The 57,671-nt window shown below is 69.2% G+C and carries 44 protein-coding genes, 2 rRNA genes and 1 riboswitch (2 of these 47 running past the window's edge); of the genes, 30 read left to right on the forward strand and 16 right to left on the reverse strand.

The features are described 5' to 3' along the window. The 12 genes from OG226_RS40200 to OG226_RS40255 form a co-directional block, all read left to right on the forward strand. A 23S ribosomal RNA gene (locus OG226_RS40200) occupies positions 1-2,935 on the forward strand (it extends 188 nt beyond the left edge of the window). Between the two features lie 92 nt (positions 2,936-3,027). After that, positions 3,028-3,144, forward strand: a 5S ribosomal RNA gene (rrf, locus tag OG226_RS40205). A gap of 110 nt (positions 3,145-3,254) precedes the next feature. Then, entirely contained in the window at positions 3,255-3,863 is a 609-nt protein-coding gene (locus OG226_RS40210; RefSeq protein ID WP_328684629.1) for a CDP-alcohol phosphatidyltransferase family protein, read from the forward strand. A gap of 114 nt (positions 3,864-3,977) precedes the next feature. Then, positions 3,978-6,473, forward strand: a complete 2,496-nt coding sequence (locus OG226_RS40215; RefSeq protein ID WP_328684630.1) for a mannose-1-phosphate guanyltransferase — start codon at positions 3,978-3,980, stop codon at positions 6,471-6,473. A 167-nt stretch (positions 6,474-6,640) separates the two neighbouring features. Next, on the forward strand, positions 6,641-7,477 hold the full coding sequence (locus OG226_RS40220; RefSeq protein WP_328686571.1) for a DUF881 domain-containing protein: 837 nt from the start codon (positions 6,641-6,643) through the stop codon (positions 7,475-7,477). After that, the gene (locus OG226_RS40225; RefSeq protein ID WP_019059351.1) at positions 7,474-7,806 is read left to right on the forward strand and encodes a small basic family protein; all 333 of its coding nucleotides are present in this window, start codon (positions 7,474-7,476) and stop codon (positions 7,804-7,806) included. The genes OG226_RS40220 and OG226_RS40225 overlap by 4 nt, the downstream gene beginning before the upstream one ends. Before the next feature lie 5 nt (positions 7,807-7,811). Continuing rightward, positions 7,812-8,648 (forward strand): DUF881 domain-containing protein, encoded by an 837-nt coding sequence (locus OG226_RS40230; RefSeq protein WP_328684631.1) that lies wholly within the window; start codon positions 7,812-7,814, stop codon positions 8,646-8,648. Positions 8,649-8,709: 61 nt separating this feature from the next. Next, the gene (locus OG226_RS40235; protein ID WP_328684632.1) at positions 8,710-9,591 is read left to right on the forward strand and encodes an FHA domain-containing protein; all 882 of its coding nucleotides are present in this window, start codon (positions 8,710-8,712) and stop codon (positions 9,589-9,591) included. 43 nt (positions 9,592-9,634) lie between these two features. Then, positions 9,635-10,372: a transcriptional regulator FtsR gene (gene ftsR / locus OG226_RS40240; RefSeq protein ID WP_329351698.1), complete on the forward strand. Its 738-nt coding sequence runs from the start codon at positions 9,635-9,637 to the stop codon at positions 10,370-10,372. Positions 10,373-10,457: 85 nt separating this feature from the next. Further along, a complete protein-coding gene (locus OG226_RS40245) occupies positions 10,458-10,931 on the forward strand; it encodes a bifunctional nuclease family protein (RefSeq protein WP_006123076.1) in 474 nt (157 codons plus the stop codon). Between the two features lie 215 nt (positions 10,932-11,146). Further along, positions 11,147-11,791, forward strand: a complete 645-nt coding sequence (locus OG226_RS40250; protein WP_328684634.1) for a MerR family transcriptional regulator — start codon at positions 11,147-11,149, stop codon at positions 11,789-11,791. Positions 11,792-11,848: 57 nt separating this feature from the next. Beyond that, positions 11,849-13,531 (forward strand): DNA polymerase IV, encoded by a 1,683-nt coding sequence (locus OG226_RS40255; protein ID WP_443066946.1) that lies wholly within the window; start codon positions 11,849-11,851, stop codon positions 13,529-13,531. Here the strand turns inward: OG226_RS40255 and OG226_RS40260 are convergent. After that, positions 13,453-13,824 (reverse strand): PRC-barrel domain-containing protein, encoded by a 372-nt coding sequence (locus OG226_RS40260; RefSeq protein WP_328684635.1) that lies wholly within the window; start codon positions 13,822-13,824, stop codon positions 13,453-13,455. The genes OG226_RS40255 and OG226_RS40260 overlap by 79 nt on opposite strands. Before the next feature lie 114 nt (positions 13,825-13,938). Beyond that, positions 13,939-14,034, forward strand: a riboswitch (glycine riboswitch). A 175-nt stretch (positions 14,035-14,209) separates the two neighbouring features. On the opposite strand from OG226_RS40260, the gene gcvP reads away from it, so the two are divergent. Further along, the gene (gene gcvP, locus OG226_RS40265; protein ID WP_328684636.1) at positions 14,210-17,095 is read left to right on the forward strand and encodes an aminomethyl-transferring glycine dehydrogenase; all 2,886 of its coding nucleotides are present in this window, start codon (positions 14,210-14,212) and stop codon (positions 17,093-17,095) included. 132 nt (positions 17,096-17,227) lie between these two features. Here the strand turns inward: gcvP and OG226_RS40270 are convergent, their stop codons facing one another. Genes OG226_RS40270 through modA form a run of 3 tightly spaced genes read right to left on the reverse strand, consistent with a single transcriptional unit; the run spans position 17,228 to position 20,026 of the window. After that, complete coding sequence (locus OG226_RS40270) at positions 17,228-18,301, reverse strand: ABC transporter ATP-binding protein (RefSeq protein ID WP_328684637.1); 1,074 nt, start codon at positions 18,299-18,301, stop codon at positions 17,228-17,230. Positions 18,302-18,350: 49 nt separating this feature from the next. Then, positions 18,351-19,208, reverse strand: coding sequence for a molybdate ABC transporter permease subunit (gene modB, locus OG226_RS40275; protein ID WP_328684638.1), 858 nt, complete (start codon positions 19,206-19,208; stop codon positions 18,351-18,353). Continuing rightward, the gene (modA, locus tag OG226_RS40280; protein ID WP_328684639.1) at positions 19,205-20,026 is read right to left on the reverse strand and encodes a molybdate ABC transporter substrate-binding protein; all 822 of its coding nucleotides are present in this window, start codon (positions 20,024-20,026) and stop codon (positions 19,205-19,207) included. Before modA ends, modB begins: the two co-directional genes overlap by 4 nt. A gap of 219 nt (positions 20,027-20,245) precedes the next feature. Here modA and OG226_RS40285 point away from each other — a divergent pair, with 219 nt between their 5' ends. Further along, positions 20,246-20,734: a molybdopterin-dependent oxidoreductase gene (locus OG226_RS40285; RefSeq protein ID WP_328684640.1), complete on the forward strand. Its 489-nt coding sequence runs from the start codon at positions 20,246-20,248 to the stop codon at positions 20,732-20,734. Here the strand turns inward: OG226_RS40285 and OG226_RS40290 are convergent. Together OG226_RS40290 and OG226_RS40295 are read right to left on the reverse strand one after the other, a co-directional pair. Further along, entirely contained in the window at positions 20,649-23,390 is a 2,742-nt protein-coding gene (locus tag OG226_RS40290) for a molybdopterin-dependent oxidoreductase (RefSeq protein ID WP_328684641.1), read from the reverse strand. The genes OG226_RS40285 and OG226_RS40290 overlap by 86 nt on opposite strands. Continuing rightward, positions 23,387-24,208, reverse strand: coding sequence for an FAD binding domain-containing protein (locus OG226_RS40295; RefSeq protein WP_329351699.1), 822 nt, complete (start codon positions 24,206-24,208; stop codon positions 23,387-23,389). Before OG226_RS40295 ends, OG226_RS40290 begins: the two co-directional genes overlap by 4 nt. A 180-nt stretch (positions 24,209-24,388) precedes the next feature. Here OG226_RS40295 and OG226_RS40300 point away from each other — a divergent pair, with 180 nt between their 5' ends. From OG226_RS40300 to OG226_RS40310, 3 genes are all read left to right on the forward strand, one after another. After that, complete coding sequence (locus tag OG226_RS40300) at positions 24,389-25,888, forward strand: helix-turn-helix domain-containing protein (protein WP_328684643.1); 1,500 nt, start codon at positions 24,389-24,391, stop codon at positions 25,886-25,888. 41 nt (positions 25,889-25,929) lie between these two features. Next, positions 25,930-26,865 carry a LysR family transcriptional regulator gene (locus OG226_RS40305; protein ID WP_328684644.1) on the forward strand — a complete coding sequence of 312 codons (936 nt, stop codon included), beginning with the start codon at positions 25,930-25,932 and terminating at the stop codon, positions 26,863-26,865. Positions 26,866-26,979: 114 nt separating this feature from the next. After that, complete coding sequence (locus OG226_RS40310; protein ID WP_328684645.1) at positions 26,980-28,140, forward strand: NAD-dependent formate dehydrogenase; 1,161 nt, start codon at positions 26,980-26,982, stop codon at positions 28,138-28,140. Positions 28,141-28,170: 30 nt separating this feature from the next. Here the strand turns inward: OG226_RS40310 and OG226_RS40315 are convergent, their stop codons facing one another. Continuing rightward, positions 28,171-28,566, reverse strand: coding sequence for a TOBE domain-containing protein (locus OG226_RS40315; RefSeq protein ID WP_019059368.1), 396 nt, complete (start codon positions 28,564-28,566; stop codon positions 28,171-28,173). A 98-nt stretch (positions 28,567-28,664) separates the two neighbouring features. Between OG226_RS40315 and OG226_RS40320 the strand changes: the two genes are divergently transcribed. Then, complete coding sequence (locus OG226_RS40320) at positions 28,665-29,255, forward strand: DUF1707 domain-containing protein (protein ID WP_443044868.1); 591 nt, start codon at positions 28,665-28,667, stop codon at positions 29,253-29,255. On the opposite strand, the gene OG226_RS40325 is transcribed toward OG226_RS40320, so the two are convergent. The 3 genes from OG226_RS40325 to OG226_RS40335 all read right to left on the reverse strand — a co-directional run bounded on the left by OG226_RS40325 (position 29,233) and on the right by OG226_RS40335 (position 34,528). Beyond that, a complete protein-coding gene (locus OG226_RS40325; protein WP_328684647.1) occupies positions 29,233-29,754 on the reverse strand; it encodes a hypothetical protein in 522 nt (173 codons plus the stop codon). The two genes, OG226_RS40320 and OG226_RS40325, sit on opposite strands and share 23 nt — an antisense overlap. A gap of 822 nt (positions 29,755-30,576) precedes the next feature. Further along, positions 30,577-32,532, reverse strand: coding sequence for an amino acid transporter (locus tag OG226_RS40330; protein ID WP_329351701.1), 1,956 nt, complete (start codon positions 32,530-32,532; stop codon positions 30,577-30,579). A gap of 421 nt (positions 32,533-32,953) precedes the next feature. Further along, complete coding sequence (locus OG226_RS40335; RefSeq protein WP_329351703.1) at positions 32,954-34,528, reverse strand: Na+/H+ antiporter; 1,575 nt, start codon at positions 34,526-34,528, stop codon at positions 32,954-32,956. A 183-nt stretch (positions 34,529-34,711) separates the two neighbouring features. On the opposite strand from OG226_RS40335, the gene OG226_RS40340 reads away from it, so the two are divergent. Continuing rightward, positions 34,712-37,258 (forward strand): ATP-binding protein, encoded by a 2,547-nt coding sequence (locus OG226_RS40340; RefSeq protein ID WP_329351704.1) that lies wholly within the window; start codon positions 34,712-34,714, stop codon positions 37,256-37,258. On the opposite strand, the gene OG226_RS40345 is transcribed toward OG226_RS40340, so the two are convergent. Beyond that, the gene (locus OG226_RS40345; protein WP_329351706.1) at positions 37,236-37,757 is read right to left on the reverse strand and encodes a hypothetical protein; all 522 of its coding nucleotides are present in this window, start codon (positions 37,755-37,757) and stop codon (positions 37,236-37,238) included. The genes OG226_RS40340 and OG226_RS40345 overlap by 23 nt on opposite strands. A gap of 259 nt (positions 37,758-38,016) precedes the next feature. Here OG226_RS40345 and OG226_RS40350 point away from each other — a divergent pair, with 259 nt between their 5' ends. The 8 genes from OG226_RS40350 to OG226_RS40385 all read left to right on the forward strand — a co-directional run bounded on the left by OG226_RS40350 (position 38,017) and on the right by OG226_RS40385 (position 49,663). Continuing rightward, positions 38,017-39,858: an APC family permease gene (locus tag OG226_RS40350; protein WP_329351707.1), complete on the forward strand. Its 1,842-nt coding sequence runs from the start codon at positions 38,017-38,019 to the stop codon at positions 39,856-39,858. Between the two features lie 373 nt (positions 39,859-40,231). Continuing rightward, positions 40,232-40,321, forward strand: coding sequence for a K(+)-transporting ATPase subunit F (gene kdpF, locus OG226_RS40355; protein WP_016434100.1), 90 nt, complete (start codon positions 40,232-40,234; stop codon positions 40,319-40,321). A gap of 8 nt (positions 40,322-40,329) precedes the next feature. Next, positions 40,330-41,994, forward strand: a complete 1,665-nt coding sequence (gene kdpA / locus OG226_RS40360; protein ID WP_328684653.1) for a potassium-transporting ATPase subunit KdpA — start codon at positions 40,330-40,332, stop codon at positions 41,992-41,994. 56 nt (positions 41,995-42,050) lie between these two features. Further along, a complete protein-coding gene (gene kdpB, locus OG226_RS40365) occupies positions 42,051-44,147 on the forward strand; it encodes a potassium-transporting ATPase subunit KdpB (protein ID WP_328684654.1) in 2,097 nt (698 codons plus the stop codon). 6 nt (positions 44,148-44,153) lie between these two features. Then, complete coding sequence (locus OG226_RS40370; protein ID WP_328684655.1) at positions 44,154-44,822, forward strand: potassium-transporting ATPase subunit C; 669 nt, start codon at positions 44,154-44,156, stop codon at positions 44,820-44,822. 100 nt (positions 44,823-44,922) lie between these two features. After that, the gene (locus OG226_RS40375) at positions 44,923-45,606 is read left to right on the forward strand and encodes a response regulator transcription factor (RefSeq protein ID WP_329351709.1); all 684 of its coding nucleotides are present in this window, start codon (positions 44,923-44,925) and stop codon (positions 45,604-45,606) included. A gap of 1 nt (position 45,607) precedes the next feature. Then, positions 45,608-48,154, forward strand: a complete 2,547-nt coding sequence (locus OG226_RS40380; protein WP_329351710.1) for a sensor histidine kinase KdpD — start codon at positions 45,608-45,610, stop codon at positions 48,152-48,154. Between the two features lie 57 nt (positions 48,155-48,211). Further along, positions 48,212-49,663 (forward strand): glycoside hydrolase family 43 protein, encoded by a 1,452-nt coding sequence (locus OG226_RS40385; RefSeq protein ID WP_329351711.1) that lies wholly within the window; start codon positions 48,212-48,214, stop codon positions 49,661-49,663. 107 nt (positions 49,664-49,770) lie between these two features. Here the strand turns inward: OG226_RS40385 and OG226_RS40390 are convergent, their stop codons facing one another. Both OG226_RS40390 and OG226_RS40395 read right to left on the reverse strand, forming a co-directional pair. Further along, complete coding sequence (locus tag OG226_RS40390) at positions 49,771-49,962, reverse strand: DUF5999 family protein (protein ID WP_033283380.1); 192 nt, start codon at positions 49,960-49,962, stop codon at positions 49,771-49,773. Between the two features lie 283 nt (positions 49,963-50,245). Next, positions 50,246-50,830 carry a hypothetical protein gene (locus tag OG226_RS40395; RefSeq protein ID WP_329351714.1) on the reverse strand — a complete coding sequence of 195 codons (585 nt, stop codon included), beginning with the start codon at positions 50,828-50,830 and terminating at the stop codon, positions 50,246-50,248. 530 nt (positions 50,831-51,360) lie between these two features. Here OG226_RS40395 and OG226_RS40400 point away from each other — a divergent pair. Further along, positions 51,361-52,881: a glutamate-cysteine ligase family protein gene (locus tag OG226_RS40400; RefSeq protein ID WP_329351716.1), complete on the forward strand. Its 1,521-nt coding sequence runs from the start codon at positions 51,361-51,363 to the stop codon at positions 52,879-52,881. 49 nt (positions 52,882-52,930) lie between these two features. Here the strand turns inward: OG226_RS40400 and OG226_RS40405 are convergent, their stop codons facing one another. Further along, on the reverse strand, positions 52,931-54,718 hold the full coding sequence (locus tag OG226_RS40405) for a substrate-binding and VWA domain-containing protein (protein ID WP_328684661.1): 1,788 nt from the start codon (positions 54,716-54,718) through the stop codon (positions 52,931-52,933). A gap of 186 nt (positions 54,719-54,904) precedes the next feature. Between OG226_RS40405 and OG226_RS40410 the strand changes: the two genes are divergently transcribed. Further along, positions 54,905-55,705: a CPBP family intramembrane glutamic endopeptidase gene (locus OG226_RS40410; RefSeq protein WP_033283384.1), complete on the forward strand. Its 801-nt coding sequence runs from the start codon at positions 54,905-54,907 to the stop codon at positions 55,703-55,705. Between the two features lie 63 nt (positions 55,706-55,768). Here the strand turns inward: OG226_RS40410 and OG226_RS40415 are convergent, their stop codons facing one another. After that, positions 55,769-56,581, reverse strand: a complete 813-nt coding sequence (locus OG226_RS40415; protein WP_329351718.1) for a PhzF family phenazine biosynthesis protein — start codon at positions 56,579-56,581, stop codon at positions 55,769-55,771. A gap of 73 nt (positions 56,582-56,654) precedes the next feature. Continuing rightward, on the reverse strand, positions 56,655-57,329 hold the full coding sequence (locus tag OG226_RS40420) for a class I SAM-dependent methyltransferase (protein WP_329351719.1): 675 nt from the start codon (positions 57,327-57,329) through the stop codon (positions 56,655-56,657). A gap of 165 nt (positions 57,330-57,494) precedes the next feature. Between OG226_RS40420 and OG226_RS40425 the strand changes: the two genes are divergently transcribed. Then, on the forward strand, positions 57,495-57,671 hold the 5' portion of the coding sequence (locus OG226_RS40425) for a PadR family transcriptional regulator (protein WP_078652573.1). The gene runs 462 nt beyond the window's last position; the window shows 177 of its 639 coding nt (coding positions 1-177); the start codon lies at positions 57,495-57,497; the stop codon falls past the right edge of the window.

Here is a 57,671-nt window from a genome sequence, read left to right on the forward strand (position 1 = left end):
GGGGAAGTGAAACATCTCAGTACCCGCAGGAAGAGAAAACAACCGTGATTCCGGGAGTAGTGGCGAGCGAAACCGGATGAGGCCAAACCGTATACGTGTGAGACCCGGCAGGGGTTGCGTATGCGGGGTTGTGGGATCTCTCTTTCACAGTCTGCCGGCTGTGAGGCGAGTCAGAAACCGTTGATGTAGGCGAAGGACATGCGAAAGGTCCGGCGTAGAGGGTAAGACCCCCGTAGTCGAAACATCAACGGCTCGTTTGAGAGACACCCAAGTAGCACGGGGCCCGAGAAATCCCGTGTGAATCTGGCGGGACCACCCGCTAAGCCTAAATATTCCCTGGTGACCGATAGCGGATAGTACCGTGAGGGAATGGTGAAAAGTACCGCGGGAGCGGAGTGAAATAGTACCTGAAACCGTGTGCCTACAAGCCGTGGGAGCGTCGCTGTATGTGCTTGCACATGCAGTCGTGACTGCGTGCCTTTTGAAGAATGAGCCTGCGAGTTTGCGGTGTGTTGCGAGGTTAACCCGTGTGGGGAAGCCGTAGCGAAAGCGAGTCCGAATAGGGCGATTTAGTAGCGCGCTCAAGACCCGAAGCGGAGTGATCTAGCCATGGGCAGGTTGAAGCGGAGGTAAGACTTCGTGGAGGACCGAACCCACCAGGGTTGAAAACCTGGGGGATGACCTGTGGTTAGGGGTGAAAGGCCAATCAAACTCCGTGATAGCTGGTTCTCCCCGAAATGCATTTAGGTGCAGCGTCGTGTGTTTCTTGCCGGAGGTAGAGCACTGGATAGGCGATGGGCCCTACCGGGTTACTGACCTTAGCCAAACTCCGAATGCCGGTAAGTGAGAGCACGGCAGTGAGACTGTGGGGGATAAGCTCCATGGTCGAGAGGGAAACAGCCCAGAGCATCGACTAAGGCCCCTAAGCGTACGCTAAGTGGGAAAGGATGTGGAGTCGCACAGACAACCAGGAGGTTGGCTTAGAAGCAGCCACCCTTGAAAGAGTGCGTAATAGCTCACTGGTCTAGTGATTCCGCGCCGACAATGTAGCGGGGCTCAAGCGTACCGCCGAAGTCGTGTCATTCATACAATAGGGCCAACGCCTGTATGGATGGGTAGGGGAGCGTCGTGTGCCGGGTGAAGCCGCAGCGGAAGCTAGTGGTGGACGGTTCACGAGTGAGAATGCAGGCATGAGTAGCGATACACACGTGAGAAACGTGTGCGCCGATTGACTAAGGGTTCCTGGGTCAAGCTGATCTGCCCAGGGTAAGTCGGGACCTAAGGCGAGGCCGACAGGCGTAGTCGATGGATAACCGGTTGATATTCCGGTACCCGCTGTGAAGCGTCAAACATCGAGCCCATTAATGCTAAGGCCGTGAAGCCGTTCCGGACCCTTCGGGGAATGGAAAGTGGTGGAGCCGCCGGCCCAAGATGGTAGTAGGTGAGTGATGGGGTGACGCAGGAAGGTAGTCCATCCCGGGCGGTGGTTGTCCCGGGGTAAGGGTGTAGGACGTGGTCTAGGCAAATCCGGATCACACATAGTCTGAGACCTGATGCCGAGCCGATTGTGGTGAAGTGGATGATCCTATGCTGTCGAGAAAAGCCTCTAGCGAGTTTCATGGCGGCCCGTACCCTAAACCGACTCAGGTGGTCAGGTAGAGAATACCGAGGCGTTCGGGTGAACTATGGTTAAGGAACTCGGCAAAATGCCCCCGTAACTTCGGGAGAAGGGGGGCCATCACCGGTGAGAGGATTTACTCCTTGAGCTGGGGGTGGCCGCAGAGACCAGCGAGAAGCGACTGTTTACTAAAAACACAGGTCCGTGCGAAGCCGTAAGGCGATGTATACGGACTGACGCCTGCCCGGTGCTGGAACGTTAAGGGGACCGGTTAGTCACTCTTCGGGGTGGCGAAGCTGAGAACTTAAGCGCCAGTAAACGGCGGTGGTAACTATAACCATCCTAAGGTAGCGAAATTCCTTGTCGGGTAAGTTCCGACCTGCACGAATGGCGTAACGACTTCTCGACTGTCTCAACCATAGGCCCGGTGAAATTGCACTACGAGTAAAGATGCTCGTTTCGCGCAGCAGGACGGAAAGACCCCGGGACCTTTACTACAGTTTGATATTGGTGTTCGGTTCGGCTTGTGTAGGATAGCTGGGAGACTTTGAAGCTCACACGCCAGTGTGGGTGGAGTCGTCGTTGAAATACCAGTCTGGTCGTGCTGGATGTCTAACCTGGGTCCGTGATCCGGATCAGGGACAGTGTCTGATGGGTAGTTTAACTGGGGCGGTTGCCTCCTAAAGAGTAACGGAGGCGCCCAAAGGTTCCCTCAGCCTGGTTGGCAATCAGGTGTTGAGTGTAAGTGCACAAGGGAGCTTGACTGTGAGACCGACGGGTCGAGCAGGGACGAAAGTCGGGACTAGTGATCCGGCGGTGGCTTGTGGAAGCGCCGTCGCTCAACGGATAAAAGGTACCCCGGGGATAACAGGCTGATCTTCCCCAAGAGTCCATATCGACGGGATGGTTTGGCACCTCGATGTCGGCTCGTCGCATCCTGGGGCTGGAGTCGGTCCCAAGGGTTGGGCTGTTCGCCCATTAAAGCGGTACGCGAGCTGGGTTTAGAACGTCGTGAGACAGTTCGGTCCCTATCCGCTGCGCGCGCAGGAACATTGAGAAGGGCTGTCCCTAGTACGAGAGGACCGGGACGGACGAACCTCTGGTGTGCCAGTTGTTCTGCCAAGGGCATGGCTGGTTGGCTACGTTCGGGAGGGATAACCGCTGAAAGCATCTAAGCGGGAAGCCTGCTTCGAGATGAGTGTTCCCACCCCCTTGAGGGGTTAAGGCTCCCAGTAGACGACTGGGTTGATAGGCCGGATCTGGAAGCCCAGTAATGGGTGGAGGTGACCGGTACTAATAGGCCGAGGGCTTGTCCTCAGTTGCTCGCGTCCACTGTGTTGGTTCTGAAACCACGAACAACCCCATGTCCGGGGCCACCGGGTGTGGTGCGGTTGTCTGTTTCATAGTGTTTCGGTGGTCATAGCGTGAGGGAAACGCCCGGTTACATTCCGAACCCGGAAGCTAAGCCTCACAGCGCCGATGGTACTGCAGGGGGGACCCTGTGGGAGAGTAGGACGCCGCCGAACTCTTTTTAGAGCTCCGACTCTTGGGCACACAGCCCAAGAGTCGGAGCTTTTTTGCGTTGGGGTAAGGTCAGGGGGAATCGTTGGCACGTTTTCCCACAGGAGGCCCCCGGGTGGAGGTCCAGGAGACCCGCGTCCAGACAGAGCGGGTGCTCACCATCCCGAACATCCTCAGCATGGCGCGCCTGGTCGGCGTACCCATCTTCCTGTGGTTGATCCTCAGGCCCGAGTTCGGTGGTCCCAAGAGCGACGGCTGGGCGCTTCTGGTGCTGATGCTGAGTGGGATCAGCGACTACCTGGACGGCAAGCTCGCGCGGCGCTGGAACCAGATCAGCAGCCTTGGCCGGCTCCTTGATCCCGCCGCGGACCGGCTCTACATTCTCTCGACTCTCGTCGGGCTCACCTGGCGCGAGATCCTGCCAATCTGGTTGACCGCCGCACTGCTGGCGCGAGAGCTGGTCCTGCTGGTGGTGGTGGCCGTCCTCAGGCGGCACGGCTATCCGCCGCTGCAGGTGAACTTCCTGGGCAAGGCAGCTACGTTCAACCTGATGTATGCCTTCCCGTTGCTGCTGCTCAGTGACGGAAGTGGATGGCTCCCCTCACTCGCAGCCATTTTCGGATGGGCGTTCGCAGGATGGGGTACAACGCTCTATTGGTGGGCAGGAGTCCTCTACGTGGTACAAGTCCGCCGCCTACTGCGTGCGGACGCCATGGCCGACTGACCTTGCCGATTGGGCGGTAACAGTCGCTCGATGGCCCGTTGCGCAAAAGTGCGGGACAATCTGGACTGGTGAAGTCGGCTAGACCGTCGTCTCGCAGAGGAGGACGCTTCCGACATGAAGGCCGTCGTGATGGCCGGAGGCGAAGGCACACGCCTTCGCCCCATGACCTCAAGCATGCCCAAGCCACTGTTGCCCGTGGTCAATCGACCGATCATGGAGCACGTGCTCAGGCTGCTCAAAAGGCATGGGCTCAATGAGACCGTAGTCACCGTGCAGTTCCTGGCCTCGCTGGTCAAGAACTACTTCGGTGACGGCGAAGAGCTCGGCATGGAGCTCTCGTATGCCAATGAGGAGAAGCCACTCGGTACCGCCGGAAGCGTCAAGAACGCCGAAGAGGCGTTGAAGGACGATGCCTTCCTAGTCATCTCCGGTGATGCCCTGACCGACTTCGACCTCACCGAACTGATCAATTTCCACAAGGAAAAGGGTGCGCTGGTCACGGTCTGTCTGACCCGTGTGCCCAATCCGCTGGAATTCGGCATCACCATCGTCGACGAAGAGGGAAAGGTCGAGCGATTCCTTGAGAAGCCGACCTGGGGTCAGGTTTTCTCGGACACGGTGAACACGGGCATCTATGTGATGGAGCCCGAAGTCTTCGACTATGTCGAGGCCGACGTTCCCGTCGACTGGTCCGGCGATGTCTTCCCGCAGCTGATGAAGGAAGGCAAGCCGGTCTACGGCTTTATCGCCGAGGGCTACTGGGAAGATGTCGGCACCCACGAGAGCTATGTGAAGGCGCAGGCCGATGTCCTTGAGGGCAAGGTCGACGTTGAGATCGACGGCTTCGAGCTGTCGCCGGGTGTGTGGGTGGCCGAGGGTGCCGAGGTGCATCCCGACGCGGTTCTCCGCGGGCCGCTGTACATCGGTGACTACGCCAAGATCGAGGCCGGCGCCGAAATCCGTGAGCACACCGTCATCGGCTCCAACGTCGTTGTGAAGACCGGGGCCTTTCTGCACCGGGCCGTCGTGCACGACAACGTGTACGTCGGGCAGCACAGCAATCTGCGGGGCTGTGTGGTCGGAAAGAACACCGACATCATGCGCGCGGCCCGGATCGAGGACGGCGCGGTCATCGGTGACGAGTGCCTGATCGGTGAAGAATCGATCGTGCAGGGCAATGTGCGGGTCTACCCGTTCAAGACGATCGAAGCCGGTGCCTTCGTCAACACGTCGGTCATCTGGGAGAACAGAGGCCAGGCGCACCTCTTCGGCGCGCGTGGTGTGTCCGGGATCCTGAACGTGGAGATCACCCCGGAGCTCGTCGTCCGTCTCGCCGGCGCCTACGCCACGACCCTCAAGAAGGGGTCCACGGTCACCACGGCCCGCGACCACTCCCGAGGTGCCCGTGCGCTCAAGCGGGCGGTGATCTCCGCCCTGCAGACGAGCGCCATCGACGTACGGGACCTGGAGAACGTACCGCTGCCCGTGGCCCGTCAGCAGACCGCGCGGGGCAGTGCCGGCGGGATCATGATCCGGACCACACCCGGTGTGCCGGACTCCGTCGACATCATGTTCTTCGACAGCCAGGGCGCGGACCTCTCGCAGGGAAGTCAGCGCAAGCTGGACCGGGTGTTCGCGCGGCAGGAGTACCGGCGCGCGTTCCCCGGCGAGATCGGGGACCTGCACTTCCCGGCCAGCGTCTTCGACTCGTACACCGGGTCCCTGCTGCGGAATGTCGACACGACCGGGATCGCCGAATCCGGCCTGAAGGTCGTGGTGGACGCGTCGAACGGCAGCGCCGGGCTTGTTCTGCCCAGCCTGCTCGGCAAGCTCGGTGTGGACTCGCTGACGATCAATCCCGGGCTCGACGAGTCCAGGCCGACGGAGACCGCGGACACACGGCGGTCGGGGCTGGTGCGGCTCGGCGAGATCGTTGCCTCCGCGCGGGCCGCGTTCGGGGTGCGGTTCGACCCCGTCGGTGAGCGGCTCTCGCTCGTCGACGAGAAGGGGCGGATCGTCGAGGACGACCGGGCCCTGCTCGTGATGCTCGACCTGGTCGCCGCGGAGCGGCGCAGCGGGCGGGTGGCACTCCCGGTGACCACCACGAGGATCGCCGAGCAGGTGGCGGCGTACCACGGGACGCAGGTCGAGTGGACGACGACCTCGCCGGACGACCTGACCAGGGTCGGGCGTGACGAGACGACCATCTTCGGCGGGGACGGCAAGGCCGGGTTCATCATCCCGGAGTTCAGCAGCGTCTTCGACGGCGCGGCAGCCTTCGTACGACTCATCGGGCTGGTGGCGCGGACGCAGTTGACGCTGAGCCAGATCGACGCCCGGATTCCGCGGGCGCACGTCCTCAAGCGGGACCTGGCGACTCCCTGGGCCGTCAAGGGACTTGTGATGCGCCGGGTCGTCGAGGCGGCCGGCGATCGCTTTGTCGATACGACGGACGGTGTGCGGGTCGTGGAGACGGACGGGCGTTGGGTGATGGTGCTGCCCGACCCCGCCGAGGCGGTCACGCATCTGTGGGCCGAAGGGCCCGACGATGCCTCCGCGCAGGCCCTGTTGGACGAGTGGTCGGCGGTCGTGGACAGCGCCGGACGGTAAAACACCACGCACGCGCGCGTGCCGGACATGCGTCCCCAAGGGGGCCTGTCCGGCACGCCGGTGGGGCCATTCGGAGGTACAGGCCACCACGTGCGACGATGTGCGGCATGCCGCAGCAGCCCCCCGTTCGGAGCACACCCACGCGCCCTGCGCGCCCGGACGCGTCCATGTCGCTGCTCACCAATGTCATGGACCACAGCCTCGACGACGGCTATGCCGAGGCCGCCGCCCGGAAGAGGGCCGCGGGTGAGAGCGGCATGCCGAAGACCCTCCGGGCGAAGCTCGGTCTCGCCGCGGGCCTGGTGCTGGCGGCCCTTGTCGTGACCGTGGGCGCGGCACAGGCGCGTGTGGCTGCCCCTGTGGTGGCCAAGGAGCGCCAGGAGCTGATCGACCGTATCGACAAGGAGACGACGTCGGCGGACAAGCTGGAAGGTACCGTCGACGACCTTCGTGACGATGTGAGCGCGCGGCAGCGGGCCGCGCTCAAGTCGAGCGGCGGCAGCGGCCAGGCGGACCTCGTGAGCATGCTGTCCGGTGCCACCGCGGTGCACGGCCCCGGTGTGAAGCTCGTCGTCGACGACGCGAAGGAAGCCAGCACCGGCGGGGGCGACAACCCGCGTGAGACCGCCGACTTCTCCGACACCGGGCGGGTGCGCGACCGCGACATGCAGCGCGTCGTCAACGGACTGTGGGCGGCGGGCGCCGAGGCCGTCTCCATCAACGGGCAGCGGCTGACGGCGCTGTCCGCGATCAGGGCCGCGGGTGACGCGATACTGGTCGACAACAGGCCACTGGTACCGCCTTATACGGTGCTCGCGGTGGGGGACGGCAAACGGCTGAGCACCAGGTTCCAGAACGCTGCCGACGGGCTCTATCTGCACGCCCTGGAAGACAACTACGGCATCAGGGCGACCATCGCCGTGGAGAACGATCTCCGGCTGCCCGCCGCGCCGAGTGTGATCGTACGTACAGCACAGCCGAGAACTGAGAAGGGCACATCGTGATCGCCGTACTGGGCCTCATCGTGGGAGTGGTGGCCGGAATCCTCGTCCGGCCTGAGGTGCCGGTGGTCGTCGAGCCCTATCTGCCGATCGCCGTCGTCGCGGCGCTCGACGCGGTCTTCGGCGGTCTGCGGGCCATGCTCGACGGGATCTTCGACGACAAGGTCTTCGTGGTGTCGTTCCTGTCGAACGTGGTCGTGGCCGCCCTGATCGTGTTCCTGGGCGACAAGTTGGGCGTCGGTGCCCAACTGTCCACGGGTGTCGTGGTCGTCCTCGGTATCCGGATCTTCTCCAACGCCGCGGCCATTCGCCGGCACGTCTTCCGGGCGTGAGGTCGATGAGCAACGAGGACGAGCGGCCTGAACACAGGCTCCGCAGGGAACTGCCCGAAGAGATTCCGGCGTCTGTCTCCTCGGAGGCGCAGGCACCCGAGGAGAAGTCCGGGCCCACCGTGACGGGTCGGCAGCGGCTGGTGCAGGGGCTGTGGCCGCCGCGCGTGAGCCGGGCCCAACTCATCGTCGCGGTGCTGCTGTTCGGCCTCGGTTTCGGGCTGGCCGTACAGGTCGCCTCGAACAGCAACAGCGACAGCGCGTTGCGTGGGGCGCGGCAGGAAGATCTTGTGCGCATTCTCGATGAACTGGACGACCGTACTCAGCGTCTTGAAGACGAGAAGCAGGGTCTGCAGAAACAGCGCGACGAGCTGGAGAACAGCTCCGACCAGGCCGAGGAGGCCCGCAAGCAGACTGCCGAGAAGGAGAAGCAACTCGGCATTCTGGCGGGCACCGTGGCCGCGCAGGGCCCCGGCATCACGATGACCATCGACGACACGAAGGGAACGGTCGAGGCGGACATGCTGCTCGACGCGGTCCAGGAGTTGCGCGCGGCCGGCGCGGAGGCGATCCAGGTGAACGATGTGCGGGTCGTCGCCAACACGTATCTGACGGACTCCGGCAAGAGCGTGAGCGTCGACGGGAACAAGATCAACGCCCCCTATCGTTTCAAGGTCATCGGCAAGCCGCAGGATCTCGAACCGGCGCTCAACATCCCTGGAGGCGTGGTGCAGACTCTTGAGAAGGAGCAGGCCACCGTTACCGTCGGGCGGTCGGCCAAGATCGTCGTGGATGCCTTGCGAGCGGCGAAGCAGCCTGACTACGCTCGGTCGTCCTCCCGGTGAACCGGGGGTGCATGGGGACCGTCAGGCGAGGGCATGAGGTTGCGGGGGGTCGACGCACCGATTGGGTGGTGCGTGGTGGAAACTGTCTGGTGGATACGGACGTTGTGAGGATGTCCGGGTCAACCGGTGTGTTCAATCAGGGTTCGTCCTGCCCCACGGGCGGGTCTGTTTCGGTCAAGGGGAATCGCCCGTGAAGTTGTTTGCGAAGTTGTTCGGCAAGAGTGCGAAAGAGGGCAGCGACAACCAGACCGCTCGCCACCGCGCACAACCGGACGCAGAAGGCCAGCGCCCGCTGTTCCGCGACCAGGTCGGCGGCCAGGGCGCGGCGTCGGTTGACCCTGCGCAGTCCGGCGACATAGGTTTCGGGCAACCGTCAACCTCAAGTACGGGTGGAGGGTTTTCCCCTATGTCGGCCCTGGTGTGTACGAGGTGCGGTAACCGCAACGCGGAGAACAGCCGCTTCTGTTCCAACTGCGGTGCGCCGCTGCGCCCCGGCGCGACCCCGGAGCGTCCGTCCGAGACGACCTCCACCATCTCCATCTCCGGTCTTGAGGCCTACGACGCCGAAGTGACCGGTCAGACGCAGATGCCCACGCTCTCCCCGGAGGCGCAGGCCGCTGTCGACGCCCTGCCATTGGGCTCGGCGCTCCTGGTGGTGCGGCGCGGTCCGAACTCGGGCAGCCGCTTCCTGCTGGACGGCGAGCTGACCACGGCCGGCCGTCATCCGCAGAGCGACATCTTCCTGGACGACGTGACGGTCTCGCGCCGCCATGTGGAGTTCCGGCGCTCTCCTGACGGTTCGTTCACGGTCGCCGACGTCGGCAGCCTGAACGGCACGTACGTCAACCGCGAGCGCATCGACTCGGTCTCGCTGGCGAACGGTGACGAGGTTCAGATCGGCAAGTACCGGCTGGTGTTCTACGCGAGCCAGCGGGGTTACTGACCCTCCCTCGGACTGGGTCCGGGGGATTCCCCCAGGAAGGTCCATGCTTCAAACACCGAGCGGCGGTGCCGGGCACGGTACCGCCGCCGCGGACATCGGGCTGATGAGCATCGGCACGGTGCTGAACATGCTGCGCGACGAGTTCCCCGAAGTCACCATCTCCAAGATTCGCTTCCTGGAGTCGGAGGGTCTCGTCGAGCCGCAGCGGACCCCTTCCGGGTACCGCAAGTTCAGCCCCGCCGATGTCGAGCGCCTCGGCCATGTCCTGAGGATGCAGCGGGACCACTATCTTCCGCTCAAGGTGATCCGCGAGCATCTCGACGCCATGGAGCGCGGTGAGGCCGCGCCCCTGCCCACCGTGGGGCGGCAGCGGGACGGCGAGGTCGTCCTGGAGCCCGTGGAGGCGCCCACGGTCGCCCGGATCGGGCGGGCCGAGCTGATGGCCGCTGCCGGGATCGGCGAGCAGGAGCTCGACGAATGGGAGTCGTACGGACTCATCGCCCCGCTGCCGGACGGGGTTTACGACGCGGAAGCCGTCACCGTGGCCGGACTTGTCCTCGAACTCGGGCGGTTCGGGATCGAACCGCGGCATCTGCGCGCCATGAAGGCCGCCGCCGATCGTGAGGCCGGGCTCGTCGACCAGGTGGTGGCCCCGCTCAAGCGCCACCGCAATCCGCAGACCAGGGCCCACGCGGAGGCCCGTACGAAGGAACTGGCGGGGCTCACGGTGAAGCTGCACGCCGCTCTGGTGCAGACCGCGCTCGGCGTTCGCCTGCCCTGAGACGGGCGGTCTCGCGGCTGCCTGATCGGTCACCCGTTCTCGGCCCGACTACCCAAACGTCCCGGGCACGGCCTAGGGTTGCTGTGTGAACGAGCTCGATGTCGTAGGTGTCCGGGTCGAAATGCCCTCCAACCAACCGATCGTGCTCCTGCGTGAAGTGGGAGGCGACCGCTACCTCCCCATCTGGATCGGGCCCGGGGAGGCGACGGCGATCGCCTTCGCTCAGCAGGGCATGGCCCCCGCACGACCGCTGACCCACGACCTGTTCAAGGACGTGCTGGAGGCCGTCGGCCAGGAGCTGACCGAAGTGCGCATCACGGATCTGCGGGAGGGCGTCTTCTACGCGGAGCTGGTCTTCGCCAGCGGCGTCGAGGTGAGCGCCCGCCCGTCCGACGCCATAGCGCTGGCACTGCGCACCGGGACGCCGATCTACGGCAGTGACGGTGTGCTCGACGACGCGGGCATCGCGATTCCGGACGAGCAGGAGGACGAGGTGGAGAAGTTCCGCGAGTTCCTCGACCAGATCTCGCCCGAGGACTTCGGCACCAACAGCCAGTGAGCCGGGGGTCGGCGAGAAAATGCCGGCATTTGCCACCGGCGTGTGAGAGCGTCCTGCGGCTCTCCGCGAGCGCATTCGGCTAGCCTTTCCCCGCGGTGGGACACGGGAAACCACTCCTTGGGTGACTATCACTCGGCGTGCCGAGTGTGGCGATCGTTGACGCACCCCTGGTGACTGCCTACCGTCGAGAAGGCAGGTCAAGGACGGAGGTCGGCGTGAGAAGCAGCGGCGACGGTACGGCTGGGGGTGCCCCGGAACGCAGTTTCGGGGACAGAGGTCCGTACCCGCTTCACGGCAGTACGGCCGATCGCATTCCGCAGCGGCCGGCGGCAGTGCCGAGCAGCGGAGGGGCGACGTCCATGGCGTCCGAGGAGATCGGTTACCGGGGGCCCACGGCCTGTGCGGCGGCCGGCATCACCTATCGGCAACTGGACTACTGGGCGCGTACCGGGCTCGTCGAGCCCAGCGTGCGGCCCGCACACGGGTCGGGGACGCAGCGGCTCTACAGCTTCCGGGACGTCGTCGTCCTGAAGATCGTGAAGCGGTTCCTCGACACGGGCGTGTCGCTGCAGAACATCCGCAGCGCCGTCCTGCACCTGCGGGAGTGCGGCTTCCGTGACCTGGAGCGTATGACGCTGATGAGCGACGGCGCCACGGTCTACGAGTGCACGTCGCCGGACGAGGTGCACGCGCTGCTCCAGGGCGGCCAGGGGATCTTCGGGATCGCCGTCGGGGTCGTGTGGCGGGATGTCGAGAGCGCCCTGTCGCAGCTGCACGGAGAGCGCGTCGACACCGGTGAGACGCTCGTCGGGTCCAACCCCGCGGACGAGCTGGCCAGGCGGCGCAACCGGGCCGTCTGAGGGGCCGGAGGGAGCCGTAGCGGGGCATTGTCAGTGGCGTAGGGCAGCATCGGAGATGTGAGAACCGCGCCTACGATCCTGCATCTCGACATGGATGCCTTCTTCGCCTCGGCGGAGCAGGCGTCCAAGCCGAGCCTGCGCGGGAAGGCCGTCGTCGTGGGCGGGCTCGGGCCGCGCGGGGTGGTCGCCACCGCGTCGTACGAGGCACGGGTCTTCGGGGTGAATTCGGCGATACCGATGGCCCAGGCGCGGCGGCTCGCGCCGAACGCCGCGTATCTCGTGCCGAGGTTCGGGTTCTACCGCTCGATCAGCGAACAGGTGATGGCACTGCTGCGGGCGTTGTCGCCGCTGGTGGAGCCGCTGAGCCTGGACGAGGCGTTCGTGGACCTGGAGGCCGGGGGAGCGGCCCGGGACGCGGAGTCGGCGCGGCTGACCGGGGAGCGGCTGCGGGCCGACATACGGGCGGTCACGGGGCTCACGGGGTCGGTGGGCCTGGCCGCCTCCAAGATGATCGCGAAGATCGCCTCCGAGCGGGCCAAGCCGGACGGGCTCGTACTGATCGAGCCCGGGACCGAGCGGGCGTTGCTGGGGCCGTTGTCGGTGCGCACGCTGCCGGGGGTCGGACCGGCGACGGGTGATCATCTGCGGCGGGCCGGGATCACCACGGTCGACGAGATCGCCGAGGCGGGCGAGGACGAACTCGTACGGCTGGTGGGCAAGGCGCACGGGCACGCGCTGTACGCGATGGCGCTGGCGCACGACGTGCGGCCCGTGGTGGCCGAGCGGGAGACCAAGTCGGTGTCGGTCGAGGACACGTACGACGTGGACATCCATGACCGGACCCGGGTCGGCCTGGAGGTCCAGCGGCTCGCCGACCGGTGCGTGCGACGGCTGCGGGCGGCCGGTCTGTCGGGGCGGACCATCGTCCTGAAGGTGCGGCGGTACGACTTCTCGACGCTGACCCGTTCCGAGACGCTGCGCGGGCCCACCGACGACCCGGGGGTGGTGCGGGAGGCCGCGGCCCGGTTGCTGGACTCCGTCGACACCACGGGCGGGGTACGGCTGCTCGGGGTGGGGGTCTCCGGGCTCGCCGACTACACGCAGGAGGACCTGTTCGCGCAGGCGGCGGGGGAGCAGGTCGATCTTCTTGAGGAGGAGCGCACCGACGAGGAGGGGGGTGAGGAGCCGGCGGCGCCGGTGGAGCGGCGCTGGCCCGCGGGGCACGATGTGCGCCACGCCGGGTTCGGGCACGGGTGGGTGCAGGGGAGCGGGCTGGGACGGGTGACCGTGCGGTTCGAGACGCCTGAGGATTCGGGGCCGGGGCGGGTGCGGACGTTCCGGACCGATGATCCTGAGCTGGAGTTGGCGGAGCCGTTGCCGTTGGTGGCGCGAAGGGTGGGGGGCTTGGCGGCGGAGGCGATGGCAATGCCGATGCCGTTGGCGGCGCATGGAACCGGCGATCGACCGGCCGAGCCGTTGTCGTCGGCGGAGCCAAGCCTCGGGGTTGCTCAGGCCGAGCCGTTGCCACCGGACGAGGGGCGTGCCGATGCCCTGCCTGACGTGCCGACGCCCTTGGTGGTGTCGGGCGCCGATGACCCGCCCGCCCCGTCACCACCCCCGGCGGCTCCAAGCCCCGGCGACGCCCTGTTCGCCGACCCCGCTCAGTTGTCCTCCGAGCCCGCCAGCTTGCCGAAGTCGTGGTCCGGGAGTGACGGAGGCGGGCCCACGTCGAGGCCGTAGTGGTGGTAGAGCTGGAGTTCCTGGTCGGGGGAGAGGTGGCGGCCCACTCCGAAGTCGGGGGCGTCCTTGATCAGGGAGCGGTCGAAGGGGATGCGGAGGGTGCCCTCGATCAGTTCGCTGGGCTCCAGAGGGACGAAGGCGTCCCTGGAGAACAGGCCGGTGCGTATGGCCGCCCACTCCGGTTCGCCGGTCGCGTCGTCGAGGTAGACCTCGTCGATCGTGCCGATCTTGGCGCCGGTGCGGTCGAACGCCTTGCGGCCGATCAGGTTGCGCGGATCGATATCGGTCTGCACGGGCCCTCCTCCTGGTCGCAACTCATCCGTAAGCACTACAAAAGAGCACATTGGGGAAGGTGGCCACTCGAAAGCTCGGCTTCAACGCGCGCTGGTAGGCTGGCGAACGGCTGCTGACCCCGTGCGGGAGAGTCCTCCAGACTTCATCGGAGGCGCCGAAGGAGCAAATCCTCCCCGGAATCTCTCAGGCTCACGTACCGCACGGACGAGGTCACTCTGGAAAGCAGGGCGCGTGTCGACGGCGTGCGCTCTCACCGACGGTGAAAGCCGGTGACCTTCGGGTGGCCGGTGAAGCTCTCAGGTTGAGATGACAGAGGGGGAGGCCGTCCGGCACCCCGCTGTCGTGGTGCCCTCGAAGGTCGTGTCCGACCAGGAGGCCTCCCTGATGACCGTTCCTCGCATTCCGCTCTCCGAGCTCGAACAGGGCATTCCGTTCGAGCAGCGTCACATCGGACCCGACCAGGAGGCGCGGGCCAAGATGCTCGCGCAGGTCGGATACGGCTCGCTCGACGAGCTCACGGCCGCCGCCGTCCCGGATGTGATCAAGAACGCCGACGCTCTGGACCTGCCGGGCGCCCGTACCGAGGCCGAGGTACTGGCCGAGCTGCGCTCCCTCGCGGACCGCAACGAGGTCCTCGGTTCCATGATCGGGCTCGGGTACTACGGGACCTTCACCCCGCCCGTGATCCTGCGCAACGTCATGGAGAACCCGGCTTGGTACACGGCCTACACGCCGTATCAGCCGGAGATCTCCCAGGGGCGGCTCGAAGCCCTTCTCAACTTCCAGACGATGGTCGCTGATCTGACCGGGCTGCCCACCTCCGGTGCCTCCCTGCTCGACGAGGGCACGGCCGCCGCCGAGGCCGTGGCGCTGTCGCGGCGCATGGGGAAGAACAAGAAGGGTCTGTTCCTGGTCGACGCCGACGCGTTGCCGCAGACCATCGCCGTGATCGAGACCCGCGCCGAGCCGGCCGGTGTCGAGGTCGTCGTCGCCGACCTCAGCGAGGGCATCCCGGCCGGGATCGCCGAGCGCGAGATCAACGGCGTGCTCGTGCAGTACCCGGGCGCCTCCGGAGCCGTACGCGACATCAAGCCGCTGATCGAACAGGCGCACGCGCTCGGCGCGCTCGTCACCGTCGCCGCCGATCTCCTCGCGCTCACGCTGCTGAAGTCGCCGGGCGAGCTGGGGGCGGACATCGCGGTCGGTACGACGCAGCGGTTCGGGGTGCCGATGGGCTTCGGCGGGCCGCACGCCGGATACATGGCCGTGCACGAGAAGTTCGCGCGCAGCCTGCCCGGGCGGCTCGTGGGCGTCTCCGTCGACGCCGACGGAAACAGGGCCTACCGCCTCGCCCTGCAGACCCGCGAGCAGCACATCCGCCGTGAGAAGGCCACCAGCAACATCTGTACCGCCCAGGTGCTGCTCGCGGTGATGGCCGGCATGTACGCCGTCTATCACGGGCCCGAGGGGCTGAAGGGCATCGCTCGGCGGACGCATCGGTACGCCACGATCCTTGCGGCCGGGCTCCGCGTCGGCGGTGTCGAGGTCGTGCACGGTGGTTACTTCGACACGCTGACCGTGCGTGTTCCGGGCCGGGCCGCCGAGGTTGTCGCCGCCGCCCGCGAGGACGGCGTCAACCTGTACCTCGTGGACGCCGACCAGGTGTCCATCGCCTGCGACGAGACCACCACACGTGCCCAACTGGCCGCCGTATGGGCCGCGTTCGGGGTGGATGGCGACATCGAGGCGCTTGATGCGAGTGCCGAGGACACCTTGCCCGCCGGGCTGCTGCGCACCGATGCCTACCTCACGCACCCTGTCTTCCGCGACCACCGTTCCGAGACCGCGATGCTGCGGTACCTGCGTCGGCTCGCCGACCGGGACTACGCGCTCGACCGGGGCATGATCCCGCTGGGCTCCTGCACCATGAAGCTCAACGCGACCACCGAGATGGAGCCGGTCACCTGGCCCGAGTTCGGGCAGTTGCACCCCTTCGCACCCGCCGAGCAGGCGCAGGGATACCTCACGCTCATCCGGGAGTTGGAGGAGCGGCTCGCCGAGGTCACCGGGTACGACAAGGTGTCGTTGCAGCCGAACGCCGGTTCCCAGGGGGAGTTGGCCGGGCTGCTTGCTGTTCGCGGATATCACCGGGCCAACGGCGATGAGCAGCGGACCGTGTGTCTGATTCCGTCGTCCGCGCATGGCACGAACGCTGCCAGCGCCGTGATGGCCGGGATGAAGGTCGTCGTAGTGAAGACCGCCGAGGACGGTGAGATCGACGTCGAGGATCTGCGGGCGAAGATCGAGCAGTACCGGGACGAGTTGTCGGTGCTGATGATCACCTACCCGTCCACGCACGGGGTGTTCGAGGAACACGTCGCCGACATCTGCGCGCAGGTCCACGAGGCGGGCGGGCAGGTCTACGTCGACGGCGCCAACCTCAACGCCCTTGTGGGGCTTGCCAAGCCGGGGCACTTCGGCGGGGACGTATCGCATCTGAATCTGCACAAGACGTTCTGCATTCCGCACGGTGGCGGTGGGCCGGGGGTCGGGCCGGTGGGTGTGCGTGAGCACCTCGCGCCGTATCTGCCGAACCACCCGTTGCAGCCGGCGGCCGGGCCGGAGACGGGAGTTGGGCCGATCTCGGCGGCTCCCTGGGGTTCCGCCGGGATCCTGCCGATCTCTTGGGCCTACGTCCGGCTCATGGGTGGGGAGGGGTTGAAGCGGGCCACGCAGGTGGCTGTGCTCAGCGCCAACTACATCGCCAAGCGGCTTGAGCCGCACTACCCCGTGCTCTACACCGGGCCCGGTGGCCTTGTCGCGCACGAGTGCATCATCGATCTGCGGCCGATCAGTAAGGCGACCGGGGTCAGCGTCGACGACATCGCCAAGCGGCTCATCGACTACGGCTTCCACGCGCCGACGATGTCGTTCCCGGTGGCCGGGACGCTGATGATCGAGCCGACGGAGTCCGAGGACCTGATCGAACTGGACCGGTTCTGCGAGGCGATGATCGCGATTCGTGGGGAGATCGAGAAGGTCGGCGCGGGGGAGTGGCCGGGCGAGGACAACCCGCTGCGGAACGCGCCGCACACCGCTGCCGCGCTGGGTGGGGAGTGGGAGCACGCGTACACGCGTGAGGAGGCTGTCTTCCCGGCCGGTGTGTCCGTCGCCGACAAGTACTGGCCGCCGGTGCGGCGGATCGACCAGGCGTTCGGGGACCGGAACCTGGTGTGTTCCTGCCCGCCGTTGGATGCGTACGAGGACTGAGTGGCCTGCTGGTAGCGCCGCGAGGCGCCGTCTCCTGAGTGCGGCACCGCCGTGGTTGGTCGCGCACTTCCCCGCGCCCTGCGGCGGAGCCGCACATTGACGCAGTCCCGCGTCCCTTTGGGGCGCGTTAGCTCAGGCGGGGTACGCGTGCGTCTGGGTTGCCTTCACCGTTGCCCAGACCAACGCGCCCTGGTGGAGGTCCAGTTCGGCCGCCGCTACCGTCGTCAGGTCGGCGGTCAGGGGGAGTTCGCCGGTGAGGTCCACGCGGATCTGGTCGCCGTGGGTTTCCAGGCCCGCTACCTCGCAGTGCCAGAGGTTGCGGGCACTGACACCCGTCGGGCGGTTGCCGTAGAGGGTTACCCCGCTCGGCGGGAACGCTACGAACACCTCGCCCTGGAGGTCCTCCGTCGTCGTGATCGTGGGGCCCGTGTCGAGGGTGACCGTGTGGCCGTCGGAGCTGCCCTTGTAGAGGTTGAGGCCTACGAGTTGGGCGATGTAGTCCGTGCGCGGGTGGCGGGCGATGTCGGCCGGGGTGCCTTCCTGGACGATCGTGCCCTGCTCGATCACGACCAGGCGGTCGGCCAGCACCATGGCGTCCAGCGGGTCGTGGGTGACCAGGACGGCGACCGCCTCGAACTCGGCCAGGTGGCGCCGGAGTTGGGCGCGTACGTCCAGGCGGGTGCGGGCGTCCAGGGCGGCCAGGGGTTCGTCGAGGAGGAGCAGACGCGGGCGGGTCGCCAACGCCCTTGCCACGGCTACGCGTTGGGCCTGGCCGCCGGAGAGTCTGCGGGGCTTGGCGGTTGCGTGTTCGGCCAGGCCCATGCGGTCCAGCCACTCGGCGGCCACCGCACGGGACTCCGCCTTCGTCGCGCCCTGGCAGCGTGGGCCGAAGCCGACGTTGTCCAGCGCGGTCAGGTGGGGGAACAGCAGGTAGTCCTGGAAGACGACTCCAACCGGGCGGGACTCCGGTGGTGTGCGGTCCAACTCGGCGCCGTCCAGCCGTAGATGACCGGCCGTGAGGCGGACCAGGCCCGCGAGTGCGCGGAGTGCGGTCGTCTTGCCCGCGCCGTTCGGGCCGAGCAGGGCTACGACGTCTCCGGGGGCCGCGGTCAGTTCCACGTCGAGGCGGAACGTGCCGCGGTCCACGACGAGATGGGCGTCGAGGCCCTGGGCACCGGTGGGTTCGATGTCGGCGGTGTCGGTCATGACGTGCACGTCCAGGGGGCTGATCTGCGGGCGGTCGTACGGCTGTTGATCATGACGTGGTCATCCAGCGGTCCCGTAGGCCTGCCAAGACCGCGATCGACACCGCCAGCAGGACCAGACTCAACGCGATGGCCGCCTCGGGGTCGTTCTGGAGGGCCAAGTAGACCGCCAGCGGCATCGTCTGGGTACGGCCGGGGAAGTTGCCGGCGAAGGTGATCGTCGCGCCGAACTCGCCCAGCGCGCGGGCCCAGGCCAGGACCGCGCCCGCCGCGATGCCCGGGGCGATGAGGGGGAGCGTGACCCGGCGGAACGCCGTGAAGCGGGAGGCGCCCAGGGTTTGGGCCGCCTCCTCGTAGCGGGGGTCCGCGGCGCGCAGGGTGCCCTCGACGCTGATGACCAGGAACGGCATCGCCACGAAGGCCTCGGCGACCACCACGCCGGTCGTGGTGAAGGGGAGCGTGATGCCGAACCATGAGTCCAGCCACTGGCCCACGACGCCGTTGCGGCCGAGGGCAAGGAGCAATGCCACGCCGCCCACCACCGGCGGCAGGACCAGCGGGAGGGTCACCAGGGCGCGGAGGAAGCCGCGGCCGGGGAACTCCGTGCGGGCCAGCACCCAGGCCAGGGGGACGCCCAGGACCAGGCTCACGGCCGTCGCCGCGGTCGCGCTGAACAGGGAGAGCTGGAGTGCCTGCCAGACCTCGGTGCTGGTCAGCTGTGATGGGAGGGACCGCCACGGGGCCCGTACCAGCAGGGCGATCAGGGGGAGGAGCAGGAACGCCAGGCCTACCAGCGCGGGGACCAGGAGGGGGAGTGGCACCCCGCGGCCGGTCATCCGGACACGGCGACGCCGCGGACCGCCCTTGAGGGTCTCGGCCGCGGCGTCGGAGGTGTCTGGCTGGGTCACGGCTTGAGGAAGCCCGCCGCGGACAGCACCTTCTGGCCCTCGGCGGACTGCACCAGCGCGATGAACGCCTTGGCGGCGACGGCGTTGGGCGCGTTCTTGAGGAGGACGATCGGGTAGTCGTTGATGGCGTTGGCGGACTCGGGGAACTCGACGCCCTGGACCTTGCTGCCGGCGGCGTGCACATCGGTCTTGTAGACGACCGCCGCGTCGGCCTCCTTCAGCTCCACCTTCGTCAGCGCGCTCTTGACGTCCGCCTCGTACGACACCGGGGTGAGCTTCAACTTGCTTGCCGTCAGAGCCTTTTGGGCCGCCGCACCGCAGGGCACCGTCTTGTCGCAGAGCACGACCTTCAGCGAGGACTTCGTGAGGTCCTTCAGGGAGGTCACCTTGTCGGGGTTGCCCGGCAGGGTGGCGATCTCCAACTGGTTGCGGACGAAGGTGGCCGGCGTGCCGACGCCGTCGCCCTTGTCCGTGACGATCGCCATGGTCTTGGGGCTCGCGGCGGCGAACACGTCGGCCGGGGCTCCGCCGGTGATGCTCGCGGCGAGGGTGTCGCTGCCGCCGAAGTTGAAGGTGACCTTGGTGCCCGGGTTCGCCTTCTCGAACTCCTTGCCCAGGCTCGTGAACGACTCCTGGAGCGAGGCGGCGGCGAACACGGTGACGGTGCCGGACATCTTCGGGGACGCGGACGCCGAGGAGTCGGACTTCGAGGAGGACGAGTCGTCGCTGGAGGAGCAGGCGCTCAGGGCCAGCAGCGCGGCGGCTCCGGCCCCCGCAACCTGCAGGGTCCGGCGGGTCCGACGCGCGGAACGGGTCATCACGGTTCTACTCCTCTGGTCTCTTCATGAAAGGGGCTCATGAAAGGGGTTGTCGCGCCCTGGGACGACCGCAACGGCCGTGCCGCGATGATACTGCCGCATTTGCAAGGCATAAGTCTCCTGTCGCATCGCATGAGCTGCGCTGTTCGCTTGTGGGGTGCGCATGTGCGTTTGTACGGGAGTGCCGTCCGGGTACCACATTCCGGGAGGTGATGGCTCGTGACGCTCGCGCAGCTCGACCTGACGGGGGACCTCGCCCGACCGGCCCGGTTGACCGTGCCCGACCTGCTCGACTGGCCGCTGCACCGCGTCCGGGTCAGCTTCGAGTGCGCCACCAGCGGCACCCAGGAGCACCGCTTCGCGGGACCCCGTCTCTACGACGTCCTGTCCTCGGCCGGGCCCGGCTTCGACCCCGTCCGCCGCAAGGACAGGCTGCGTTTCCTCATCGCGGTCAGCGGTGCGGACGGGCACCACGCGCTGCTGTCCTGGGCCGAGATCGACCCCGACTTCGCTCATGCCCCTGTTCTGCTCGCCGTGAGCATCGATGACACCCCGCTGGACCGTGCCGGACCGCAACTGGTGCTTCCGCAGGACCGTTGCGGGGCCCGGCACATCAGTGGGATCAGGGCGATACGGGTGGACGGTGGGTATGCGGCGAGTCGGCCAGTGCCCGCCACACCCGGTCTCGGGTCAGCGGAAGTTCCGTGAAGCGCACGCCGGTCGCGTCCCGCAGCGCGTTGGCGAAGGCGGGTGCGACCGGGTTGAAGGGGCTCTCGCTCATCGACTTGGCGCCCAACGGGCCGATGGCGTCGGCCGTTTCCATGAAATGGACCTCGGTGCGCGGTACGTCCGCGTACTGGGGGAGCCGGTAGCGGCGGAAGGCCGATGTCTCCACCGCGCCGCGCTCGTCGATCCGTACGTTCTCGAAGAGGGTCGCGCCGAGCGCCTGGGCGACCCCGCCCTCGACCTGCCCCCGGCACTGCATCGGGTTCATCACCTTGCCCGCGTCGGCCGCGTGCACACTGCGCAGGATGCGGATCTCGCCCGTTCCCGGGTCCACGGCGACCCTGAACCACTGTGCGTTGAAGGCCACCGAGCGAGGGGTGCCGCCGAAGTGCCCGTCGGCGCTGAACTCCACCCCGACCGCCGCACCAGCCGCGTGCAGCTCCTTCAGGGTGAGACGGCCGCCCGGGTGCAGTACGGCTTCCTCGGCCAACGCGCAGTCGGCGCGCGGGAGTTGAAGGTGGGTGGCGGCGAAGTCGAGCAGCTGGTCGGCGAGGGCGTGGGAGGCGCGCAGAGTGGCCTTGCCCGCGACGACCGTGCCCGTGGAGGCGAAGGCGCCCGTGTCGTGCCGTACGACGTCGGTGTCGGACTGGCGGACGGTGATGCGGTCGACGGTGGTGGCGAGTTCACCGGCCGCGATCTGGCGGTGGACCGTGGTGGTGCCGTTGCCGAACTCGGCTGTGCCTACGGCGAGATCGAAGCCGCCGTCGGGGAGGAGGCTCGCCTTCGCGTCGGCGATGTGGCCGCCGGGCGGGCCCGTCGCGATCATCGCCAGGGCCGTGCCCTCGCCCGTCAACCAGCCGTCCGGGGGGAGTTGGGAGACGGGCTGCGCCTGGGCGCGGCGGACGATCGCGAGGCACTGGTCGAGGCCGTAGCTCGCGATGTGCAGGTCCTCCTCCTCGCCGCCGGGGGAGAGCATCGGCTCGCCGGGTCCGATGATGTTCTTCGCCTTGAACTCCAGCGGGTCCAGGTCGAGTTGGCGGGCGAGTTCGTCGAGGGCCGACTCCACGGCGAACATCACCTGGCCGAGGCCGTAGCCCCGGAAGGCACCCGCCGGGACGGTGTGCGTGTAGACGGAGAAGGCGTCGACCTTCTTGTGGGGGGCGCGGTAGACGGCCATCGACTCGCCGACGCTGTGGAACATGACGGCGGGGCCGTGGTTGCCGTAGGCGCCGGTGTTGGAGACAACTCGTAGTTGCAGTGCGGTGAGTTGGCCGTCGCGGCGGGCGCCCGCCTTCACGTTGATCGTGAAGGGGTGGCGGGTGGTGGCGCCGTAGAACTGTTCGGCGCGGGTGTACTCCAGTTTCACCGGGCGGCGCAGGCGCAGGACCGCGAGGGCGACGATGTCCTCGACGAGCATCTCCTGCTTGCCGCCGAAGCCGCCGCCGACCCGGCCGGCGACGACCCGGACCTGTTCCTCGGGGAGGTCGTACAGCGCGCAGAGGGCGCGGCGGGTGAGGAACGGGGTCTGTGAACTCGTACGTACCGTAAGCCTGTTGTCCTCGTCGAACCACGCCACCGCGCCGTGGGTCTCCAGGCTGGCGTGCTGGACGCGCTGGGTGCGGTAGGTGTCCTCGTAGACGGCGTCGGCCTCGGCGAAGCCGGTCTCCACGCTGCCGATCTCGCCGTGTGCCTCGCCCACGACGTTGTTCTGCGGGCGTGAGATCCGCGCCTTGGCGGCGTCCTTGTCGTGGACGACCGGGGCGCCGGGGCGCATCGCCTCCTCCGGGTCGAGGACCCAAGGGAGGATCTCGTACGTCACCTCGACGCGTCGGCAGCCCTCCTCGGCGGCGGCCTCGCTGTCGGCTACGACGGCGGCGACGCGTTGGCCGATGTGGCGGACGGTGTCGTCGAGGACGCGGGTGTCGTCCGGGTCCTCGGTGGGGTGTTCGTGGCGGGCCGTGGAGAAGTGGCGTTCCGGGGCGTCGTAGTGGGTGAACACGGCGTGCACGCCTGGGACTTGGAGAGCGGCAGCGGTGTCGATCGCGGTGACGCGGGCGTGGGCGTGCGGGGAGCGGAGGAGTTTCATGTGGAGCAGGCCGGGGACGTCGATGTCGAAGGTGTAGCGGGCGGTGCCGGTGACGACCCGCGGTCCGGCCGGGGCGGGAAGGTTGCGGCCCACCGCCTCGCCCGCGCCCGGTGCCTCGGCGTGGCAGACGCCTCGTACCGCGTCCTCGATGGCGCGGTAGCCGGTGCAGCGGCACAGGTTGCCTTTGAACGCCCGGGGGAGGTCGGTGAGTTGGTCCTCGTTCAGGGCGGCCGTCGTCATCAGGAAGCCGGCCGTGCAGAAACCGCACTGGAAACCCTGCGCGTCCAGGAACTTCCGCTGGACCGGGTGGAGTTCGCCGTCCTCGGCGGCCAGGCCCTCGACCGTGGTGACGGCGCGGCCGTCGGCGCGGAAGGCGGGGTAGAGGCAGCTGTGCACCGGCTCGCCGTCCACGTGGACCGTGCACGCGCCGCAGTCGCCCGCGTCGCAGCCCTTCTTCACGCCGAACCAGCCGCGCTCGCGGAGGTACGTGCGCAGACACTGACCCGGGCGGGGGTCTTCGGTGAAGAACCGGCCGTTGACGTCGATGTTCATGCCGCTGTCTCTCCCAGCTCCCGGCGGATCTCCTCCGCGTACCGGAACGTCATGTGCGCCCGCCACTCGGGCAGTCCGTGGATGTCGTCGAACCACTCGTCGTCCGCTACTGCGGAGGCGATCGCCGCGCGCAGTTGCTCGGCCGTCGGTGGGAGCGGAAACCACAGGCCGAACGGGCGGACCGTCGACGTGGTGATCGTCAGCGCGAGCGAGCCGTCGAGCGGGTCCAGGGTGCCGATGACCAGGACCCCGGAGCGGCCGAGGCCGTAGAGCGAGGCCTGACGGAAAGCCGTGCGGCAGGTCAGGGCGCGGGCCGGGACGGTGATCGAGCGGAGGAGTTCGCCGTCGGCGAGGTCCTTGCGGCCCGCGCCGGTCACGAAGTCGGCGACGCGGACCCGGCGCCGTAGACCGTCCTGGGACAGGAGGAGGCACTCGGCGTCCAGGGCGGCGGTGAGGGAGATCATCGGGCCCGCGGGCAGGGCGTTGCAGAGGTTGCCGCCGACCGTCGCCATGTTCCAGATCTTGAAGGAGGCGAGGAAGGCGCGGCAGCACTGCTCGAAGAGCGGGGCCGCACCGGTCGTCAACTCCTTTGCGAAACGGGAGAGTTGGGCGATCGTGCAGGTCGCGGCGATCTCCAGGGAACCGTCCGGGTGCCGCTCGACGGGCGTCCAGCCGGTGCGGCTCAGGTCCACCAGGCGGCGCAGGTGCGGTTGCGGCTCGGAGAAGAGATACGTGCCGCCGCCGAGCCAGGCGTCGCCCGGCCGCCAGGGTGTCGGCTGCCGGGCGTCGATGATCTCGGCCACCGTGTTCAGGTCCATGACCGCCAGTGAAGCAACGCGGACCCGGTCGGGACGACTGGTTCACAGCACGGAAACGCCGATGTTCCACGGCCGGACACTGGAGGATCAACCAAGAGGCGTTTCGGCCGATTGGTCTTGCACTTACCATGCAATCACTCGCATTCACCTGGCGAATGCGAGATGCGAGGAGCCGGAACCATGCACGTCGAACACCTTCTTCAGGACGAGTCCCTCGGCCTGCGCCTGCTGTGGGCCGAGGACACCCAGCTGGCCCGGGAGATCAGCGGAGTGACCGTGACCGACCTGGAGGATCCCGCGCGGTTCGTGCGGCGGGACGAGGTCGTGCTGAGCGGGCTCGTGTGGTGGTCGGCCGAGGACGGGCCCGGGCGGGCCGAGCGGTTCGTGTCCGCGCTGCGCGGTGCGGGGGCCGCCGCGCTGCTCGCGGGGGAGGAGACGCACGGTTCGGTGCCTGACGATCTCGTCGAGGCCTGTGTGCGGCACGGGGTGCCGGTGGCCGCCGTACCGGCGCACATCATGTTCCGCGCGATCACCGACACCGTTTACCTCGGCCGCTGGGGCGAGCTGAGCCGTCGGCACACACTGCCGGAGAACGTGCGCGGGCGGCTGAGCCGGATGGCCGCGCAGGGCGCGGGGCCGGAGCCGATCGTGACCACGGCCTTCGCGCATCTCGAACGGGCCGTCGCGTATGTCCTCACGCCCTCCGGACGGTCGGTCGCGGCGACGGCGGGTGCCCCCGCGATACCGGTGGGCAGGGCGGCCGGCCTGCTGGCGGAGGCCGTACCCGTCGACGCCGACGGGGTCTCGCCGTACGAGCGCTGGCACCTCTACCTTCCCGACCCCGACGACGCGCCGCCGCGCATGGTGCACGAGCTGGCCTCGGTGCTGGGGCGCTGCCAGGAGGCGCGGGTCCGCGCACGGGCCGAAGAGCGGCAGACGGCCGATGAGTTGGGGGCGCTGCTCGCCGTGCCGGGTGTCGATGGCGCGGCTGTGGCGGCTGCGCTGCGGGCCTGTGGGTTGCCGGACGACGGGCCGTACCGGGTGCTCGTCGCGGAGACCGGGGCGCAGCGGGCGGGGCTGGCGGAGGGGGCGTTGGCGGAAGTCGTCGCGCATACGTTGCCGGACGGCACGGCGGTCGCGGGTGCCGTGGGACGGCTGCCGGACGGGGCCGCGTTCGCGGTCGTGAGTGGGGCCGAGGCCGACGCGCTGCACGAGGTGTGGCCGTTTGTCGCCGCGGCCGAACCAGCGGTGCCGCTCCACGGCGGGACCGGGGCGCCCGTAGACAGTGCGCGGGAGCTCAACGGGGCGCTGGCGGAGGCGCGTTACGCGCTCGCCTCGGCGCGGAGCACCGCTGGGGCGGGTGGCTCCGCGCTCACCGATGCCGCGACGCTCACGGGGCTCGACGCGCTGCTCACCGGTGTTCCGGTGGAGGTCCGTACCGCCTACAGCCGTACCGTTCTCGGCCAACTACGCTCCAACGCCGTCCTGTTGGAGACCCTGGAGACCTTCCTCGCCTGTGACGGTTCCTGGGCGCGGACGGCGGAGGCACTGCATCTGCACGTCAACTCCGTGCACTACCGCATCGGGCGCATCGAGCACTTCACCGGCCGTGACCTCTCCCGCCTCTACGACCGGCTCGACCTGTGGGCGGCCCTGTTGTGCCGGACGGACAGCGCCTAACCTGCACGTTCTACGTTCCAACAGTCCAGGGGAGGTTGGGCGTGCTGCTGCGTCAGCTGGAGTACCTGGTCGCGCTCGCCCGTGAGCGGCACTTCGCGCGCGCCGCCGCGGCCTGTTACGTCTCGCAGCCCTCGCTCTCGGCCGCGATCCGGCGCCTGGAGCACGAGTTGGACGTACCGATCGTGCGGCGCGGCAGACGGTACGAGGGACTGACCCCGGAGGGCGAGGTGGTGCTCGCCTGGGCGCACCGCATCCTGGCCGAACGGGACGCGCTGCACCAGGAGTTGTCGGTGCTGCGGGGTGGACTGACCGGCACGCTGCGACTCGGGGTGGTGCCGACCGCGCTGCCCGCCGCCTCCCTCCTCACCACCCCGTTCTGCGTACGGCATCCCCAGGCCCGGGTCGCTCTGGAGTCGCTCGCGTCCGTCGACATCACCCACGGCCTCGCCGAGTTCGAGCTGGACGCGGCGATGACGTACCTGGACGACGACACCCTGCGCAACGTCCGCCGCCTCCCGCTCTACGAGGAGCGGTACGTCCTCCTGACCCCCGTCGACGGGCCGCTCGGCGGTGTCTCCGGGGCGAGCTGGGCGCAGGCGGCCACGCTTCCGCTCTGCCTGCTCAACTCGCGGATGCGCAACCGCCGCATCATCGACGAGTGCTTCGCGGCAGAGGGCGCGACGGCCTCCCCGGCGGTCGAGTCCGACAGCGTCGCCGGGCTGTACACCCTGCTGCCCGGGGGCCGTTGGTCCAGCGTGATCTCGCACGCCTGGCTGCACATGTTCGACGTACCGGACGGGATGCGGGTCGTACCGCTGAACGGGCCCGCGCACGGGCCCCGGGTCGGACTGGTCGTCGCTCGCAGTGAGCCCCGATCCGTGCTGGCGGAGGCGCTGTTGAAGGTGGCGAGGGAAGCGGGCGTACGGGACGCGCTCGACGAGCTGCTGCACACCTATCTGGGCGGCGACGGACGCTGACAGCCGTTGATAGGAGCGGGCTATGTCGGCATAGCAACGTTCGCTTTGACCAGGGCGATCGACCCCGAGGATCGTGAAGTGCACCTTCCGACAACGGAGTTGAGGAGCCGCGACATGGCCAAGGTTCTCTGTGTCCTGTACGACGACCCGATCGACGGATACCCGACCTCGTACGCCCGCGACGACCTGCCGGTGATCGACCACTACCCCGGCGGCCAGACCACCCCCACTCCCGAGGCGGTCGACTTCACCCCGGGCCGGCTCCTCGGCAGTGTCTCCGGTGAACTCGGCCTGCGCGCCTACCTGGAGGCGGCCGGGCACACCCTCGTCGTCACCTCCGACAAGGACGGCGCGGGCTCGGTCTTCGACCGCGAATTGGTCGACGCCGACATCGTGATCTCGCAGCCGTTCTGGCCCGCGTACCTCACCCCCGAGCGCATCGCCGCCGCCAAGAACCTCAAGCTGGCGGTCACCGCCGGCATCGGCTCCGACCACGTCGACCTCGACTCGGCGATCTCGCACGGCGTGACGGTCGCCGAGGTGACGTACTGCAACAGCATCAGCGTCGCCGAACACGTCGTGATGATGACGCTGTCCCTCGTGCGCAACTACCTGCCGTCCCACCAGGTCGTGCTCGACGGCGGCTGGAACATCGCGGACTGCGTGGCCCGTTCGTACGACCTCGAAGGCATGCACGTCGGGACGGTCGCCGCCGGGCGGATCGGGCTCGCGGTGCTGCGGCGGCTCGCGCCCTTCGACGTCAAGCTGCACTACACCGACCGGCACCGGCTTTCCGGGGACGTGGAACGGGAGTTGGGGCTGACCTGGCACGACAGCGCCGAGGACATGGTGCCGCACTGCGACGTCGTGACCGTCAACGCGCCGCTGCACCCCGAGACGGAGGGGCTGTTCGGGGACAAGCTGCTCGCGCAGATGAAGCGCGGGGCGTATCTCATCAACACCGCGCGGGCGAAGATCGTCGACCGGGACGCCGTCGACCGGGCCCTGCGCAGTGGGCAGTTGGCGGGTTACGCCGGTGACGTGTGGTTCCCGCAGCCCGCTCCGGCGGACCACCCGTGGCGCACCATGCCGCACCACGGGATGACCCCGCACATCTCCGGTTCGTCGCTGTCGGCGCAGGCCCGGTACGCGGCGGGCACGCGGGAGATCCTGGAGGCGTTCTTCGCGGGGCGGCCGATCCGGGACGAGTATCTGATCGTGGACGGGGGCGCGTTGGCGGGTACCGGCGCGCACTCCTACTCGGTCACCAAGTGACGCGGTGACGGACGGGGGTCGCCGCCCGCCTCACACGCGGTCGATGTGCACGTTCGTCGACTTCACGCGGGCGGTGGCCTCCATGCCGACCTCCAGGCCGAGTTCCTCGACGGCCTCGCGGGTCAGCAGGGAGACCAGCCGGTGCGGGCCCGACTGGATCTCGACCTGGGCCGCGACATCGCCGAGCTTGATCGCGGTGACGATGCCGGGGAACGCGTTGCGGACCGAGGTGTAGGAAGGGTCTTCCTCGACCTCGCCCGCCTTCGCCAACTCGACCGAGAACGCGGCCAGATCGACCCCGTCGATGAGCCGGCGCCCGCCCTCGTCGCGGTGGGTGGTCACCCGGCCCGCGTCCGCCCACCGGCGCGCGGTGTCCGGGCTCACGCCGAGCAGCCGCGCCGCCTGGCCGATTGTGTAGGACTGCATACGCGCAACCCTAGGGCCAGAAACGCGATGCGGTGGACGAGGGGTTGGCTCTGAGGTATAACGCGATATAACGTCAGTCCGTCGATCGGGGTGAGGGTATGTCGGGTGAGCTGATGAGCACGACCGCGTTGCGGGCCTCGCATGCGGACCGGGACCGCGTCGTGGACGTGCTGACCGGCGCGGCCGGCGACGGCAGACTGACCGCCGAGGAACTCGACGAGCGGGTCGAGGCCGCCCTGTCCGCCCGCACGATGGGCGAGTTGGCGGTCCTGACGGCCGACCTGCCGACGGTGGCGGGCGCGACCCCGGTCGAGGTGAAGGACGTCGCCCGCATCGAGCAGAACGGCGGCTCGACGCGGCGCGGTGACGGCTGGGTGGTGCCGCGCCGGCTGGAGATCCGGTCGCGCCTGGGCGATGTGACCCTCGACTTCACCGAGGCGGTGATCACGCAGGGCACGTTGCGCATCGACCTGGACATGCATCTCGGTTCGCTACGGCTGCTGGTGCTGCCGGGCATCGTGGTGGACACGGACTCCCTGGTGCTCAACTACGGCAAGCTCAGGACGCGCGGGCCGGGTGATGCCGGGGCCCCCGTCGAGTTGCGGATAGAGATCGCCGGGCAACTGGGCTTCGGCAAGGTCCTGATCCGCCGGACGCGTCGCGCGGTCAGGAAATCCCCGACGCCCTGAGGACCGACCGCGCGGTCTCGTCGTCGATCAGATGACCCAGGTGACGCCGGACGTCGGTGCCCTGGCGCAGTGTGCCGCGTTCCATCGAGTGCCGCATGCCCGTGTCCAGCTCGTGCCAGAGCAGGGGGTTGGCGACCAGCACCCGGGGGTCGAGTTCGAGCCACTGCCCGTGCGTGTCCCGCAGGAGCAGGCGCGTGGAGACGTCGCCGTACTGCCGTACGACGGTCAGCGCGTCCGTGTGTACCGTGCGCCGCAGCAGCGGGCTGTCCACGGTGAGCCAGCCGGGCCCCGCGGTGACGCGGTGCGGCAGCAGGACTCCGAAGAGCGCCGCCGACAGGACGAACCAGAGCAACGCGCGCGTCAGGGTGAGGGTTCCGGCCTCCCAGTCGACCAGCAGGGTCATGCCGAGGAAGCCGACCGTGCAGCCCGTCGCCAGCCGGGCGTCGCCACGCCAGTGGCGGTCGCCGGCCGGGTCCGGGGGGAGGGTGCTGTGCCGCATGAGGCCGACGGTAGGCCGCGGACGGCGCGCCGCGGGGGCCGCTGACGGGGCTCTTACACACCGGCGCCGGATTTTGTCGTGCCTCTTACGGTGGGGTCGGCTCGGGTGGGCTCGAATGGTTGGCCGGGGGTGCGGGTGGGCCGGTGCGGTTGGTCGGGGTGGCTGGGGTCGGGATCGGGCGGTGTGCGAGGGCACCGGAGTCGGGCCGGGGCAGGCGGTGTGCGGGTTGCCCGAGTCGGACTGGGGCGGCTGGTGTGTGGGGTCGCTGGGTCTGGTTCGGGGCGGCCGGTGTGCGCGGGGGCGTCGGGGTGGCTCCGCGTCGGCCGGTGTGTACGCGCGGGTGCATTGGCCGGTCCGGGGGAGTCGGTGTGCGGGTGTGTGCGGTGGCCGGGGCTTGAGCGGGGCGGCGGGTGTGTGGGCGTGAAGGGTCGTGCCCGGTCGGGGTTGGCCGGTGTGATCGCGTGGGTGCATGGTCCAGTGCGGGCGGACGGTGTGCCGGTGCGTGAGGTTGCCGGGGCTTGGCCGGGGCGGCCGGTGTGTGGGCGTGAAGGGGCGTGCCCGGTTGGCGTCAACTGGTGTGTACGCGTGGGCGCATCCGGTGCAGGGCGGTCGGTGTGCGGGTGCGTGAGGTGGCTGGGGCTTGAGCGGGGCGGCCGGTGTGTGGGCGTGAAGGGTCGTGCCCGGTCGGGGTTGGCCGGTGTGATCGCGTGGGTGCATGGTCCAGGGCGGGCGGACGGTGTGCCGGTGCGTGAGGTTGCCGGAGTTTGGCCGGGGCGGCCGGTGTGCGGGCGTGGGGGCGTGGGGCGTCGTGCCTGGTCGGTGTCAGCCCGTGTGTACGCGCGGGCGTCGTGTGCGGTCCGGTTCTGCCTCGCGGAGGACCTCTCGGGTGACCGGGGCGACCTCGCCCTGGCCGAAGAGGAAGAAGCGGAGGAAGTTGGCGAAGGGGTTGCCCTCGGTCCACTCGAAGTACATGTGCGGAATGCGGCCCGTCGAGTCGCGGACGTGGAGCATCAGCGCGGCCAGGGCGTTCGGGATGGAGGACGACTCCAGGGTCAGGACCCGGTAGCGGCCGTGCAGGACCTCGCCGCGCACCGTCAGGCCCGCCTCGAACTCGGAGGCGTCGAGGACGGTCACCTCGACGAACACGAAGTCCTCGCCGGGGATGTCGTTGTCGTTGCGGATCTGCTCGATCTTGTCCCGGTACTCGGCCTTGTCGCGGCGGTCGGGCTCGTTCGCGACGAAGCGGATCTTCCGGCTGGCCACGTCACGGATGAACCGTTCCGCCATGGGGTCCAACTGCACGCTCGTCACGCGGAGTTCGAAGGCGCGGGCCAGCCGCGACAGCAGGGAGACCAGGATGATGCCGGCGATGAAACAGGCGCCGATCTTCACGCCGTCGGGGCGTTCGATGACGTTCACGACCGTGACGTAGAGGAGGACCGCGGAGACGACGCCGAAGACGACGGTCCAGTTGCGCTGCTGGGCGCGGCGGGCCGCGATGGTGACCGCGATCGCCGCCGAGGACATGAGGACCAGGACGCCGGTGGCATAGGCGCCGCCCTGGGCGTCGACGTTGGCGTCGAAGATCCAGGTGACCAGGAACGCGACCAGCGTGAAGACGATGACCATCGGGCGGACGGCGCGGGCCCAGTGCGGGGCCATGCCGTAGCGGGGCAGGTAGCGCGGCATGAGGTTGAGGAGGCCGGCCATCGCGGAGGCGCCGGCGAACCACAGGATGGCGATGGTCGAGAGGTCGTAGACCGTGCCGAAGGCGTTGCCCAGGTACTCGTGGGCGAGATAGGCGAGCGCGCGGCCGTTGGCCTGGCCGCCCGTCTTGAACTCCTTCTCCGGGATGAGCACGGTGGTGATGAAGCTGGTGGCGATCAGGAACACGCTCATGATGAGCGCGGCGGTCGTCAGCAGCTTCTTGGTGTCGCGGATCCGGCCCTTGGGGTTGTCGTGGGTGTCGTCCGGGTCGCCCTCGACGTGCGGCATGACGGCCACGCCGGTCTCGAAGCCGGAGAGGCCGAGCGCGAGCTTGGGGAAGACCAGCAGGCTCACGCCGATCATCGCGAAGACGTTGCCGTGTTCGGTGGTGAGGGCGCTGGTCCAGTCGGTGACCACGTGTTCCTGGGTGACCACGTGCCACATGCCGACGATCACGACGACGACGTTGAGGCTGAGGTAGGCCGCCACCAGGTACACGGCGACGCCGATCGCCTCCAGGAAACCCTTGAGGAACACCGCGCCGAGCAGGGCGACCAGGATCAGCGTGATCAGCATCTGCTTGTCGTGCAGCATGCTCGTCAGGTGCGGGTTCTCCACCAGGTGGGTGGAGGCGTCCGCCGCCGACAGGGTGATCGTGATCAGGAAGTCCGTCGCCGCGAACCCGAGCAGGGTCAGGACGAACAGCTTGCCCTTCCAGAACGACAGCAGCCGTTCCAGCATCGCGATGGAACCCTCGCCGTGCGGGCTCTCCTCGGCGACCCGGCGGTACACGGGGAGGGCGCCGGCCAGGGTGACGATCACGAGCACGATCGTCGCGACGGGGGAGAGCAGTCCGGCGGCGAGGGCCGCGATGCCGGGCTGATAACCGAGGGTGGAGAAGTAGTCGACGCCGGTCAGGCACATCACCCGCCACCAGCGCTGTCCCTGGTGGACGTGCTGCTGGGGTTCCGGTGCGGTCTGCGCGACCTGGTGTCCGCCCTTGCCCATGTCGGCCAGGCCCTCCAGCATCCAGGCGCGCATACGACTGGGAGGGTGTTCGGTCGTGGCCATGGGCGTGCTCCTGGAGTGCGGGTCAGCGTGTGGGCTCTGGCCATCACGCGGACGGCGGCACCAGCGTAAGCGGAGAGTGACGTGTGGGCCCATGGATGTGGGGGCCTTCGGCGTCAATCTTGCGTTAAGACTGGCCTGGTTGGTGGAGGGGGTGCGTCAGGGAAGGGGGGATCGGGCTGGTTAGGGGTGCGTTGGGCTGTATGGGGGGTGGGTGGGGATGGGGCGGGGTGGTGGATACCCAGCGTTACGGGGGTGGGGGCTCGGGGTGCTGTCGCCTTGGAGCTCGGGGGTGCTCTTGTGGGGCGAGTGCGGGTGTGTCGTGGCCGGTCGCGCAGTTCCTCGCGCCCCTAGGGGGTACGGGGGGCCGGGATGGGGACGCTGGTGTGCTGCGGGCGCCGCCCCGCCGATCTCCACTGAGCGGTCACACGTCCGTCAGCCGCGCTTCCTCCAGGTCCAACGACCGCTGGAGCCGCCTACGCGTCGTGTCGCTGATGGTGTGGTCGTCGTAGAGGCGTTGTAGTTCGACCGTCTCCACGGCGATCAGGTCGCGGCGGAGTTGGCGGTAGACCAGGTCGGCCGATTCCGCGTGTGCCGCTTGGGTGTTGTTGTCGGAGAGGCGGTCTCGGGCGTCGTCGAGGCGGGCGTTGAGGCCGCGGCGGAGGCGGTCCAGGACGACGTCCGGTACGGCTTCCAGCTCGGCGAGTTCGTCGAGGCGGCGGATGCCCGCGTCGGCCAATCGGCAGCGGGCGGAGGCCTCTTCGCGTTCTGTGTGGTCGGGTTCGAGGGCGATGCCGGAGCGGCGGACGACCGGCGCGAGGGTGAAACCCTGGACGACGAGGGTGACGACCACGACCGAGGTGGTGAGGACCAGGACGAGGGGGCGGTCGGCGAGGGTGGTGCCGGTCCTGGTGACCTCGGGGATCGACAGGGCCGCCGCCAGGGGGAGGACGCCCCGGGTGCCTGCCCAGGTCAACACCATCGGCACCCGCCAATTCACCCTGTGCACTCCGCCCTTGCGCTGTACCACCGCCGACAGCGGCGCCAGCCAGAGCAGTCGTACGGTGATCAGGGTGCCCGCCACCGCGAGCGCGTACAGGGGCCACGCGCGGTCGCCGTCGGACAGTGCCCGTACCTGGGCGGGCAGGGCGAGGCCGATCAGGGCGAACACCACGCTCTCCAGCAGGAACACCACCGTGCCGTAGACGGCGTGCAGTTGGAGCCGTATGCGGGCGTTGGTGAGACGGTCGCCGCGGCCGCCCAGGACGACTCCGGCGACCACGACCGAGGTCACGCCGGACGTGTGGGCGCCCTCCGCCAGGACGTAGGCCGCGTACGGCGTGACCAGGGAGATCACCGTCTCCAGGACCGGGTCCTCGGTACGTCGGCGGATCAGGGTCACGACGTACGCCACGGCCGCTCCGATGACCGTGCCGCCGCCCGCGAGGACGACGAACTCCCCGCCCGCCGCACCCCAGTTGGCCGCCGCCGAGGCCACGGCGACGCTCACCGCGACCCGGAACAGGACCAGCGAGGTCGCGTCGTTGAACAGGGACTCCGCCTGGACCAGGACCTGGACCCGGGGCGGCAGGGCGAGCCGGCGGCCCAGTGCGGTGACGGCGACAGGGTCGGTGCTGGCCAGAACCGCGCCGAGCACGAGCGCCATCTGCCAGGAGAGCGGGGTGACCGTCGACGCCACCCAGCCGACCGCTGCCGCCGACGCGAGGACCAGGCCGATCGCGAGGATCCCGACCGGCTTCCACACCGCTTTCAGCTCACGCCACGACATGTCCTCGGCGCTGGCGTAGAGGAGCGGCGGCAGGACGACCAGGCCGATCACGTCCGGGCTGATCTCGATCGACGGGGTGCCCGGCAGCAGGGCCACGGCGAGACCGGCGACCACGAGGAGGGAGGGTGCGGGGATCCGCCAGCGGCGGGCGAACGTCGCGACCAGCGTCGCCAGTACCACGAGTGCCAGAACCGTACCGACGCCGCGCATGCCGTCCCCTTGTGGTCTTGGACGAGCCCATGCGGACTCCCCGCCGACCAGACTTCCCGGCACACCGCGCTCACCCTAACCCGGCCGGGCGCCGTCAAGACAGTGTCAACGTCCTCGCGGGCGGCGCCAGAGACGCGTCAAGAAGCCCGCCCGAGCGGTCGCGGGGCGCTTGTCTGGGAGGCGATGAACGACGTACGACGCGGGCGACTGAAGGTCTACCTCGGGGCGGCCCCGGGTGTCGGCAAGACCTACCGCATGCTCGACGAGGCACGGCGCCGGGCCGCTCGGGGCGCCGATGTGGTGGTGGGGTTCGCCGAGTGCCACGGGCGCCCGCTGACCGAGGCGATGCTCGACGGCCTGGAGGCGGTGCCCAGGGCCCAATGCGCTTATAGGGGTGGCTACTTCGAGGAGATGGACCTTCCCGCGGTGCTCGCGCGCGGCCCCGAGGTCGCCGTCGTCGACGAGTTCGCGCACAGCAACGTCCCCGGCGGCGGGCGCAACGCCAAGCGCTGGCAGGACATCGACGTGCTGCTCGCCGCCGGCATCGACGTCGTCACCGCCGTCAACGTGCAGCATCTGGCCTCCCTCAAGGACGTCGTCGAGAAGATCACCGGGGTCCCGCAGCACGAGACGGTGCCCGACGTCGTCGTACGGCGGGCCCAGCAGATCGAGCTGATCGACATGCCGCCCGAGGGGCTGCGGCGGCGCATGGCGCACGGCAACATCTACACACCGGAGAAGATCGACGCGGCCCTCGCCAACTACTTCCGGCCCGGAAACCTCACCGCCCTACGGCAGTTGGCGCTGCTGTGGGTCGCCGACCGGGTCGACGAGGCGCTGCACACGTACCGCGCCGAGCACGCGATCGGCGGGGTGTGGGAGACCCGGGAGCGGGTGGTCGTCGCGCTCACCGGCGGGCCCGAGGGCGACACGCTGATCCGGCGCGCCGCCCGCATCGCCGACCTCCCCCACTCTCGGCTTCGCTCGACCGGGGGGACCCCCATCGCCGGCGGTGACCTGCTCGCCGTGCACGTGGCCCGCAGCGACGGACTCGCCGCCGGGGTGTCCCATGCCTCGCTCGCCCGGCAACGCAGGCTCGTCGAGGACCTCGGCGGCAGCTACCACTCGGTGGTCGGCGACGGTGTCGCCACCGCCCTGGTCGACTTCGCCCGCACCGAGAACGCCACCCAACTCGTCCTGGGCACCAGCCGCCGGGGCCGGTTCGAGCGGTTCCTGACCGGCCCCGGCACGGGTGAGACGGTCACGGAACTCTCCGGTGACATCGACGTCCATCGAGTCACGCACGAGCGGGCCGGACGCGGCACCCTGCTGCCCTCCCGGCGGCGCACCCTGTCGACGGCACGGCTGATCGCCGGGCCGGTGGCGGGACTTGTGCTGCCGGTGCTCCTCACCGTCTGCCTCGCCCAAGTACGCGGCACGGTCAACCTCACCAGCGAGGCCCTGCTGTTCCTGCTCGCCGTGGTCGGGGTGGCCTGCATAGGCGGGGTCACCTCGGCGGTCATCGCGTCGGTCACGGCCTCGCTGCTGCTCAACTACTGGTTCATCCCGCCCATCGGCCAGTTCACCCTGGACGACCCCAACGCCCTGTTGGCGCTGGGGGTGTTCACGGTGGTGGCGGCGACCGTGGCCGCAGTGGTGGACCGTTCACTACGACTGTCCCGGCGCTCGGCGCGTGCCACCGCCGAGGCGGAGACGATGTCGTCCCTCGCGGGCAGCATCGTGCGCGGCGGCCAGACGATCCCGGCGCTGCTCGAACGCACGCGGGAGACCTTCGGCACGGACTCGGCCGAACTTGTGGACCGGCCACCGGACCACGAGATCGGCGGCGGGGTCACGACCGTCCCCGCGGGTCCCGGCGCCTTCCTGGTCCTGCGCGGACGCACCCTGTCATCGTCGGAGCGGCGGGTGCTGGCCGCCTTCGCCGCGCATGTCGGCTCCGCCGTCGAACGGGCCCAACTCGCCGAGGCCGCCGCCGAGATCGAGCCGGTGAAGGCCGCCGACCGCTTGCGTACGGCGCTGCTGCGGGCCGTAGGACACGACTTGCGGACGCCGCTCGCGGCGGGGTGGGCGGCGGTCACGTCGTTGCGCGGGCGGGACGTGGAGTTCTCGGAAGAGGACCGGGACGAACTCCTCGCCACCGCCGACGAGTCGATGGCCAAGCTGGACCGGCTGCTGGAGAACCTCCTCGATCTCAGCCGCCTTGAGGCAGGGGTTCTTCCCCTGAGCCTGCGGGCCACGAGCCTGGAGGAGGTGCTGCCGATGGCCCTCGCGGACGTGCCCGATGTGGACCTGCGGGACGTGGAGTCGATACCTCCGGTGCTCGTCGATCCGCCGCTGCTGGAACGTGTGATCGCCAACCTGGCCGGCAACGCGGCCCGGCACACCCCGGCCGGGCGGCGGGTCATGGTCACCGCCAGTGCGCTGGGCGGCCGGGTGGAGTTGAGGGTCGTGGATCGCGGGCCCGGGCTCCCAACCACCGGACGTGAGAAACTCTTTGAGCCCTTCCAGCGGCTCGGCGACACCGACAACACCACCGGACTCGGACTGGGCCTCGCCCTCGCACGCGGTCTCACCGAGGCGATGAACGGGACGCTCACGCCGGAGGACACACCCGGGGGTGGCCTGACGATGGTCGTGTCGTTGCCGCTGGCCGAATGGGCGGACCCGTCGGCCTCGACCGTGGTGGCTACTCCAGGCCGGACACCTTGAACACGGTCTCCGCCGTCTCGCGCTCGACGCGTTCCGCGATCCGGCGCAGGGCGGTCGCCCCGCACGTGAGGGAGCCCGAGGTCACAGACGTGCGGGAGCCCTCGGAGACGCGGTGCCACAGGTCGGGATTGTGCACCAGGACATCGGGGTCGATCTCGACCCGGCCGCCCAACTCGTCCCGTAGCAACAGTCGTTGAGAGATCCCGTCCAGGCAGCGCACCGACACCAGGCGATCCGTGCGGACGCGGCGTTCGCGCAGCAGGCCGCGTGAGGACAGCCAGCCCTGGCCCGCCCGGACCCGGGCCGGGAACAGCACCACGAGGAGCAGGACGGCGAGGGCGAGCCAGAGCGCGCCACGCCACGGGGTGAGCCGGCCGCTCAGGTCGTCGACGAGCAGCAGGAGTCCGAGCAGCGCGCCCGCACAGCGGAACGTGTCGCGCAGGTCGCGCCTCCACCGGCGGTCGTGCGCGGACGCGGGTGCGTCGTCGGGGCGTCCCATGGTGGCGACGGTAGGGACTCCGGACGTACGGGGGCCGGGCCTTGACGGGACTCTGACGGGCGGCCGGTGCTTCTTGACGCCGTCGCAGCGGGGGAGGGCGGTCGCGCAGGCAACACGGTCGTCAAGTTCGCGTCAAAGAACGCGTGTTCGGCGCGAAGAAGACGCAAGGAGAAGGGGAAACCGGCGGCGGCGGGACAGAACCTGGAGCGCACTCGCGCATTCCCGTCACCGCGCGTCCGTACGTGAAGGAGCCATCAGCATGACCGTTCTGACTGTCCAGCCGGGTGAGACACCGGCCGACGAGGAGCCCCCGGATACCGGCGAACGCCACCGGCTGACCGCTCTCGCCGGGTTCGCGGCCCTCTCCCTGGACGCCATGGCGTCGGTCGCGTACGGCCCCGAGGCGATCGTCCTCGTGCTGGCCGCCGCCGGTGCGCACGGGCTCGGCTTCACCCTGCCGGTCACGCTCGCCATCGCCGGTCTGCTCGCGGTGCTCGTCGCGTCGTACCGGCAGGTCATCGCGGCCTTCCCGGACGGCGGCGGCTCCTACGCCGTGGCGAAGACCCACCTGGGCGCGCGGACCAGCCTGGTGGCGGCGGCCTCGCTGGTGCTGGACTACGTACTGAACGTCGCGGTCGCCGTCACGGCCGGTGTGGCCGCTCTGACCTCGGCCTTTCCGGGACTCTACGACGACCGGCTGTGGCTCTGCCTCGCCGTGCTCGTGCTGGTCACGGCGGTGAATCTGCGCGGGATCGTCGAGTCGGCCCGCGCCTTCGTCGTGCCGACCGTGGTCTTCGTCGGCTCCATCCTCGTGCTGATCACGGTCGGCCTGTTCCGGTCCGCGCCGGTGAGCACCGCGACCGCCGACGGACACGCCTCCGCGCTCGCCGACAACGCCACGAGCGTCGGCACCCTGCTGTTGCTGAAGGCCTTCGCCTCCGGATGCAGCGCCCTCACCGGCGTCGAGGCCATCGCCAACGCCGTGCCCTCCTTCCGCACGCCCCGCGCGAAGCGGGCCCAGCGCGCGGAGGTCGCCCTCGGCGCGGTGCTCGGCGTGATGCTGATCGGCCTCTCGGTGCTGATCTCCCGCTTCCACCTCCAGCCGGTCCAGGGCGTCACCGTCCTCGCCCAGCTCGCGGACGCCTCCCTCGGCCACAACTGGGCTTTCTACGTCATCCAGTTCGCGACGATGATCCTGCTCGCCCTGTCCGCGAACACGTCCTTCGGCGGGCTGCCGGTGCTGCTGAAGCTGCTGGCCCGCGACAACTACCTCCCGCACGTCTTCGCCCTCAAGGCCGACCGCCAGGTGCACCGGCACGGTGTGCTCGCGCTGGCCGCGGTCTCGGCGGCGCTGCTCGTCTTCTCCGGCGGCGACACCAACACCCTCGTGCCGCTCTTCGCGATAGGCGTCTTCGTCGGCTTCACCGTCGCGCAGGTCGGCATGGTCCGGCACTGGCGCGGCGAACGCGGCACCGGCTGGCGTGGCAAGGCCCTGTTGAACGGCTTCGGCGCACTCCTCACCGGCGTCGCGGCCGTCGTCGTCACCGCGACCAAGTTCGAGGAGGGCGCCTGGCTGATCGTGATCACCCTGCCGCTGCTCGTGCTGGCCTTCGAGACCGTGCACCGCGCGTACGCGCACATCGGCGACCGACTGGGCCTCGGCCGCATCCCGGACCCCCCGCACCGCGACCGGTCCGTCGTGATCGTGCCCGTCTCGTCCCTCTCCCGCCTCACCTCCGAGGCACTGACGGCCGCCGCCTCCCTCGGCGACGAGGTACGCGCGGTCACCGTCTGCTACCCGGACCCCGAGGACCGTGCCCACCTCCACGCCCTGGAACGCGCCTGGGCCCAATGGGACCCCGGCGTCCCTCTGGTCCAACTCCCCTGCGAGCGCCGCACGTTGGGCCGCCCCATCGCCGCCTACGTACGAGACGTCTCGGCAGCGGAACCGGACACCCGGGTCACCGTCCTGATCGCCGAGGTGGAGCCGGTACGGCTGTGGCAGCGGCTGCTGCAGAACCAGCGGGGGGCCGTGGTCGCCCACGCCGTACGACGGGACACGGACGCGGTGATCTGCCGGCTGCGGTTCCGACTGTTCTGACCCGGGGGGTGGCGCGGGCGCCCGCTTCACCGCCGGGGCGGGGCCCGCGCGCCCCGGATCCCCGCCCCGCCGTAAGAGTCGCGTCAAAGGCGTATGCGTCGCCGTCAGGGAGCCGTCAACGGTGGCCGAATTCGGTCACGGGCGCGGTTACCTCTAAGCGTCCGTTCCATTCGAACCTCATTCCAGGAGCTCACGATGGCCGATCTGGCCTTCGTCGTCACCACGATCGCGGTTTTCGCGTTGGTGGCCCTTGTCGCCAAGGGGGTGACGAAGCTGTGACCGCCGAGGCTGTATTCATCGGCGGCGTCGGCTTCGTGGTGTCCGCCGCCCTGCCGGGCCATCTCGCCGCCCCGAGGCGCCAGGGGGTGTCGCTGTGACCGCCGAGAACATCGTCGGCCTCGTCGTGGCCGTCGCCCTGCTGGGCTATCTCGTCCTCGCCCTGATCTTCCCGGAGAGGTTCTGAGTCACGACATGGGTCCCGTACTCGCAGGCGTCCTCCAGCTGCTCGCCCTCATAGGCGCGCTGGCACTCGCCTACATCCCGCTCGGCAACTACATGGCCAGGGTCTACTCCTCCGACAAGCACCTGCGGGTCGAGAAGTGGATCTACAAGGGCATCGGTGCCGACCCGAACACCGAGATGCGCTGGCCCGCGTATCTGCGCAGCGTGCTCGCGTTCTCGGCGGTCGGCGTTCTCTTCCTCTACCTGCTCCAGCGCCTGCAGGGCATCCTGCCCGGCTCGCTGGGCTTCTCCTCGGTCAATCCGGCGCAGTCGTTCAACACGGCCGTGTCGTTCGTGACGAACACCAACTGGCAGTCGTACTACGGCGAGCAGACCATGGGTCACGTCGTGCAGACCGCCGGCCTGGCCGTGCAGAACTTCGTCTCCGCGGCCGTCGGCATCGCCGTCGCGGTGGCTCTCGTACGCGGCTTCGCGCGCTCCCGTACCGGTGAACTCGGCAACTTCTGGGCCGACTTGGTGCGCGGCACCATCCGCATCCTGGTGCCGCTGTCCGTCGTAGCCGCGCTCGTGCTCGTGGCGTGCGGTGCCATCCAGAACTTCTCCGGCATCCATGAAGTCGGCCAGTTCATGGGTGGGCAGCAGCAGTGGAACGGCGGCGCGGTCGCCTCGCAGGAGGCCATCAAGGAGCTCGGGACCAACGGCGGCGGCTACTTCAACGCCAACTCCGCCCACCCGTTCGAGAACCCGACGCCCTTCACCAACCTCTTCGAGATCTTCCTGCTGCTGGTCGTCCCGTTCGCGCTGACCCGCACCTTCGGCGTGATGGTCGGGAGCGTGAAGCAGGGCTACGCGATCCTCGCCACCATGGCCACCATCTGGGTCGGCTTCGTCGCCCTGATGATGTGGACCGAATTCGCCCACCACGGCGCGGCGTTGCAGGCCGCGGGCGGAGCGATGGAGGGCAAGGAGACGCGCATCGGCGTCGGCGCCTCCTCGATCTTCGCGGTGTCGACCACCCTGACCTCGACGGGCGCGGTGGACTCCTTCCACTCCTCGTTCACCGGTCTCGGCGGCGGAATCACCATCCTGGGCATGCAGTTGGGCGAGATCGCACCCGGTGGTACCGGTTCCGGCCTCTACGGAATGCTGATCATGGCGGTCATCGCCGTGTTCATCGCCGGGCTCATGGTCGGCCGTACACCCGAGTACCTGGGCAAGAAGATCGGCACCCGCGAGATGAAGCTCGCGGCCTGCTACATCCTGATCACCCCGGCCCTGGTGCTGATCTTCGCGGCCGCCTCCATGGCGCTGCCGACCCCGCCGCACTCCATGCTCAACTCCGGCGCGCACGGCTTCTCCGAGGTGCTGTACGCCTTCACCTCCGCCGCCAACAACAACGGCTCCGCCTTCGCCGGGCTGAACGCGAACACCGACTGGTTCAACACCATGACCGGACTCGCGATGCTGCTCGGCCGCTTCCTGCCGATGGTGTTCGTGCTGGCCCTGGCCGGCTCGCTCGCCGAGCAGAAGCCGGTGCCGGTCACGGCGGGAACCCTGCGCACCGAGAAGCCGCTGTTCACCGGCCTGTTGGTGGGCGCGATCCTCATCATCACCGGTCTGACCTACTTCCCGGCGCTGGCGCTGGGCCCGCTGGCCGAGGGGCTGGCGTCATGACCACCCGCACAGACAGCCAAGAAAACCAAGAACACCAAGAAACCCAAGAGGACTCGATGTCCACTGCCACTCCGACCCGGGCGCCGCACAGCGATGTGCCGACCGGTCACAAGGACGAGGGACGGGTCGGCGCGGGCCTGTTCGACCCGAAGCAGCTGATCAAGTCCCTGCCCGACGCCTGCCGCAAGCTCGACCCGCGGGTGATGGTCAAGTCGCCCGTGATGTTCGTGGTGTGGATCGGATCGGTGCTGACCACGGTCTTCTCCTTCAAGGACCCGGGCGACTGGTTCGGCTGGGCGATCAGCGCCTGGCTGTGGCTGACCGTCGTCTTCGCCAACCTGGCGGAGGCCGTCGCCGAGGGCCGCGGCAAGGCGCAGGCCGACACCCTGCGCAAGGCCAAGACCGACACGGTGGCCCGTCGCCTCAACGGCAGGGTCGAGGAACAGGTCCCCGGCACCGAACTCCGCATCGGCGACCTGGTCGTGTGCGAGGCGGGCGACATCATCCCCGGCGACGGTGACGTCGTGGAAGGCGTCGCGAGTGTCGACGAGTCGGCCATCACCGGCGAGTCCGCGCCCGTCATCCGTGAGTCCGGCGGCGACCGCTCGGCCGTCACCGGCGGTACGAAGGTTCTCTCCGACCGCATCGTCATCAAGATCACGACGAAGCCCGGCGAGACCTTCATCGACCGGATGATCGCCCTGGTCGAAGGCGCCGCCCGGCAGAAGACGCCCAACGAGATCGCCCTGAACATCCTGTTGGCGTCCCTCACCATCGTCTTCCTGCTCGCCTGTGCCACGCTGCCGCCGTTCGCCGACTACGCCGGCACCCACCTCACGATGATCGTGCTGGTGGCCCTGCTGGTCTGTCTGATCCCGACCACGATCGGCGCACTGCTCTCCGCGATCGGCATCGCGGGCATGGACCGCCTGGTGCAGCGCAACGTACTGGCCATGTCCGGCAGGGCAGTTGAGGCCGCCGGTGACGTGTCGACCCTGCTCCTCGACAAGACCGGCACCATCACCCTCGGCAACCGGCAGGCGTCGGAGTTCGTGCCGGTGTCCGGCACCACCGCGGCCGCTCTCGCCGACGCCGCCCAGCTCTCCTCGCTGGCCGACGAGACGCCCGAGGGCCGCTCCATCGTCGTCCTGGCGAAGGAGCGGTACGACCTCCGCGAGCGCCACCAGGGCGAGTTGGCCCACGCCGAGTGGATCGCCTTCACCGCCCAGACCCGCATGTCCGGCGTTGACGTGGACGGACGCAAGATCCGCAAGGGCGCGGCCGGTTCGGTCGTCACCTGGGTCCGCGAGCGGGGCGGCGAGGTGTCCGAGGACGCCGGCGCGCTCACCGACCGGATCTCCGCGGCCGGCGGCACCCCGCTGCTCGTGGCGGTCGAAGACCCCGAAGGCGCACGGGTGTTGGGCGTCATCCACCTCAAGGACGTCGTCAAGGCGGGCATGCGCGAGCGGTTCGACGAACTGCGCCGCATGGGCATCAAGACCGTCATGATCACGGGCGACAACCCGCTGACCGCCAAGGCGATCGCCGAGGAGGCGGGCGTCGACGACTTCCTCGCGGAGGCCACTCCCGAGGACAAGATGGCCCTCATCAAGCGGGAGCAGGCCGGCGGCAAGCTGGTCGCGATGACCGGTGACGGCACGAACGACGCGCCCGCGCTGGCCCAGGCGGACGTCGGCGTCGCGATGAACACCGGCACGTCGGCCGCGAAGGAGGCCGGCAACATGGTCGACCTCGACTCGAACCCGACCAAGCTCATCGAGATCGTCGAGATCGGCAAGCAACTCCTCATCACCCGGGGCGCGTTGACGACGTTCTCCATCGCCAACGACGTCGCGAAGTACTTCGCGATCATCCCGGCGCTGTTCGCGGCCGTCTACCCGGGCCTGGACAAGCTCAACATCATGCACCTGGCCTCGCCCGACTCCGCGATCCTCTCCGCGGTCATCTTCAACGCGCTGGTCATCATCGCGCTGGTCCCGCTCTCCCTGCGGGGCGTGCGGTACCGGCCGGTCAGCGCCGACAAGATGCTCCGCCGCAACCTCGGGATCTACGGCATCGGCGGACTGATCGCCCCCTTCATCGGCATCAAGATCATCGACCTCCTCATCTCCCTCATCCCCGGAATCGGCTGACCCGCTATGAACAACTCGGTATCCAACACAGCCCGGTTGCTCTGGGCGGGCCTGCGCGCCCTGCTCGTGCTGACCCTGGTGACCGGCGTCATCTACCCGCTGGTCGTCACCGGCATCGCCCAGGGGATCTTCCCCGGCAAGGCGAACGGCTCGGAGATCAAGGCGGACGGCAAGGTCGTCGGCTCGTCCCTCATCGGGCAGTCGTACAACCTGCCGCTGAAGAAGGGACAGGAGACCCCGGACCCGGATCTGAAGTGGTTCCAGGGCCGCCCGCAGAACGGGCTCGGCGCCAACAGCGTCAACACCCAGTACAAGCTGATCCTTTCGGGCGCCACCAACCTGTCCGCCGACAGCAAGGTCCTCGTCCAGCAGGTGAAGGACGCCAAGGCCGCCGTCGTCAAGGACAACTCGGTGCCCGGCTACACGGTCAGGGCGTCCCAGGTGCCCGCCGACGCGGTCACGTCCTCCGGCTCCGGCCTCGACCCGGACATCTCCCCGGCGTACGCGGACCTCCAGGTCCACCGCATCGCCGAGAAGAACGGCCTGTCCGTCGTCCAGGTGCAGAAGCTGGTCGACGAGCACACCGACGGCCGCACCCTCGGCTTCATCGGCGAGCCCACGGTGAACGTGCTGGAACTCAACATCGCGCTCAAGTCCCTTGCGACGAAGAGCTGATGGCGTTACACGACCGGCTGGGGAGTCGGCGGCCCGGGAGAGATCCCGGCACCGCCGACTTCCGCCGCCATGCCAGGGACCACACGAAAGGCACACCCCCATGACACGGGTGCTGGTGGTGGAGGACGACCCGCAGCTCGTACGGGCCCTCGTGATCAACATGCAGGCCCGGCAGTACGGTGTCGACGCGGCCCCCGACGGAGCCACCGCGCTCCGGCTCGCGGCGGTGCGGCAGCCGGACGTCGTGATGCTCGACCTCGGACTGCCCGACATGGACGGCGTCGACGTCATCAAGGCGCTGCGCGGCTGGACCCGGGTCCCGATCCTGGTGCTGTCGGCCCGGCAGGCCTCGGACGAGAAGGTCGCCGCCCTCGACGCGGGCGCCGACGACTACATCACCAAGCCGTTCAGCATGGACGAACTCCTCGCCCGGCTACGGGCCGCCGTCCGCCGCGTCGAGGACGTGCCGCTCACCCCGACGGCCACCCTCGTCACCACCGACGACTTCACCATCGACCTGCTCGCCAAGAAGGCCACCCGCGGCGGGCACGACATCCGGCTCACCCCCACCGAGTGGCATCTGCTGGAGATCCTGGTCACCAACCCCGGCCGCCTGATCACCCAGACGTACCTGTTGCAGGAGGTGTGGGGGGTGTCCCAGAGCAACAAGACCAACTATCTCCGGGTCTACATGGCCCAGTTGCGCCGCAAGTTGGAGGGGGACCCCTCCAGCCCGCGCTATCTGATCACCGAGCCCGGCATGGGCTACCGCTTCGAAGGATGACATGGGACGCGGCAAGCTCCGGATCTACCTCGGCGCGGCACCGGGCGTCGGCAAGACGTACGCGATGCTGTCCGAGGCGCACCGGCGAATCGAGCGGGGCACCGACTGCGTGGTCGCCTTCGTGGAACACCACAACAGACCGCGCACCGAGGTGATGCTGCACGGCCTGGAGGAGATCCCGCGCCGCGAACTCGCCTACCGGGACACGCGGTTCACCGAGATGGACGTCGACGCGGTCCTCGCCCGGCACCCCGAGGTCGCCCTCGTCGACGAGCTGCCGCACACCAACATCCCCGGCTCCCGCAACGCCAAGCGCTGGCAGGACATCGAGGAGCTGCTGGGGGCCGGCATCGACGTGATCTCGACCGTCAACATCCAACACCTGGAATCCCTGGGCGACATCGTCGAGTCCATCACCGGCGTACGGCAGCAGGAGACCGTCCCGGACGAGGTCGTGCGCCGCGCCGACCAGATCGAGCTGGTCGACATGTCACCGCCCGCGCTACGGCGCCGGATGGCCCACGGCAACATCTACAAACCGGACAAGGTCGACGCGGCCCTCTCCAACTACTTCCGGCCCGGGAACCTCACCGCCCTCAGGGAGTTGGCGCTGCTCTGGCTCGCCGACCGGGTCGACGCCTACCTCCAGGAGTACCGCAGCGAACACCGCGTCTCGGCGATCTGGGGTTCGCGCGAGCGGATCGTCGTAGGACTGACCGGCGGTCCGGAGGGACGCACGCTGATCCGCCGGGCCGCGCGCCTCGCCGAAAAGGGCGCGGGCGGTGAGGTGTTGGCGGTCTACATCTCCCGCAGCGACGGCCTGACCTCCGCCTCCCCGAAGGAACTCGCCCAACAGCGCACCCTGGCCGAGGACTTGGGCGGCACCTTCCACCACGTCGTCGGCGAGGACATACCGGCGGCACTGCTCGACTTCGCGCGCGGTGTGAACGCCACCCAGATCGTCCTCGGCGTGTCCCGCCGCAAGGGCTGGCAGTACGTCTTCGGGCCCGGCGTCGGCTCGACGGTCGCCCGCGAGTCCGGCCCCGATCTCGACGTCCACCTCATCACCCACGACGAGGCGGGCAAGGGACGCGGACTGCCCGTGAACCGGGGCACGCGGCTCGGGCGGGCCCGGATCGTCTGGGGCTGGCTGGCCGGAATCGGCGGACCGCTGCTGCTGACCTGGCTGTTGAGCGGTGTCGCTCCCGAAGTCGGCCTGGCCAACGACATGTTGCTCTATTTGACCCTGACCGTGGCGGCGGCCCTGCTCGGCGGACTCTTCCCCGCACTGGCCTCGGCGGCGGTCGGATCGCTGCTCCTGAACTGGTACTTCACCCCGCCTGTGCACACCTTCACCATCGCCGACCCCAAGAACATCGTGGCCATCGCGATCTTCGTGGCCGTCGCGGTGTCGGTCGCGTCGGTGGTCGACCTGGCGGCCCGCCGCACCCACCAAGCGGCCCGGCTGCGCGCCGAGTCGGAGATCCTCTCCTTCCTCGCGGGCAACGTACTGCGCGGCGAGACCAGCCTGGAGGCGCTCCTGGAACGCGTCCGGGAGACCTTCGGCATGGAGTCCGCCGCCCTGCTGGAGCGCGCGAGCGACGTCGAGCCCTGGACCTGCGCGGGCAGCGTGGGCCCCCGCCCCTGCCGGAACCCGGAGGACGCGGACGTCGACGTACCGGTCGGCGACCACATGGCCCTCGCCCTCTCCGGCCGGGTCCTGCCCGCCGAGGACCGCCGCGTCCTGGCCGCCTTCGCCGCACAGGCCGCCGTGGTCCTGGACCGCCGCCGCCTCCGCGAAGAGGCGGACCAGGCACGGGCGTTGGCCGAGGGCAACCGCATCCGCACGGCACTCCTGGCCGCAGTGAGCCACGACCTGCGCACGCCCCTCGCCGGTATCAAGGCGGCCGTCTCCTCGCTCCGCTCCGAGGACGTCGCCTGGTCGGACGAGGACCAGGCGGAGCTGCTGGCGGGCATCGAGGACGGCGCCGACCGCCTCGACAACCTCGTCGGGAACCTCCTCGACATGTCCCGCCTCCAGACCGGCACGGTCACCCCGATCATCCGTGAGGCGGACCTCGACGAGGTGATCCCGATGGCGCTGGGCGGGGTCCCCGAGGACAGCGTCGAACTCGACATCCCCGAGAGCCTGCCCATGGTCCCCGTCGACCAGGGTCTGCTGGAACGCGCCGTCGCCAACATCGTCGAGAACGCGGTGAAGTACAGCCCGGAGCGAACTCCCGTACTGGTCAAGGCGAGTGCCATCGCCGACCGCGTCGAGATCCGGGTCGTCGACCGCGGCCCCGGCGTCCCCGACGAGGCCAAGAACCGCATCTTCGAACCCTTCCAGCGCTACGGCGACGCCCCGCGCGGCGCCGGAGTGGGCCTCGGCCTCGCCGTCGCCCGCGGCTTCACCGAGGCCCTCGGCGGCACGCTGAGCGCCGAGGACACCCCCGGCGGCGGCCTCACGATGGTCCTCACCCTCCACCTCGCCCCGGCACCCGCCCTTGCCCCCGTCGAAGGTTCCACCTACAGTCCGGCTCCGTAATATTCGACATACGGCCCGAAACTTTCGAGACCGGGCCGTGCGAAGAGGCGGGGACACATGCGGACCTACGACAACCCGGTCATCGGCGGCTTCCATCCCGACCCCAGCGTGTGCCGGGTCGGCGAGGACTACTACCTCGCGTGCTCCAGCTTCGAGTACTTCCCCGGGGTCCCGCTCTTCCACAGCCGGGACCTGGTGCACTGGCGCCAGCTCGGCAACGTCCTCGACCGGCCGGGGCAGTTGGACCTGCCGGACGACACCCCCGCCTCGGCCGGCATCTACGCCCCCACCCTCCGCCACCACGACGGCCGCTTCTACCTGATCACCACCGACGTGCGCGGCAAGGGCACCTTCCTCGTCACCGCCGACCGCCCCGAGGGCCCCTGGTCGGACCCGGTCCTCGTCGACGTGCCCGGCATCGACCCCGATCTGGCCTGGGACGAGGACGGCACCTGCTGGTGCGCCGTCGCCGGGGTGACGGTGTCCCGCATCGACCCGGCGACCGGCAAGGTCCTGGAGGGCCCGCTCCCGATCTGGTCCGGCACCGGACTCCAGCACCCGGAGGCCCCGCACCTCTACCGCGTCGGCGACTGGTGGTACCTGATGATCGCCGAGGGCGGCACCGCGGGCGGCCACAGCGTCTCCATCGCCCGCGCCCGCTCCCCGCGCGGCCCCTACGAACCGGCCCCCGCCAACCCGATCCTCTCCCACCGCAGCACCGACCTCCCCATCCAGAGCACCGGCCACGCGGACCTGGTGACCGCCCCCGACGGCACCTGGTGGATGGTTTTGCTCGGCACTCGGCCCCGGGGCTGGTTCCCCGGCTTCCACGTGCTCGGCCGCGAGACCTTCCTGACCCCGGTGGAGTGGGTCGACGGCTGGCCCCGGGTCGGCCCGGTACGGGAACAGCACCCGGCGCCGGGGGCCTGGCACCCCGTCGAACTCCCGCCGGTACGCGACGACTTCGACGCCCCGGCCCTCGACCCCTCCTGGATCTCCCCGCGCAGCAGGCCGGACGGCAGCTGGTCACTGACCGAGCGCCCGGGCTGGCTGACCCTCGACGCGAAGTCGGGCCCCGCGTTCCTCGCCCGCAGGCAGCAGCACCCCGACTGCCGCGCGTCCGTGCGGATCGACCCCGGCTCCGGCCGCGCCGGCCTCTCCGTCCGCATGGACGAGGCGCATCGCTACGACATCGAGGTCGCGGGGGGAGCGGTGAGTGTGGTCGCGCGGATCGGCCCGGTACGGGAGCGGATCGCCGAGCACGCGGTGGAGCCGGGCCCGGTCGTCCTGACCGTCGACATCGCCGCGACGGACGCCGAGACACGAGCCCCCGACACCCTCGCCTTCTCCGTGGAGGGTCCCGAAGGCGCCGTAGAACTGGCCGAGTTGGACGGACGTTATCTGTCCACGCAAGTGGCAGGGGGATTCACCGGGCGGGTGATCGGTATGTACGTCACCGAGGGGGAAGCGGCCTTCGACTGGTTCGACTACCAGGAGGCACTCCGATAGCGGCCGATTACACGGGGTGACCGACCCCGGAAATGCGTCGGGGCCGGTGCGCACCTCATGTGTGCGGCCGGCCCCTCATGTCCCTGAAATGCCCAAGCGGGAAATGCTCAAGCGGCTGTCACCACTTGGCGGTGTGGGGCGATGATCTGCCCGTCGGGCAGGAGCTCACCGGTGTCCTCGAACAGGAGAACGCCGTTGCACAGCAGGCTCCAGCCCTGTTCCGGGTGGTGCGCCATGAGGCGGGCAGATTCCCGGTCGGCGGATTCGGCTGTGGGACACGGCGGCTGGTGCTTGCACATTGGTGGGATCTCTCGCTCTGTTGTGGTCATGTCCGTCCCCCGTGGTGTTGAGTCGGTCCGAACCCAGTGTTGCCCTATGGACGTCGATCCGCAGGGATTTAGCAGCACCGCTTCTCACAGGTTCATGACGCATCACCCGCGCGGACGGTTCATCCCAATTCCCGGCTCGTACGAGCTTTTTCGTGCTCGGACGAGCGTTACGAGCGTGAAAGGGCCGGAAACGCGATCGTACCCCGCCGCCGGGAATTCGGCGGCGGGGTACGGGGGTGACGGCGGGGGAAAGTCAGGCGGGAGAACCGAGCAGCGGCGCGGGAGACACCCGATGGGTCAGCATCGGCAGCAACTCGGCGACCCGGTGCGGACGATGGGCCGCGATGCCGGGCGGTGCCGGAGCCAGCGGGACGAGCAGATCGGACGCGGCGGGGCGGCCGCCGGCGCCGTCCTCGCCGAGGTCGCCGTGCAGCCAGAGGGTGAGCATGTAGAGACCGGGCACGGAGAGGAGGCGCGGCTGGTAGGCGCCCTTCATGTTCTCGGCCTGGCGCAGCGCCCGCTCGGTGGAGGCGATGTAGGGACCTTCGAAGAAGTGCGAGAACGCCCAGCCGTCCGGGGTCAGCATGGTCTCGGCCGCGGCGACCGCACGGTCCCCGCAGCGGATCAGGAAACGCCATCCGGCCAGCCGGGTGACGGCCGCCCCGTCCGCGGACACGCGGTCCAACACATGCAGGGGCAAAGGGAGTTCGGGTGTTGTCGGTCCCTGTGCCGCGCGCAGGGACGGGGTCTTGGCCTCGCGGACCGCGGTGGGGGAACCGAGTGCCGTGAGAACGGAGCGCAGGGCGGGGGCGGGAGCCGGGGGGACATGCAGCGGCATGGTGGGTCGCCTCTCATTCGACAGGCACTGGTGGCGCGAGGGCGGGGCGGGGGCGGACGGCGCTGTCAGCTCACGGGGTCAGGGAGGCCGGGCCGGGTTCTGTGAACATGGGTGCGGCCTGCCGCACGTCACCTAGACGGCAGGTTCCAGGACCGGGGCGCCAACCTTCTGCCTTGTTCGCGGAGTTTATACGACACGGGTTCAGACGATGTTTCGTCTAACCGTTTCCCGTATGAACAACAAGGACCTATTAGGCCAGCGATTCACGGGAATCATCCCGGTTCCGAACGGGCCCTACGGCGATGACCTCGGGATATGTCACCGATGGGGTCGGCCAATTCTCGTCGGCGTTTTTCACGAGGTTCTCATTGTCCGGGAACTGCTCGCTGCCGCATGCCTCGTGAATGTGCCGCGGGTCACGTTCGACCAGAGTAGCGGGCGCCGGGCCGGTCCGGGGACGTTATCGATCGCCAGGTCTGGGCATCATCCTTCCTGACCCGGGGACGAGTGGGACGAGGAGGTGACGCATCGTGGGGGAGAAGGTCGTTTCGGGAGGATCGTTCGAGCTCGCCGACCGTCAGCGCTACCGCGCCAAGCTGCGGCGCTGTCTGACGGGGCTGGAGCGGCTGCTGGCCGAGAAGCGGTTCGACCGCCCCAGGAACCTGATGGGGCTGGAGATCGAACTGAACCTCGTCGGCTCCGACGGTATGCCGCGAATGCTGAATGGCGAGGTGCTGGAACGCATCGCGAGCCGAGATTTCCAAACAGAACTCGCCATGTTCAATCTGGAAGTCAACATTGCCCCACACCGATTGGAGGGCCGGGTATTCGACCGGCTCGCCGAGGAGATCCGTACGTCACTGGCATATGCCCATCGGAAAGCGGGCGAGGTCGACGCCGGAATACTGATGATCGGCATTCTGCCGACGCTCGACCGGGACGACCTGGTCTCCTCGAACCTCTCCGCCGTCGACCGCTACACCCTGCTCAACGACCAGATCGTGGCGGCTCGCGGCGAGGATTTCGTCCTCGACATCAAGGGCGTCGAACACCTCACCTGCACCTCGGGCTCCATCGCGCCCGAAGCCGCCTGCACCTCCGTACAGCTGCACCTCCAGGTCACCCCGGACCGCTTCGCCGACGTGTGGAACGCGGCCCAGGCCGTCGCCGCCGTGCAGGTCGCCGTGGGCGCCAACTCGCCCTTCCTGTTCGGCCGCGAGCTGTGGCACGAGTCCCGGCCCCCGCTGTTCCAGCAGGCCACCGACACCCGCCCGCCCGAACTCCAGGCCCAGGGCGTCCGCCCCCGCACCTGGTTCGGCGAGCGCTGGGTCACGTCGGCGTACGACCTCTTCGAGGAGAACCTGCGCTTCTTCCCGCCGCTGCTCCCGATCCACGACGACGAGGAACCCCTCGACGTCCTCAACGCGGGCGGCATCCCCACCCTCGCCGAACTCGTCCTGCACAACGGCACGGTGTACCGCTGGAACCGCCCGGTCTACGGCATCGCCGACGGCGTCCCGCACCTGCGCGTCGAGAACCGAGTCCTGCCGGCCGGCCCCACCGTCACCGACGTCATCGCCAACACCGCGTTCTACTACGGCGTCGTCCGCGCCCTCGCCGAGGAGTCGCGGCCGGTGTGGACCCGGCTGCCCTTCGAGGCCGCCGCCGCCAACTTCGACACCGCGTGCCGCCACGGCATCGACGCCCGCCTCCTCTGGCCCCGGCGCGGACGCCTGGGCGGGGTCACCGAGATCGACGCGGTGGCCCTCGTACGCGACGAACTGCTGCCGCTCGCGGAGGCCGGACTGGACGCGTGGGGGGTCGAACCGGCCGACCGGGACCTGTACTTGGGCGTGATCGACGAGCGCTGCCGCCGCCGAGCCAACGGCGCGACCTGGCAGTCCGCCACGTTCCACCGGGCCTTGGAGCAGGGGCTCACGAGGGAAGCGGCGCTGGCGGCAACCACCCGCCGCTACAGCGAGTTGATGCATCTCGGGGAGCCGGTCCACACGTGGCCGGTGGGGTTGCCGGAGCCGGTGCCGCTGGGGTGAGGCGTGAGGGTGGGGGTGAGGAACGAGGGTGGGGTGAACTGGCCCTGTTTCAGCCCGCGTTGGCCGAGGCGCCCGACGCGCCCGCCGCCACGATGGCCTGGAGGATCACCGACTGGATCTGGGCTGGATCGGTCACCTCGTGGCCCGAGCCGCCGGTCGCCTCGGCGATCTGGCGGGCCTCCTCCTTGTCGGCCTCCGGGCCCACGCCGATCATGATGAGCGGCACCGGCCGCTCAGGGCTGGCGAGTTGCCGCAACTGCTTGATGAGCGTGGAGCGGGAGATGCTGCCCGGGTCCTGGTTGACCCCGTCGGTCAGGATGACCAGCGCGTTGAACTTCCCCTTCGCGTAGGAGGACGTGGCCGCCCGGTACGCGGCGAGCGTGGTGTCGTAGAGCCCGGTCGCGCCGTTCCGCACCGGCTTCAGCGAGCCGAACGCCGCTGACAGAGCGTCCCGTTGGGTGCCGTCGCCCGTGCGGTCGCCGAGCCGCTCGGTCGGCACCAGGACGCGGTAGTCCTTGTCGCCGTCGAGCTTCGTCGAGAACTCCCACAGCCCGATCTCGTCCTCGGGCGTGAACGTGGCCAGCGCCTGCAACAGCGAGGCCTTCGTGACGTCCATGCGCGACTGCCCGGTCCCCGGCACCGACTCCGCCATCGAGGCCGACGCGTCGACGACCGTGGTGATCCGCGCGCTCTGCACCGTGATCGTCCAGGTACCCAGGGCCTCCTGGAGCGCCGCGTCGGAGGCGGGCTCGGGCGCCGCCACGGCGTACGGCTGCGGACCGCTGCCACCGGCCTTGGCGATCACAGCCTTCGGCGCGGCGTCGTCGTCCGTGCGGAAGCCGTATTTCTCCATCAGCTTCTGCTGCGCCGGCTGGCTCAGATAGGTCATGAACCGGATCGCGGCCCGGCTCTCGTCAGTGGTCAGCCGCTCCTGGTCGACCAGGTTGTACGGGTAGTCGAGCCGCGGGGATCCGTCCTTCGGGTAGAAGAGATCCAGGCTCCCGTCGCTGTCCGCCGACGCGTTGTACGCGAACGCCGACTGCTCGCTGAGGACCAGCGCCTGGTTGCGCTTCGGATTGCCCTGTTCGGTGCCGGACGCGTTGCGCGGCAGGGTGTCCAGGACCTGGCCGTCGGTGTCCGAGGTCCGCTGCGACAGCGTCTTCATCATCGCCGCCGCCTGCGTGGCCCCGCCCTTGACCTTCGCCGCGGCCGTACTCAGCTGCGTGAGCGCCAACAGTCCCGTGGCGCTGCGCGCCGGGTCGGCCGCGCCCAGCCGGAGCGAGTCGTCCTGGAGGGTGGCACCGGCCAGGTCCAGCCAGCTGTACGTCTTCTGCGGCCACCCGAGCGACTTCGCGGCGGCCGGGACCATCGCCACCCCGACCGGCGTGGAGGCCACGTTGCCCGTGGGAGTGACCTCCGTCGCGTCGCTGTCGGCGGCCGACGAGACCTCGTTCACCCACAGCTCCGAGTCCGGCACCCACACCTGTACGTCCGGGTGCTTGCCCGCCTTGAGCGTGTCCGCGAACTTGTACGACTCCTGGGCGGTCACCGAGATGTTCAGACACTGCCCGTCGGACGTGATGCCCTCGTCGCGGGCCTGTCCGGCCGCCGCGCGCAGTGCGGGAGCCATGTCGGGGGAGGCGGCGAGTTTCAGCCGTACCGCGTCCTTGCGGCAGGAGGAACCGAAGGAGAGCAACCCGCTCTGCACCGCCACGGCGGTACCGCCGGCGACGGTCAGCACGAGCACCGTGGCGATGGCCACCGTACGGCGACGCGCGCGAGGACGGGGGTCGCTGCCGCCCGCGCCGTACTGATCGGGCAAGCTGTGACGTCCCATGACGGTGATGCCCCTCCCTGTTGAACCACGTGCCGGTATGCGGCCGTATGGCAGACATGGGGGAGCTACGCCCCGTACCGCGTCCGTCCCCCCAACGGCCTGTCACGCACGATCTTCGTAAGTTCTTTCGAGACCCTAGCGGGGCGAAGATGGGCATGAGGCGGGATTTCCGAACTGAAGGCAGGTGTGCAGGTGGAGGCAGGGCAGGTGGCCGAATCTTTTCCGCTGGAGCGGCCCACACGGCGGATTCTCCGGTCCGAGGCACTGCTCGTTCTGGGGCTTTCGCTCGGTGCGAGCGGTGTGTCAGCCCTGATCAGTTTTGTCGGATCGGTCACGAAACCGGGTGGTCTCAAGGACCAGGCGGCCACGCTCAACGCCTCGGCCGCACCGGGCCGTCCGTGGCTTGATCTCGCCTGGCAGTTGTTCGGGATCGCGTCGGCGCTCGTCCCCGTCGCCCTCGTCGCGCACTTCCTCCTGAGGGAGGGCGAGAGCCTGCGCACGATCGGCTTCGACCGCACCCGCCCCTGGCCCGACCTGGGCCGTGGGGCTGCGATCGCGGCGGTCATCGGCAGCACCGGCATCGCTTTCTACCTGTCCGCCCGCGGCCTCGGCTTCAACCTCACGGTGGTGCCGGAGGCGCTGCCCGACGTCTGGTGGAAGTACCCGGTCCTGATCCTCTCCGCGATGCAGAACGCGATCCTCGAAGAGGTGATCGTGGTGGGCTACCTCCTGCGCCGCCTCGGCCAGTTGGGCTGGACGCCGGGCACCGCGCTGGTGGCCAGTTCCGTACTGCGCGGTAGCTACCACCTCTACCAGGGCATCGGCGGCTTCGTCGGCAACATGGTGATGGGCGTGGTGTTCGTGTACCTGTACCGGCGTTGGGGTCGCGTGGGTCCCCTGGTGGTGGCGCATTCCCTGCTCGACATCGGGGCGTTCGTCGGCTACGCGCTGCTGGCGGGGAAGGTGGGCTGGCTGCCGACGGCGTAAGTCCCTTGCGGGGCAAGCGACTTGAGGCTTGCGACTTGAGACTTGGGGTTTGCGGCTTGCGGCTCAGGCGAGCAGCTCGCCGTCGATGACCGTGACCGCGCGTCCGGTCAACAGGGTGCGGTCGCCCCGGAGTTCGGTTCGGACGCGCCCGGAGCGGGCCGAGGCCTGTAGCCCGGTGAGGACCGTGCTCCCGAGACGCTCGGACCAGTAGGGAGCCAGCGCCGTGTGCGCACTGCCGGTGACCGGGTCCTCGTCGATCCCGATGTTCGGGAAGAAACAGCGGGACACGAAGTCGTAGCCCCGGCTGGGGTCTTCGGCCCGCGCGGTGGCGATGATGCCGCGCTCGGAGGCGGTGGCGAGCGCCTTGAGATCCGGCGTGAGTCCTACGACGGTCTTCTCGTCGGCGAGTTCGACGACGAGGTCGCCGATGTTCGGGCCGGTGTCGAACGCGGTGGGGAGAGTCTCCGCCCCCAGGGCCTCGGCGACACCGTCCGGAACCGTCTCGGGAGTGAGCGGCGCGGTCGGGAAGTCGAGCGTGATCGACCCGTCCTCGGCCGGCGTGCCGACGAGCACCCCGCTCCGCGTGGCGAACCGCACGGCCCCTTCGTGGGTGCCGGTGCTGTGCAGGACGTGGGCCGTGGCGAGGGTCGCGTGCCCGCACATCGCGACCTCGGTCGCCGGCGTGAACCACCGCAACGCCCAGTCGGCCTCCCCGCCTTCGGGCAGGCGCTGCGCGAACGCCGTCTCCGCGTGATTCACCTCCGACGCGATCTTCTGCAGCCGGTCGTCCGCCGGGAAGGCGTCGAGGAGCAGCACCCCGGCCGGGTTGCCGGCGAAGGGGCGGTCGGTGAAGGCGTCGACGATTCGAATCCGCATGGCTCGACGCTAGGCGCTGCGTGGACCCGTGGGCCAAGGCCAATTCGGAGGGACTGGACCGATTCGGGAGCGCCTATGTGGCGGAGGGGCGTTCCGGTTTCCGGGCCAGGAAGGCGGCGTGCGTCCGCTTCGCGCCCTCGGCCGGTTCCAGCACCAGGCGCGCGGTGAGCGTGAGCCCGGCCCGTGCGAGCAGCTCGGCGATCCGGTCCGGCGGGATCAGGTGGGACTCGTAGGACACGGGGTGGCCGCCGTACGCCTGCGTCGGGCGCAGGAGTTGGCCGTCTCCGACGTGACCGGCCAGCAGCAGGTGGCCGCCGGGGGCGAGTGTGCGCTGGAACTCGCCGAAGACGGCGGGTAGTTGGTCGGGCGGCGTGTGATGCGTGGAGTAGTGGGCGAGGATGCCGCCGAGCTCGTCGTCCCCGATCGGCGGCGCGGTCATCGAGCCCACGGTGAAGGTCAGGTCCGGGTGGGCGCGGCGGGCCAGTTCGATCATCTTGGGTGAGATGTCGATGCCGAAGACGGGCACTCCGAGGCTCGCCAGATAGGCCGTGATCTTGCCGGGCCCGCATCCCAGATCCGCGACCGGCCCGAGCCGGGCCGTCCGCACGGTCTCGGCGAACGCGGCCAGCATCGCGCGCGACACGGGGTCCAACTCGCCCGGTTCCTTGACGAGTTGGACGTAGGCGGCGGCGACGGTGTCGTACGACTCCCGGATCGCGGCGAGGTAGGAGGGCGGCTGCTCGGTCACGCCGGTGACTGTAGGGGGCGTCGTCGGAAGGGGCCGGACGGGGCTGCCGTACCGGGCTGTCGGAGGGGTTTTCGGAAGGGGCTACCGGAAGGGGTTGCCATCCGAACACTCCCGATATATCGTTGACGCATCGCGACAGATCAACGATGGAATGGAGTGATTGCGATGCGTACCCACGGATACGAGCGTGGACATGGACAGGACGGACCCTCCCGGCGCGGTCGGGGTGGTCCTGACGGGCGGCGTGGGGCTTTCGGTCCCTTCGGGCCCGGTGGACCTGGTGGGCCCGGCGGCCCCGGCTTCGGACCGGGCTTCGGTCCCGGTCCCTGGGGTGGACGAGGG

The sequence above is a fragment of the Streptomyces sp. NBC_01261 genome (genome assembly GCF_036226385.1).
In the GTDB taxonomy this organism is placed as follows: Bacteria; Actinomycetota; Actinomycetes; order Streptomycetales; family Streptomycetaceae; genus Streptomyces.

Bases quoted from the DNA above. Each gene is read 5' to 3' on its own strand.
- OG226_RS40310 (WP_328684645.1), top strand. From the start codon at position 26,980: ATGGCCAAGGTTCTCTGTGTCCTGTACGACGACCCGATCGACGGATAC.
- OG226_RS40320 (WP_443044868.1), top strand. From the start codon at position 28,665: ATGTCGGGTGAGCTGATGAGCACGACCGCGTTGCGGGCCTCGCATGCG.
- kdpA (WP_328684653.1), top strand. From the start codon at position 40,330: ATGGGTCCCGTACTCGCAGGCGTCCTCCAGCTGCTCGCCCTCATAGGC.
- OG226_RS40315 (WP_019059368.1), bottom strand. From the start codon at position 28,566: ATGCAGTCCTACACAATCGGCCAGGCGGCGCGGCTGCTCGGCGTGAGC.
- OG226_RS40405 (WP_328684661.1), bottom strand. From the start codon at position 54,718: ATGGGACGTCACAGCTTGCCCGATCAGTACGGCGCGGGCGGCAGCGAC.
- OG226_RS40395 (WP_329351714.1), bottom strand. From the start codon at position 50,830: ATGCCGCTGCATGTCCCCCCGGCTCCCGCCCCCGCCCTGCGCTCCGTT.
- OG226_RS40390 (WP_033283380.1), bottom strand. From the start codon at position 49,962: ATGTGCAAGCACCAGCCGCCGTGTCCCACAGCCGAATCCGCCGACCGG.
- OG226_RS40325 (WP_328684647.1), bottom strand. From the start codon at position 29,754: ATGCGGCACAGCACCCTCCCCCCGGACCCGGCCGGCGACCGCCACTGG.
- OG226_RS40300 (WP_328684643.1), top strand. From the start codon at position 24,389: ATGCACGTCGAACACCTTCTTCAGGACGAGTCCCTCGGCCTGCGCCTG.
- kdpB (WP_328684654.1), top strand. From the start codon at position 42,051: ATGTCCACTGCCACTCCGACCCGGGCGCCGCACAGCGATGTGCCGACC.
- OG226_RS40270 (WP_328684637.1), bottom strand. From the start codon at position 18,301: ATGACCGACACCGCCGACATCGAACCCACCGGTGCCCAGGGCCTCGAC.
- ftsR (WP_329351698.1), top strand. From the start codon at position 9,635: ATGCTTCAAACACCGAGCGGCGGTGCCGGGCACGGTACCGCCGCCGCG.
- gcvP (WP_328684636.1), top strand. From the start codon at position 14,210: ATGACCGTTCCTCGCATTCCGCTCTCCGAGCTCGAACAGGGCATTCCG.
- OG226_RS40220 (WP_328686571.1), top strand. From the start codon at position 6,641: ATGTCGCTGCTCACCAATGTCATGGACCACAGCCTCGACGACGGCTAT.
- OG226_RS40370 (WP_328684655.1), top strand. From the start codon at position 44,154: ATGAACAACTCGGTATCCAACACAGCCCGGTTGCTCTGGGCGGGCCTG.
- OG226_RS40295 (WP_329351699.1), bottom strand. From the start codon at position 24,208: ATGGACCTGAACACGGTGGCCGAGATCATCGACGCCCGGCAGCCGACA.
- OG226_RS40415 (WP_329351718.1), bottom strand. From the start codon at position 56,581: ATGCGGATTCGAATCGTCGACGCCTTCACCGACCGCCCCTTCGCCGGC.
- OG226_RS40330 (WP_329351701.1), bottom strand. From the start codon at position 32,532: ATGGCCACGACCGAACACCCTCCCAGTCGTATGCGCGCCTGGATGCTG.
- OG226_RS40340 (WP_329351704.1), top strand. From the start codon at position 34,712: ATGAACGACGTACGACGCGGGCGACTGAAGGTCTACCTCGGGGCGGCC.
- OG226_RS40350 (WP_329351707.1), top strand. From the start codon at position 38,017: ATGACCGTTCTGACTGTCCAGCCGGGTGAGACACCGGCCGACGAGGAG.
- OG226_RS40290 (WP_328684641.1), bottom strand. From the start codon at position 23,390: ATGAACATCGACGTCAACGGCCGGTTCTTCACCGAAGACCCCCGCCCG.
- OG226_RS40380 (WP_329351710.1), top strand. From the start codon at position 45,608: ATGGGACGCGGCAAGCTCCGGATCTACCTCGGCGCGGCACCGGGCGTC.
- OG226_RS40375 (WP_329351709.1), top strand. From the start codon at position 44,923: ATGACACGGGTGCTGGTGGTGGAGGACGACCCGCAGCTCGTACGGGCC.
- OG226_RS40345 (WP_329351706.1), bottom strand. From the start codon at position 37,757: ATGGGACGCCCCGACGACGCACCCGCGTCCGCGCACGACCGCCGGTGG.
- OG226_RS40215 (WP_328684630.1), top strand. From the start codon at position 3,978: ATGAAGGCCGTCGTGATGGCCGGAGGCGAAGGCACACGCCTTCGCCCC.
- OG226_RS40230 (WP_328684631.1), top strand. From the start codon at position 7,812: ATGAGCAACGAGGACGAGCGGCCTGAACACAGGCTCCGCAGGGAACTG.
- OG226_RS40385 (WP_329351711.1), top strand. From the start codon at position 48,212: ATGCGGACCTACGACAACCCGGTCATCGGCGGCTTCCATCCCGACCCC.
- OG226_RS40335 (WP_329351703.1), bottom strand. From the start codon at position 34,528: ATGCGCGGCGTCGGTACGGTTCTGGCACTCGTGGTACTGGCGACGCTG.
- modA (WP_328684639.1), bottom strand. From the start codon at position 20,026: ATGACCCGTTCCGCGCGTCGGACCCGCCGGACCCTGCAGGTTGCGGGG.